47 protein-coding genes, 1 tRNA gene and 1 pseudogene are annotated in these 50,049 nt (G+C 71.5%); 20 read left to right on the plus strand and 29 right to left on the minus strand.

Annotated features, from left to right (window positions below):
- Positions 1-772 precede the first annotated feature (772 nt).
- The 3 genes from atzD to VQ02_RS04630 all read left to right on the plus strand — a co-directional run bounded on the left by atzD (position 773) and on the right by VQ02_RS04630 (position 3,408).
- A complete protein-coding gene (atzD, locus tag VQ02_RS04620; RefSeq protein ID WP_048442993.1) occupies positions 773-1,897 on the plus strand; it encodes a cyanuric acid amidohydrolase in 1,125 nt (374 codons plus the stop codon).
- 147 nt (positions 1,898-2,044) lie between these two features.
- On the plus strand, positions 2,045-2,725 hold the full coding sequence (locus VQ02_RS04625) for a hypothetical protein (RefSeq protein ID WP_157080495.1): 681 nt from the start codon (positions 2,045-2,047) through the stop codon (positions 2,723-2,725).
- A 236-nt stretch (positions 2,726-2,961) separates the two neighbouring features.
- Positions 2,962-3,408 (plus strand): hypothetical protein, encoded by a 447-nt coding sequence (locus tag VQ02_RS04630; RefSeq protein ID WP_048442995.1) that lies wholly within the window; start codon positions 2,962-2,964, stop codon positions 3,406-3,408.
- Positions 3,409-3,517: 109 nt separating this feature from the next.
- Here VQ02_RS04630 and VQ02_RS04635 read toward each other — a convergent pair whose 3' ends face one another.
- The 4 genes from VQ02_RS04635 to VQ02_RS36710 form a co-directional block, all read right to left on the minus strand.
- A complete protein-coding gene (locus VQ02_RS04635) occupies positions 3,518-3,841 on the minus strand; it encodes a c-type cytochrome (protein WP_048442996.1) in 324 nt (107 codons plus the stop codon).
- A gap of 55 nt (positions 3,842-3,896) precedes the next feature.
- Positions 3,897-5,189: a PQQ-dependent sugar dehydrogenase gene (locus VQ02_RS04640; protein WP_048442997.1), complete on the minus strand. Its 1,293-nt coding sequence runs from the start codon at positions 5,187-5,189 to the stop codon at positions 3,897-3,899.
- 121 nt (positions 5,190-5,310) lie between these two features.
- A complete protein-coding gene (locus tag VQ02_RS04645; RefSeq protein ID WP_048442998.1) occupies positions 5,311-6,753 on the minus strand; it encodes an amidase in 1,443 nt (480 codons plus the stop codon).
- A 25-nt stretch (positions 6,754-6,778) separates the two neighbouring features.
- On the minus strand, positions 6,779-6,973 hold the full coding sequence (locus VQ02_RS36710) for a hypothetical protein (RefSeq protein WP_157080496.1): 195 nt from the start codon (positions 6,971-6,973) through the stop codon (positions 6,779-6,781).
- A gap of 83 nt (positions 6,974-7,056) precedes the next feature.
- Here VQ02_RS36710 and VQ02_RS36715 point away from each other — a divergent pair, with 83 nt between their 5' ends.
- Complete coding sequence (locus tag VQ02_RS36715; RefSeq protein ID WP_157080497.1) at positions 7,057-7,203, plus strand: hypothetical protein; 147 nt, start codon at positions 7,057-7,059, stop codon at positions 7,201-7,203.
- A 132-nt stretch (positions 7,204-7,335) separates the two neighbouring features.
- Complete coding sequence (locus tag VQ02_RS38045) at positions 7,336-7,473, plus strand: hypothetical protein (RefSeq protein ID WP_167350708.1); 138 nt, start codon at positions 7,336-7,338, stop codon at positions 7,471-7,473.
- A gap of 33 nt (positions 7,474-7,506) precedes the next feature.
- Here VQ02_RS38045 and VQ02_RS34600 read toward each other — a convergent pair whose 3' ends face one another.
- Both VQ02_RS34600 and VQ02_RS04655 read right to left on the minus strand, forming a co-directional pair.
- Positions 7,507-8,172 (minus strand): hypothetical protein, encoded by a 666-nt coding sequence (locus tag VQ02_RS34600; protein WP_053080231.1) that lies wholly within the window; start codon positions 8,170-8,172, stop codon positions 7,507-7,509.
- A gap of 206 nt (positions 8,173-8,378) precedes the next feature.
- A complete protein-coding gene (locus tag VQ02_RS04655) occupies positions 8,379-8,792 on the minus strand; it encodes a hypothetical protein (protein WP_048442999.1) in 414 nt (137 codons plus the stop codon).
- A gap of 206 nt (positions 8,793-8,998) precedes the next feature.
- Between VQ02_RS04655 and VQ02_RS04660 the strand changes: the two genes are divergently transcribed.
- Positions 8,999-9,721, plus strand: a complete 723-nt coding sequence (locus tag VQ02_RS04660) for a class I SAM-dependent methyltransferase (protein WP_048443000.1) — start codon at positions 8,999-9,001, stop codon at positions 9,719-9,721.
- Positions 9,722-9,758: 37 nt separating this feature from the next.
- On the opposite strand, the gene VQ02_RS04665 is transcribed toward VQ02_RS04660, so the two are convergent.
- The 6 genes from VQ02_RS04665 to VQ02_RS04690 form a co-directional block, all read right to left on the minus strand.
- Positions 9,759-11,060: an MFS transporter gene (locus VQ02_RS04665; RefSeq protein WP_048443001.1), complete on the minus strand. Its 1,302-nt coding sequence runs from the start codon at positions 11,058-11,060 to the stop codon at positions 9,759-9,761.
- 82 nt (positions 11,061-11,142) lie between these two features.
- A complete protein-coding gene (locus VQ02_RS04670; protein ID WP_048443002.1) occupies positions 11,143-12,696 on the minus strand; it encodes a UxaA family hydrolase in 1,554 nt (517 codons plus the stop codon).
- A 113-nt stretch (positions 12,697-12,809) separates the two neighbouring features.
- On the minus strand, positions 12,810-13,553 hold the full coding sequence (locus tag VQ02_RS04675) for an ABC transporter ATP-binding protein (protein WP_048443003.1): 744 nt from the start codon (positions 13,551-13,553) through the stop codon (positions 12,810-12,812).
- A 14-nt stretch (positions 13,554-13,567) separates the two neighbouring features.
- Entirely contained in the window at positions 13,568-15,403 is a 1,836-nt protein-coding gene (locus tag VQ02_RS04680; RefSeq protein WP_048443004.1) for a branched-chain amino acid ABC transporter ATP-binding protein/permease, read from the minus strand.
- The gene (locus tag VQ02_RS04685; protein ID WP_048443005.1) at positions 15,400-16,275 is read right to left on the minus strand and encodes a branched-chain amino acid ABC transporter permease; all 876 of its coding nucleotides are present in this window, start codon (positions 16,273-16,275) and stop codon (positions 15,400-15,402) included. The genes VQ02_RS04680 and VQ02_RS04685 overlap by 4 nt, the downstream gene beginning before the upstream one ends.
- 108 nt (positions 16,276-16,383) lie before the next feature.
- A complete protein-coding gene (locus tag VQ02_RS04690; RefSeq protein WP_048443006.1) occupies positions 16,384-17,544 on the minus strand; it encodes an ABC transporter substrate-binding protein in 1,161 nt (386 codons plus the stop codon).
- A 197-nt stretch (positions 17,545-17,741) separates the two neighbouring features.
- Between VQ02_RS04690 and VQ02_RS04695 the strand changes: the two genes are divergently transcribed.
- Positions 17,742-18,812 carry a malate/lactate/ureidoglycolate dehydrogenase gene (locus tag VQ02_RS04695; protein WP_048443007.1) on the plus strand — a complete coding sequence of 357 codons (1,071 nt, stop codon included), beginning with the start codon at positions 17,742-17,744 and terminating at the stop codon, positions 18,810-18,812.
- A 186-nt stretch (positions 18,813-18,998) separates the two neighbouring features.
- Positions 18,999-20,018 carry an SMP-30/gluconolactonase/LRE family protein gene (locus VQ02_RS04700; RefSeq protein WP_083469054.1) on the plus strand — a complete coding sequence of 340 codons (1,020 nt, stop codon included), beginning with the start codon at positions 18,999-19,001 and terminating at the stop codon, positions 20,016-20,018.
- Positions 20,019-20,278: 260 nt separating this feature from the next.
- Here the strand turns inward: VQ02_RS04700 and kce are convergent, their stop codons facing one another.
- The 5 genes from kce to VQ02_RS04725 are packed head-to-tail and all read right to left on the minus strand — an operon-like array spanning position 20,279 to position 26,885.
- A complete protein-coding gene (gene kce / locus VQ02_RS04705) occupies positions 20,279-21,208 on the minus strand; it encodes a 3,5-dioxohexanoate:acetyl-CoA acetone transferase (RefSeq protein ID WP_048443008.1) in 930 nt (309 codons plus the stop codon).
- A gap of 12 nt (positions 21,209-21,220) precedes the next feature.
- A complete protein-coding gene (locus tag VQ02_RS04710) occupies positions 21,221-22,147 on the minus strand; it encodes a 3-hydroxyacyl-CoA dehydrogenase (RefSeq protein ID WP_048443009.1) in 927 nt (308 codons plus the stop codon).
- A 55-nt stretch (positions 22,148-22,202) separates the two neighbouring features.
- Positions 22,203-24,728, minus strand: coding sequence for a branched-chain amino acid ABC transporter ATP-binding protein/permease (locus VQ02_RS04715; RefSeq protein WP_048443010.1), 2,526 nt, complete (start codon positions 24,726-24,728; stop codon positions 22,203-22,205).
- A 5-nt stretch (positions 24,729-24,733) separates the two neighbouring features.
- Positions 24,734-25,612, minus strand: coding sequence for a branched-chain amino acid ABC transporter permease (locus tag VQ02_RS04720; RefSeq protein WP_048443011.1), 879 nt, complete (start codon positions 25,610-25,612; stop codon positions 24,734-24,736).
- Positions 25,613-25,637: 25 nt separating this feature from the next.
- Complete coding sequence (locus tag VQ02_RS04725; RefSeq protein WP_048443012.1) at positions 25,638-26,885, minus strand: ABC transporter substrate-binding protein; 1,248 nt, start codon at positions 26,883-26,885, stop codon at positions 25,638-25,640.
- A 165-nt stretch (positions 26,886-27,050) separates the two neighbouring features.
- Here VQ02_RS04725 and VQ02_RS04730 point away from each other — a divergent pair, with 165 nt between their 5' ends.
- Both VQ02_RS04730 and VQ02_RS04735 read left to right on the plus strand, forming a co-directional pair.
- Positions 27,051-27,785 carry a GntR family transcriptional regulator gene (locus VQ02_RS04730; protein WP_245239627.1) on the plus strand — a complete coding sequence of 245 codons (735 nt, stop codon included), beginning with the start codon at positions 27,051-27,053 and terminating at the stop codon, positions 27,783-27,785.
- An 81-nt stretch (positions 27,786-27,866) separates the two neighbouring features.
- Positions 27,867-28,634, plus strand: a complete 768-nt coding sequence (locus VQ02_RS04735) for an SDR family oxidoreductase (protein ID WP_048443013.1) — start codon at positions 27,867-27,869, stop codon at positions 28,632-28,634.
- A gap of 129 nt (positions 28,635-28,763) precedes the next feature.
- Here the strand turns inward: VQ02_RS04735 and VQ02_RS39695 are convergent, their stop codons facing one another.
- The 4 genes from VQ02_RS39695 to purD form a co-directional block, all read right to left on the minus strand.
- Positions 28,764-28,886, minus strand: a complete 123-nt coding sequence (locus VQ02_RS39695) for a hypothetical protein (RefSeq protein WP_280818933.1) — start codon at positions 28,884-28,886, stop codon at positions 28,764-28,766.
- A gap of 83 nt (positions 28,887-28,969) precedes the next feature.
- Complete coding sequence (gene rarD / locus VQ02_RS04740; protein ID WP_048443014.1) at positions 28,970-29,863, minus strand: EamA family transporter RarD; 894 nt, start codon at positions 29,861-29,863, stop codon at positions 28,970-28,972.
- A 119-nt stretch (positions 29,864-29,982) separates the two neighbouring features.
- A complete protein-coding gene (locus tag VQ02_RS04745) occupies positions 29,983-30,891 on the minus strand; it encodes an alpha/beta fold hydrolase (protein WP_048443015.1) in 909 nt (302 codons plus the stop codon).
- Positions 30,892-30,959: 68 nt separating this feature from the next.
- Positions 30,960-32,249: a phosphoribosylamine--glycine ligase gene (gene purD / locus VQ02_RS04750; protein WP_048443016.1), complete on the minus strand. Its 1,290-nt coding sequence runs from the start codon at positions 32,247-32,249 to the stop codon at positions 30,960-30,962.
- 169 nt (positions 32,250-32,418) lie between these two features.
- Here purD and xseA point away from each other — a divergent pair, with 169 nt between their 5' ends.
- Positions 32,419-33,981, plus strand: coding sequence for an exodeoxyribonuclease VII large subunit (gene xseA, locus VQ02_RS04755; RefSeq protein WP_048443017.1), 1,563 nt, complete (start codon positions 32,419-32,421; stop codon positions 33,979-33,981).
- Between the two features lie 128 nt (positions 33,982-34,109).
- Here xseA and VQ02_RS04760 read toward each other — a convergent pair whose 3' ends face one another.
- The 7 genes from VQ02_RS04760 to VQ02_RS04790 form a co-directional block, all read right to left on the minus strand.
- Entirely contained in the window at positions 34,110-34,823 is a 714-nt protein-coding gene (locus VQ02_RS04760; RefSeq protein WP_048443018.1) for a DUF1013 domain-containing protein, read from the minus strand.
- A gap of 292 nt (positions 34,824-35,115) precedes the next feature.
- Positions 35,116-36,060, minus strand: a complete 945-nt coding sequence (locus tag VQ02_RS04765) for a ribose-phosphate pyrophosphokinase (RefSeq protein WP_048443019.1) — start codon at positions 36,058-36,060, stop codon at positions 35,116-35,118.
- A gap of 258 nt (positions 36,061-36,318) precedes the next feature.
- A complete protein-coding gene (locus tag VQ02_RS04770; protein ID WP_048443033.1) occupies positions 36,319-36,570 on the minus strand; it encodes a DUF4170 domain-containing protein in 252 nt (83 codons plus the stop codon).
- Between the two features lie 173 nt (positions 36,571-36,743).
- A complete protein-coding gene (locus VQ02_RS04775; protein WP_048443020.1) occupies positions 36,744-37,826 on the minus strand; it encodes an alkene reductase in 1,083 nt (360 codons plus the stop codon).
- 134 nt (positions 37,827-37,960) lie between these two features.
- Positions 37,961-38,365 carry a hypothetical protein gene (locus VQ02_RS04780; protein ID WP_048443021.1) on the minus strand — a complete coding sequence of 135 codons (405 nt, stop codon included), beginning with the start codon at positions 38,363-38,365 and terminating at the stop codon, positions 37,961-37,963.
- 210 nt (positions 38,366-38,575) lie between these two features.
- Positions 38,576-40,894 (minus strand): xanthine dehydrogenase family protein molybdopterin-binding subunit, encoded by a 2,319-nt coding sequence (locus VQ02_RS04785; RefSeq protein ID WP_048443034.1) that lies wholly within the window; start codon positions 40,892-40,894, stop codon positions 38,576-38,578.
- A 29-nt stretch (positions 40,895-40,923) separates the two neighbouring features.
- Positions 40,924-41,403, minus strand: a complete 480-nt coding sequence (locus VQ02_RS04790; RefSeq protein ID WP_048443022.1) for a (2Fe-2S)-binding protein — start codon at positions 41,401-41,403, stop codon at positions 40,924-40,926.
- 607 nt (positions 41,404-42,010) lie between these two features.
- Between VQ02_RS04790 and rpsA the strand changes: the two genes are divergently transcribed.
- From rpsA to VQ02_RS04835, 9 genes are all read left to right on the plus strand, one after another.
- A complete protein-coding gene (rpsA, locus tag VQ02_RS04795) occupies positions 42,011-43,723 on the plus strand; it encodes a 30S ribosomal protein S1 (RefSeq protein WP_048443023.1) in 1,713 nt (570 codons plus the stop codon).
- A gap of 249 nt (positions 43,724-43,972) precedes the next feature.
- Entirely contained in the window at positions 43,973-44,929 is a 957-nt protein-coding gene (sppA, locus tag VQ02_RS04800; RefSeq protein WP_048443024.1) for a signal peptide peptidase SppA, read from the plus strand.
- Between the two features lie 101 nt (positions 44,930-45,030).
- Complete coding sequence (gene ihfB, locus VQ02_RS04805) at positions 45,031-45,357, plus strand: integration host factor subunit beta (protein WP_048443025.1); 327 nt, start codon at positions 45,031-45,033, stop codon at positions 45,355-45,357.
- Between the two features lie 104 nt (positions 45,358-45,461).
- Positions 45,462-45,809, plus strand: coding sequence for a LapA family protein (locus VQ02_RS04810; RefSeq protein WP_048443026.1), 348 nt, complete (start codon positions 45,462-45,464; stop codon positions 45,807-45,809).
- A 2-nt stretch (positions 45,810-45,811) separates the two neighbouring features.
- A complete protein-coding gene (gene lhpI / locus VQ02_RS04815; protein WP_048443027.1) occupies positions 45,812-46,753 on the plus strand; it encodes a bifunctional Delta(1)-pyrroline-2-carboxylate/Delta(1)-piperideine-2-carboxylate reductase in 942 nt (313 codons plus the stop codon).
- A gap of 53 nt (positions 46,754-46,806) precedes the next feature.
- Positions 46,807-47,556 (plus strand): phosphoribosylanthranilate isomerase, encoded by a 750-nt coding sequence (locus VQ02_RS04820; RefSeq protein WP_083469056.1) that lies wholly within the window; start codon positions 46,807-46,809, stop codon positions 47,554-47,556.
- A 57-nt stretch (positions 47,557-47,613) separates the two neighbouring features.
- Positions 47,614-48,834, plus strand: a complete 1,221-nt coding sequence (trpB, locus tag VQ02_RS04825; RefSeq protein ID WP_048443028.1) for a tryptophan synthase subunit beta — start codon at positions 47,614-47,616, stop codon at positions 48,832-48,834.
- 124 nt (positions 48,835-48,958) lie between these two features.
- Positions 48,959-49,035 (plus strand) — tRNA-Met (locus VQ02_RS04830).
- 274 nt (positions 49,036-49,309) lie between these two features.
- Complete coding sequence (locus VQ02_RS04835; RefSeq protein ID WP_245239628.1) at positions 49,310-49,612, plus strand: hypothetical protein; 303 nt, start codon at positions 49,310-49,312, stop codon at positions 49,610-49,612.
- 55 nt (positions 49,613-49,667) lie between these two features.
- Here VQ02_RS04835 and VQ02_RS04840 read toward each other — a convergent pair.
- Positions 49,668-50,049 (minus strand): annotated as a pseudogene (locus VQ02_RS04840) (integrase core domain-containing protein); the annotation flags it as partial.

Genomic DNA, 50,049 nt, shown 5'->3' on the forward strand with positions numbered 1-50,049 from the left:
CATTCGTAGGGGTCGAGCCCCCCGTGCCGGGCGCGCCGGGTCAGGGCGCCGAAGGCGTTCGCCCCGAAGAAGACGTGGCGGCGGGAGCCCACCGTCAGCGCCCCGTCGAAAGCGACGTGGGGGTTGTGCGGGGGCGTCGCGGCGAAGCGGGGGGAATCCGCCATCATGGCCCCCCCGGGGGGGGGGGGGGCGGGGGCCGAGGCTCTGGTACTCGCCGCTGGCGAGCTTGGTCACGCCCGGCAGCCGGCGGCAGGTCCCCCGGGGGGCGAGGGGGAGGCGGGGCCCCCCGGGCGAGCGGGACAGGATCAGCCCCCGCCGCTCCGGCGCCTCCGCCACCAGGGCGTGGGCGATCGCCCGCGCCCGGCGCAGGTGCCCGAGCCCGAACGTGTCGTGCGAGTAGATCAACACCCTGCGCGGGGCCGCGCCGGGCATGGGGCCGACGAAGCTCATCCGGCGGCCACTGCGATCCGGGCGGACGCCGCGAGGGTCGACCTCCGGGTCCGGCACGGCGCGGCACCCCGTGCGGACACGGCGGGCCGGTTGCGGCTCAACGGTATCGGCATCGAGTTGCAGACCTCCCGGGCACGGGACACCAGACTAGCGCATCCGCCCCCGGCCCGGCTACCCGGGCCGGGCGGTGCACCATGGATATGGCCAGGCTTGTGGCGGCGGGGGCATAGTTGGCCGCGAAGTTGCACCCGCCCGGCGCCGCGGCGCGGGCCGGCGTCCACCGCCCTCGGCCGAACGATCCGGAGCGCCGCGTGAGTCCCCGATGCCCGAATGCCTCGTCTTCCGCGTGCCGACCCGGCACCCCGCCGACGTCTCCGGCCTCGAGGCCCTGATCGAGTCCGGCGCCGTCGCGGCGCAGGAGATCGTCGCGGTGTTCGGCAAGACCGAGGGCAACGGCTGCGTCAACGACTTCACCCGGCCGCTCGCCGTGATGGCGCTGGAGGCGGCGCTCGGCGCCCGCCTCGGGCTTCCGCCCGCGTCCGTCGGCGCCCGGGTCGCCCTGGTGATGTCCGGCGGCACCGAGGGCGGGCTCTCGCCCCACCTCCTGATCGTCGCCCGGCGCGAGGGGCCTATGGCCGAGGGCCGGGCGCTCGCCGTCGGCACCGCCTTCACCGACGACTTCCTGCCGGAGGAGATCGGCCGCATGGCACAGGTGCGGGCGACCGCGGCCGCGGTCGGGCGCGCCATGGCGGCGGCCGGCCTCGCGGACGCCGCCGACGTGCACTTCGTGCAGGTGAAGTGCCCGCTCCTCACCAGCGCCCGCATCCAGGAGGCGGCCTCCCGCGGCGAGAGCGTCGCCACCCACGACACTTACGCCTCAATGGGCCTGTCCCGCGGCGCCTCCGCCCTCGGGATCGGGCTGGCGCTCGGCGAGGTCGCGGACGCGGCCCTCGACGACGCGGCGATCGGCACCCGCACCGACCTCTGCTCCGGCCGGGCCAGCGCCTCGGCGGGGATCGAGCTGATGCGCAACGAGGTCATCGTGCTCGGCAACGCGCCCGGGTGGAGCGGTCCCCTGCGCATCGCCCACCGGGTCATGCGCGACGGCATCGACTTCTCGGCGATCCAGGGCGCGCTCGCCGATCTCGGCCTGCCGACGGGCGGCCAGCTCCCGCCGGAGGCCTCCGCACGGGTCGTCGCCCTGCTGGCCAAGGCCGAGCCGACCCGCGACGGGCTGATCCGCGGGCAGCGCCACATCATGAACGACGACAGCGACATCAACGCCACCCGCCACGCCCGGGCGCTGGTCGGCGGCGTCGCGGCAGCCGCGATCGGGCGGACCGACCTGTTCGTGTCGGGCGGGGCGGAGCACCAGGGGCCGGATGGCGGCGGGCCGGTGGCGGTCATCGCGCGGGTGGGGCCCCAGGAGCAGACCCGCTCGGCTTGACCGCGCGTGACCGGCGGCAGGGCAGGCTCGGATCGCTCCGCCGAGTGGCCCTCACACAGCCGGACGGGGGCGCGTGGCCCTCCATGACGCGTGTTCGACGCGGGAGCCTTGGATGAACGAGGACGGGATCGATCGGGTGGCTGCCTCATGTCCGGAACGTGGACCGTTGAACGTCGCAACCTGTCCAGGTCGGGCATCGCCGTCGCGCTCGGGCTGATCGTCGGATGCGTTCAGACCGGCAGTCCGCGGGCCGGGCTGCTGGATCGTCGCGATGCGGCGCCCGCACCGCCATCGACGGCCGAAGTCCGGACCGAGCCGGTCCGATCGTCGGGTCTCGCCGCCCTCTACACTGCCGATCTGACGCGAGCCGTGGCAGGGGAGAAGAAGGTCGCGTTCGGGGCCTCGGGCGGCTTCGGCGAAATGGACTGCTCGCCCCCGACGATCAGCGGCGCCGACGCCGCATCGCGCACGCTGACGCTGACGCTCCCCGAGGAACCGGCCGCACGGCGCCGCGTGCTGGCCGTCGTCACGCCGGAGCGCGGGCTGCTGGAAATCTACTCGCCCTATGCGGACGCGAGCGAGTCCGAGGACATCATGGTCCCCTCTCACGCGACTTCCTGGTCGAAGGCGCGCACCCGGCGCCGGTTCACCGTCAGCTCCGACACCCTCGACGGTCTTCGTCCCCGCAGCGGCAAGCCTGAGGTGCTGTTCCTGGAGGCGGGCCGCTACCGGTTCGCGCTGCTGAACGGCATCGACGCCGCACTGCTCAAGGCGAACGGCACGAAGGTCAACGTCGAGGCGGCCTGCTCCTTCGACTGGACACCGTAGCGGAGCTTTCGGGGTGACGTGCCCGAGCGCCTCACCCGGTAGCGCCCCGCAAGTGAGGGGGGCCATCCGCGTCCCGGCCCGGACGTGGCACAGGTCAGGACCGGGATGAGCCTGCAGGCTCGGACCTGCACCACGGAGCGGATGACGCGGGCCACACCTCGATCCTGCGGGGAGCGGGAGTCGACCAGTCCGTCGACCCGACGAAGGGTCCTTGTATCTCCCTGACGAGGCGGACCATGCCGGCGATCATCCCGACGCACTATCTCGACCGGATGTGCGAAACGCGCGATTATCAGGATCTGGTCTGGATTTCCGGCGTGCTTTGCGGTTCTCGGTATTTCCAGTCACACGCGCCGACTTACGGCTTCCCGGACGCGGCGTTCAGCATCGTCGAGCGGGTCGCGTGGTTTGCGCAAGGAATTCGGTCAGGCGCCTGGACCTACTACGAGGCCGCCCTGCCGGAATGCCAGACCGCGATGCTGGCCGTCCTCGAACGCGACACGTCCCACCCGGATTTCGCCGAGAAATACGCGTTCGGCATGCGAGAATGGCGCGTGCCGACGGCCATGCGAGCCCTGGATCACTGGCTCGATGCCAGCGATGACCGCAACACGTCGATCGCCTGGCAGATCGTCGCCGCCAATCGCGGGCTCATTCAACGCCTTGCCAGTACCGATCGCTGATGCCCGCGATGCAGGGGACTGCTCCTCACAGCGGACTCCCGGCGGACGCTCCTCAAGCGATGGGCCGTGATCGAGGCCGCCGCCGAGCCATGCGATGTCCGACCGGAACTCAGCCCGGCGGAATCACATCGATCTGGATCCCGCTGTAATACGCCGCCAGGTTCTCGATGTCGGCGTCCGTCAGGTCCTGCGCCGCCACGGACATCACCTCGTTCTTGCGGGTGCCGTTGCGGAACTCGGTCAGCGCCTTGACGAGGTAGGGCTCGACCTGGCCGGCGAGGTTGGGGGCGTCGGGCAGCTTCGAGAGGCCGTCGAGGCCGTGGCAGGCCTGGCAGCCCACCGCCTTGGCCCGGCCGGCCTTGGCGTCCCCGGCGAGCGCGGGCGCCGTGGCGGCGAGCAGCAGCGCGACTGGGAGGGCGAGGGAGCGGGTCATGAGCATCACCTGGGAACGGGGAAGGGGCAGCCGGACGGCCGCCCCCGCAAAGGACCTACTTCTCGTAGGAGATGCGGTAGATCGCGCCCGCGGTGTCGTCGGAGACCAGCAGCGAGCCGTCCGGCAGCGTCGCGACGTCGACCGGACGGCCGAGATACTCGCCGCCCTCGGTCAGCCAGCCCTCGGCGAAGGGCTCGGGCTTGCCCGCGGTGCCGTCCTTGTTGACCGGCACGAACATCACCCGGGCGCCGATCGGCGTGGTGCGGTTCCACGAGCCGTGCTCGGCGGTGAAGATGCCGCCGCGGTACTTCTCCGGGAACGACTTGCCCTTGTAGACGATCATGCCGAGGTCGGCGGCATGGGGCGGGAGCTCCGCCTTCGGCGGCACGACGTCCGCCGGGATCTTGTCGTCCTTGTACTCGACCGTGCGGACATTGCCGCCGCCGTACCACGGGAAGCCGAAGTTCTGGCCCGGCTTGGTGATCTGGTTCAGCTCGCCCGGCGGCTGGTCGTCGCCCATGCCGTCGACCTGGTTGTCGGTGAACCACAGCGTCTTGTCCGGAGCGAAGTCCATGCCGACCGAGTTGCGGATGCCGGTGGCGTAGACCTCGCGGTTCTTGCCGTCGGCGTCCATGCGGATGATGCCGCCGATGCCGGTCCTGGCGTAGAGGTCGGCCTTGTCCTTCGGCGGCACGTTGTAGGGCTGGCCGAGCGAGACGTAGAGCTTGCCGTCCGGCCCGATGCGGCAGATCCGGGCGGTGTGGTTGTAGCTCTCCTCCGCCGGCGGGATCAGCTCGCCCTGCTTGACCACGACGACGGCCGGGCCGTCCGTCCCCTCGTAGAAGAACTCGGCCGCCGGGAAGGCCAGCACCCGGTTCTGCTCGACGATGGTCAGCACGCCGTCGCGGGAGAAGCAGACGCCGTTGGGGATCTTGAAGTCGACGCCCGGCGCGTAGACCTTCACCTCGTCGGCGACCCGGTCCTTGTCGCGGTCGGTCACCGTGTAGACCTTGGACTTGCGGGTGCCGACGAAGACCACGCCGGCATTGGGGCCGACCGCCATGGCGCGGGCATCCGGCACCACGGCGTAGAGCTCGATCTTGAAGCCGTCCGGCACCTTGATCTTCTGCAGCGTGCGGTTGATCGCGTCGGCGCGCCGGCCGGTCTGCGGGATCGGCGGCGGCTCGGCGACGCCGGTCTGCTTGAAGCTGCCGAGCTTCTCCAGGTTGTCGACCTTGGCCTTGGTGTCGCCGGCGGTCGCCGCCTCTTGCGCCAGGGCGACTTGTGCGAAGGCGGCTCCCGCGAAGGACACGCCGGCGGCGAGCGCCGCCATCAGGAAGGGCTTCATCAGGGTCTCCTCCGGGCAGCCGGCCTTCTCGCGTGGCCGAGCTTGTTGCTCGCTATGTATGGCCGTCGCCCGGCGGGGCGGCAAGCGCGGCAGGCCGCCGAACCTGTTCACGCCGCCGCGATCAGGCGCGCAGGGCCGGCGGCAGGGTGCGGTCGAAGCCGGTCGCCGCCTCGTAGGCCGCCGCGATGGCGAGGAGGTCGGCCTCGGCCTGGTTGGGGGCGATGAGCTGGATCCCCATCGGCAGGCCGGCGGGGTTGAGGCCGACCGGCAGGCTGATCACCGGGCAGCCCGACAGGGTGCCGGGCACCACCACCTCCATCCAGCGGTGGTAGGTGTCCATCGCCCGCCCGTCGATGCTGCGCGGCCAGGTGAGGCCGGCGTCGAACGGGAAGACCTGGGCGGCGGGGAGCGCCAGCACGTCGAAGCGCTCGAACAGCCCGCGCACGCAATGGTACCAGGCGGTGCGGGTGACGCTGGCGGCGTGGACGTCGAAGGCCGAGAGCTTCTGGCCCTGCTCGACCTCCCAGACGGCCTCCGGCTTCATCAGGGCGCGCTTCTCCGGGTCGCGCCAATGGGCCGAGAGGTTGGCGCCGGTGATCCACTGGCGCAGCACCAGCCAAGCGCGCCAGATCGCCTCCGGATCGAAGGCGGGACGAACCGGCTCGACCGCGGCCCCCTGCGCGGCGAAGACCTTGAGGCCGGCCTCGCAGAGATCGAGGACGCCGGGCTCGAAGGCGAGGTGACCCCCGAAATCCCCGATCCAGCCGACGCGCAGGCCCCTGAGCTCCCGCGGCCGCGGCGCGGCGAACGATGCGGGGTCCTGGCGGATCGCGTTCGGGGTGCGGGGGTCGTCGCCGGCCTGGACCGAGAGCAGCAGGGCGAGGTCGGCGGTCGAGCGCGCCATCGGTCCGTTGACCCCGAGCTGGGGCAGGAAAATCTCCTCGGTGTGGCCCGGCACCCGGCCGGCGGCGGGGCGCAGGCCGAGCACGTTGTTCCAGGCCGCCGGGTTGCGCAGGGAGCCCCCATGGTCGCTGCCGTCGGCCAGCGGCACCATCCGCAGGGCGAGCGCCACCGCGGCCCCGCCGCTCGAGCCGCCGCCGGCCTTCGCCGGGTCGTAGGCGTTGCGGGTCACCCCGAAGACCGGGTTGTAGCTGTGCGAGCCGAGGCCGAATTCCGGCACGTTGGTCTTGCCGATGAGGATCGCGCCCGCTGCCCTGAGGCGCGCGACGTGGAGCGCGTCGACCTCCGGCACGGTGTCGCGGAACAGCGGGGACCCTTGCGTGGTGCGCAGGCCCGCGGTGGCGGAGAGGTCCTTCACCGCGTGCGGCAGGCCGTGGAGCGGCCCGCGCGGGCCGCGCTCCGCCAGTTCCCGGTCGGCCGCTTCCGCCTCGGCCAGCAGCATGTCGGGGTCGCGCAGCGAGACGATCGCGGTCACGGCCGGGTTGTGCCGGGCGATCTGGTCGAGATGGGCCTGCATCACCTCGCGGGCCGAGACGGCCCGGTCGCGGATCGCCCGCGCGAGGTCGGTGGCGCGCATCATCACGAGATCGGAGGAGGGTGGCATCGGGACGTCCTGGAGCAGCGTCGCGTCAGCGGAGCACGGGCGGCGGCCCCTCGGCAAGCGCGTGCGGCGCAAGGGTCGGGGCGAGCGGCGGCGTCCCAGCCATGCCGGGCGCCACCGGCACCTCGACGCACACTCCATGGGCAACGCACGACGGCGGCGCATCTTTCAGCGCCGCGGCCTGGCCGATTTCGCGCCTTTCTGCTGCGGCCGGCAGCGCCATGCAGTAGATTGAGGCAGGGACGCCCGCGCGAGACGGGCGCCCGGAGGACGCGCCGGCTGATTGCGGCCCGAGGGAGACACCCCATGCACGACGTCGCACGGGCGCCGGACGCGCCGCTGCCGCGGACCGAGAGCACCGCCTGGTGGGCCGCGATGCCCCTCGACCTCTGGGGCGTCGTGCTGGCGGTGATTACCGCGGGCGGGCTGAAGCTCGCCGGGATCCTGCCTTAAGCCCTCCACGCCGCCGTCGCACTCTGGCCAAAACCCCGGACCAGTCTCCCGGCAAGGGTTTCGCAAGGAACGGCCGGCACGATCCCTGCCTGGCTCGAATGCGAATCAGTCAGCGCGCAGGAGGACGGTTCCATGCTGATGGCTTTCGTCGGACGCCTCACCCAGCGTTGGCGGGACCTCATCGCGACGCTCCAGGATCCGTACCGTCCCGAACTGCACTACATGCGCGGCCCCGGCCCGCGCTGGCGCGAGCGGCATCCGGAGGGCTGAGCCCGTCGACCGGCGCGCTCATCCCGTCGGCGATCACCGTGATGCCGGAGCGCGGCCCGGCCCTGCCGTCTCTCGGGAATCGACGTTGAGAATCCGCTGAACCCAGCGCCAGAACGGATCGTCGGACGTCCCGGCCAAGCCGTTCGGGATCTCGCCCAGGATGTCGCGGTCCTTGGCGGGAACGGAGACCCCGAAGCGTTCGACCAGCCATGCACGGTAGGCCGTGTTGCGCCCCGTCTTGCCAGGGGGCGCGTCCGGATCGTCGAGGCGGTCTCCGCTGATCTCGTCGTAGCCGATGGCGAGCAGCCGCAGGAAATCAAGCGGCGTGCGTCCGAGGCGGCAGACGAGCCCTTCCGAGCCGAGGTGCACGATCTGCCGCTGCCCGTCCTCGTCGAGCCAGAAAGCGACGTAGGAGCCGTCGCCCCCCGTTCGCGCGAACGGCACGAGCCGCTTCTCCACGTCCGGGATCGCGTCCCCGAACCAGTCTCGTCCATCATCGCGGGCCTGTGCGGGTGTGGCGACGCGAAAGAGGATCGCGGTGACCCGACCGGATTGCAACTCGGGCTCCCTGCCAAGCAGACCGAGCCTGTCGCCGGGATGAGCTGTACTCGGCATGAAGAAGCCATTCGTCTCGATCCAGTCGAACAAGGCGCGGAACTCGTCCGGCAACGGCAGCGTGGCCGGCAGTCGGTCGGCCATGTCTTGAGCATATCCCATGTGCATCCTCGCTCCAGACTCGTCCGGCGGCGGACCGTGATGGGGAGAACGGTCCCGTCCGGCGACCGGCAAAACCAGATGTCATCGCACCCGCAACGCACCGCTCCGGATAGCACTCGCGAGAAACTCCGCCGCGATGCCGGGAACCGCCTCTCAAGGATGGCGCACCGTCCGACGGCGGCGAAATATCACCCGGCCGCGCGAAGGCTGCGCCAGGCGCTCAGAGCATCGTCGAACGCCTCCGCCCGATCGAAGTACGCCGCGAGCAGGAACTCCGTCCGGCCCTCGGCGAAGAAGCCGTGGAAGGCGGGTTGGGGATCGTCAGCGTCGTCCTCATTGAGGCGGGAGCCGTAGCGGATCGCCGAGCCCGACCGTTCGATGCCGATGTCGTAGGCCGCGTCCGACTGTCGATCGATCCAGCCCGGCAGGGGATCGATGGCAAGGTCGCGTCGCCTCGCGTCGATCCAGAACGTGAGCCTCTTGGGCGTATGCCAAAAGAGGAGCGAACCATCCTCGACGCGACGTGCCATCGGGAATGGGAGACGAATGACGTAGCCGTCGAGAAGCTCCTGATCCGGCTCGACCAACGGCGGCGCTTCCATCGTGGCATCCTCATCCGTCCCCGGACAGGATGCCCGCTTCGTGACGGGGCTCCACCGGGGATGCGGCCCGCTCGCCAGCGCGGGCAGGCCGCCATGCGGTCGGGTTGGCCGCCCGAACCTCAAGATCCCGGTCGGTCCTCGCCAGCTTGCGCAGCGGCTCCGATCGGGTCCAATTCGCGGCTCCGTGTCATGACCGGAGCAGCCCCGTGACCGCCGCGCCCGATTCCGCCCAGAAGTTCGACGCCTCGCGCGCCGGGGAATACGAGCAGCAGAGTCGCATCGCGCTCGCCGGCTACGACGCCTGCCACGATCTCTCCGCCTGCATGCTGGCGGCCGCCCTCGGTTCGGGCCGCGCGGCGCGGGTCCTGGTGGCCGGCGCCGGCGGGGGTGCCCGGGAGGTCGTCACCACTGCGGCGCTCGAGCCGAGCTGGCACTTCACCGCGGTCGATCCCTCCGAGCCGATGCTGGCGCTCGCCCGCGCCCGCCTGGAGGAGAGCGGTCTCGACGCGCGGACGGAGGTGGTGCTCGGCACCGTCGGCGACCTGCCGGACGGCGAGACCTTCGACGCCGCGACGCTGATCGGGGTGCTCCACCATCTGCCGGGGGACGAGGCCAAGCGCGCGATCCTGCGCGATATCGCCCGGCGCCTGCGCCCGGGCGCGCCGCTGGTCCTCGCCGGCAACCACCAGCCTTACGCGAGCCAGCCACTGCTGCTCGCCGCCTGGGGCGAGCGCTGGCGCCAGCAGGGCGCCGGACCGGACGAGGTCGAGGCCAAGCGGGCCAGGATCCTGCAGGGCGCGGACCCACCGCATTCGGAGCAGGCGGTGGCCGATCTCCTGCGCGAGAGCGGCTTCGCGCCGCCGCTGCGGTTCTTCTCCAGCCTGTTCTGGGGCGCCTGGATCGCCCGGCGGAGCCCGAGCGCGACGTGAACCGGACCGCCCGGCGCCCGGGCGGTCCGATCCCGGTTCAGCCGGAAGCCGGCACGGCCTCGGCCAGCGTCGTCGGCCGGTCGGAGAGCCGGCTCGCGACCACGAGCCCGATCAGCGCCGAGGCCGCGATAATGAGGCCCGGCGCCGCCGCCCAGCCGGTGGCGCCGATCAGCGCGTTGGCGGCGAGCGGCCCGAGGCCGCTCAGGAGCGTGAAGCCGACATTGAGCGAGAGCGCGACGCCGCTGAACCGCACACGCGTGGGGAAGAGCCCGGCGAGCAGGAAGGCGAAGCTGCCATTGGCGCCGGCCACCGCCATGGTGAGGAGCGGCAGCACCACGAACAGGTTCGCCCCGCCCCGCGCCAACACCTGATAGGCCGGGATCACCCCGATCAGGACGATGAGGGCCGAGGCCTGCATCAGGCGGCGCGGCGGCACCCGGTCGGCGAAGAACGAGGCGAAGAGCAGCGAGGCCGACATGGCGAAGAGCGCCACGTTCATCGCCAGGGCCACCTCGCGCGGCGGGTACTTCAGCACCTGGATCAGGTAGGCCGGCATGTGGGCGAACAGGATGCCGTTGAAGCCGGCGGTGAGCGCCACGACGCCGATGCCGACCAGCACCGGGCCGCGATGATGGCGCAGGACCTCGCCGATCGGCCGGCGGGCGGCGCGGTGCTGGAGGCGCAGGAACTCGGGTGTCTCTTCCAAGGAGCGCCGCAGCACGAAGCTGACGAGCCCGACGACCCCGCCGAACAGGAAGGCGATGCGCCAGCCGTACTCGGCCATGGTAGCCGGCGGCAGCCAGGATTGCAGGGCGAGGTTCACCAGCGCCGCGAGCAGCACGCCGCCGTTGACGAGGCAGAAGACGATGCCGCAGGCGAGGCCCGGACGGCGCGAGGCGGTCTCGACCACGAAGGTGATGGCGCCGGGCAGCTCGCCGCCAATGCACAGACCCTGCACGAAGCGCAGCGTGACGAGGAGCAGCGTCGCCCACACGCCCCAGGTCGCGTAGGACGGCACCAGCCCCATGCCGAGCGTGCAGGCCGACATGGTGAAGACCGTGACCACGAACACGGTCTTGCGGCCGTAGCGGTCGCCGAAATGGCTCAGCACCAAGCCGCCGAGGGGCCGGGCGAGGTAGCCGACCGCGAACACCGCCAGCGACAGGGTCAGGGCCGCGACCGGGTCGCTCGCCGGGAAGAAGGCGGCGGCGATGTCCTTGGCGAAGATCCCGTAGACGATGAAGTCGTAGTACTCGAGCCCGCCGCCGAGGCTCGCGAGCAGCGTCATCTTCCATTGGCGGCGGGTGAGATCGCTCCCGCTGCTCACGTCCGGTGTCATTCTGGTGTCCTCCGGGGCCTTCTTGTCGTTGTGCCCCCGGAGCGCCCCATAATGCGGTTCGGCCCTCGCCGCTACCGCACCGCTACATCACCGCGCCGATCTGCCAGGGCACGAACTCGGCGTCGCCGTAGCCGAAGCCCTCGGACTTGGTGCGCTCGCCCGACGCCACGCGCAGGATGGTCTCGAAGATCTGGCGGCCCTTCTCCTCGATCGCGATGCCGTCGAGCACGTCGCCGCAATCGATGTCCATGTCGTCCTGCATCCGCCGGTACATCTCGCTGTTGGTGGCGAGCTTGATCGACGGGGTCGGCTTGCAGCCATAGGCCGAGCCGCGGCCGGTGGTGAAGCACAGCACGTTGGCGCCGCCCGCGACCTGGCCGGTCGCCGCCACCGGATCGAAGCCGGGCGTGTCCATGTAGACGAAGCCCTTGGCCGTCACCGGCTCGGCGTAGCGATAGACGCCCTGGAGCGTCGTGGTGCCGCCCTTGGCGGTGGCCCCCAGCGACTTCTCCAGGATGGTGGTGAGGCCGCCGGCCTTGTTGCCGGGGGAGGGGTTGTTGTTCATCTCGCCGCCGTTGCGGGCGGTGTAGGCCTCCCACCAGTGGATCATCTCGACGAGCTTGTGGCCGATCTCCGGCGTCGCGGCGCGCGCGGTCAGCAGGTGCTCGGCGCCGTAGATCTCCGGCGTCTCGGACAGGATCGCGGTGCCGCCCTCGGCCACCAGCCGGTCGACCGCGGCGCCGAGGGCCGGGTTCGCCGTGATGCCCGAATACCCGTCCGAGCCGCCGCATTGCAGCGCCAGCATCAGCTCGGAGGCCGGCACGGTCTCGCGCTTCGCCTTGGCGACGGCCGGCAGCATCTCGCGCAGCGCCGCGACGCCGGCCTCGATGGTGCGGCGGGTGCCGCCGGTGTCCTGGATGGTGAAGCTGCGGAAGGTCTCGCTCTCCTCGATGCCGTAGGCGCGCTTCCAGCGGTCGATCTGCAGGCCCTCGCAGCCCAAGCCCACCATGATGACGCCGCCCATGTTGGGATTGGCGGCGTAGCCCCACAGGGTGCGCTTGAGGATGTCGGCGCCCTCGCCCTGGATGTCGTAGCCGCAGCCGGTGCCGTGGGTGAGGGGAATGATGCCGTCTATCCCTGTGAACTCGTCGAGGAGGCCGGAGCGGCGCGCCTCTTCGGCGATGAAGCGGGCGACCGTGGCCGAGCAGTTCACGGAGGTGAGCACGCCGACGTAGTTGCGGGTGCCGACCCGTCCGTCGGCCCGGCGGTAGCCCTCGAAGGTGGCGCGCTCAGCCTCCGGCACCATCGCGACGGGCTTCGCCTCGGCGCAGAAGCGGTAGTCGCGGGCGAAGTCGCCCTTGTCCTCGCCGAGGCCCACATTGTGCTCGTGCACCCACTCGCCCGGGGCGATCGCCCGGCTGGCGAAGCCGATGATCTGGCCGAACTTGCGGATCGGCGCGCCTTCGGGAATCGCCACCACCGCGAACTTGTGGCCCCGCGGCACCCGCGCCGTGGCGGTCACGCCCTCGACGGCGGCGCCGGGCACGATCGGATCCACCGCCACCACGACGTTGTCCTCGGGGCTGAGGCGCACGACGCGGGGGTTGGTGGGGTGGAGCGGAGTCGAGGTGGACATCGGGGGACCTTATGAACCTCAGGGGCCCATCATACGGCCGTGAGGGACCGTCGGGCCATCGCGAATTCCTCATGCCGCTCCGGAGGCCCGCGCGGGCCTCCGGCACAGGCGCGTCAATGCGCCAGGGCCTCGGCCTTGGCCCGGCCGCCCAGGTAGGCGGCGCGGATGTCGTCGTTGGCCCAGAGGGCCTGCGGCTCGCCGCTCAGCACGAGCTGGCCGGTCTCCAGCACGTAGCCGCGGTCGGCGACCGAGAGCCCCATACGGGCGTTCTGCTCGACGAGGAGCACGGTGGTGCCGCGCCGGCGCACCTCGGCGATGATGCCGAACACCGCCTGGACGATCACCGGGGCGAGGCCGAGCGACGGCTCGTCGAGGAGCAGGATCCGGGGCTTGGCCATCAGCCCGCGGGCGAGCGCCACCATCTGGAGCTGGCCGCCCGAGAGCGTCCAGCCCAGCGCGTCGCCGAAGCGGCGGATGTCGGGGAAGAGCTCGAACATCCCCTCGGCCTCGTCGCGGATCTGGCGCGACGAGAGCCCTTTCCGGTTCGAGGCGCCGAGCATGATGTTCTCGCGGACCGTGAGGCCCGGGAAGACCCGGCGCCCCTCCGGCACGTGCGCCACGCCGCGGCGCACGATCTCCTCGGGCTTGAGGCCGAGAAGGGACTGGCCCTCGAACAGCACCTCGCCGCCGGCGGGCTTCACCAGCCCCGAGATGGTCTTCAACGTGGTCGACTTGCCGGCCCCGTTCGAGCCGAGCAGGGTCACGACCTCGCCGGCCTCGACCGAGAACGAGATGCCGCGCACGGCCTCGATCTCGCCGTAGCGCACGGTCAGGTCGCGGATCTCCAGGAGTGCCATCGTCGTGTCTCCCGTCAGGCCGGGGCGAGGTCGGTCTTGAGGCCGACGGCGGGACCCTCGGCCGATTCCTGGCCGAGATAGGCCTCGATCACCGCGGGCTCGCGCAGCACCGTGGCGGTGACCCCGTCGGCGATGCGCCGACCGAAGTTCAGCACCGTGATGTGGCTCGCCACGTCGCTCACCAGGGTCATGTCGTGGTCGATGATCAGGATGGTCAGGCCCTTGGCGGCCATCCGGCGCAGGAGCGCCGTCAGCGCGTTCTTCTCGCTCGAGTTGAGGCCCGCCGCCGGCTCGTCGAGGAGGAGCAGCACCGGGTTGCCGGCGAGCGCCCGGGCGATCTCGATCAGGCGCTGGTGGCCGTAGGAGAAGGACGAGACCGGCTCGTCGGCGCGAGCCTCGAGCCCGACGAAGGCGAGCGCCGCCCGCGCCCGCGCCTCGAGGGAGGGGCGATCGTGCGCCACGATGCCGTTGCCCGGCCGCTCGGCGCCGATCACCACGTTCTCGAGCGCGCTCATCGAGCGGAAGAGGCGAATGTTCTGGAACGTCCGCCCGAGCCCGGCCCCCGCGCGCTGGTGCGGCGCGAAGCGGGTGATGTCCTGCCCGTTGAGCCGCACCCGGCCGCCGGTCGGCGTGTAGAGGCCCGACAGCACGTTGAGCGTCGTGGTCTTGCCTGAGCCGTTGGGGCCGATCAGGGCGTGGATGCCGCCGCGGGTCACCGTGAAGCTCACCTCGTCCACGGCTTTCAGGCCGCCGAAGTGCTTGGACAGGCCCTCGACCTCGAGCACCGGCGCGGCGGAGGCCGCATCCTGGGTAAGCGTCAGCTCCTGGGCCCGGGGCGGGGCGGGCTTGCGCGGCCGCAGGCGCTTCACCTGGTCGCCGAGGAAGCCCCAGATGCCCTCCGGCATGAACACCACGATCAGGATCACGGCGAGGCCGTAGATCGCCAGGTAGAGGCCCGGAATCTCTTTCAGGAAGCGCAGCCACTCGGGGATCAGGATCAGGAGCCCGGTGCCGATCACCGCGCCGGCCGGCGAGCCGACGCCGCCGAGGAGCGCCATGGTCAGGAACACCACCGACTCGGCGAAGGAGAACTGGTCCGGGCTGATATAGGTGAAGCTGCCGGCAAACAGCCCGCCGCCGAGGCCGGCCAGCAGCGCCCCGATGGCGAAGGCCATCACTTTGGTGCGGTAGATGTCGATGCCGGTGACGCCCGCCGCCAGCTCGTTGTCGCGCACCGCCCGCATGGCGCGGCCGAGCCGGGTCTTGGGCATGCGCCAGACCGCGTAGGCGACGACCGCCAGCACGAAGACGCAGAGCGCCAGGTAGCTCTGGCTGTCGGAGAACAGGCCGGGGCGCTGGATGCGCGGCACGCCGTCCGGCCCGTGGGTGACCGGGATCCAGTTGATCATGACGAGGGTCAGGATCTGCTGGAACGAGATCGTCACCATGGCGAGGTAATGGCCGCCGAGCCGCAGCGTCGAGGCGCCCAGCACCGCGCCGAGGAGGAGCGCCAGCACCAGCCCGACCGGCAGGCAGAGCCAGAAGCTGACCCCGAGATCGACGGTGCCGAGGCCGACCGCGTAGGCGCCGATGCCGAAGAACGCCGCCTGGGCGAGGTTGATCTGCCCGCACAGGCCCAGCACGACCGTGAGCCCGATGACCGCGATGGCGTAGGTCGCGGCCTGCATCAGGATGTTGAGCACGTAGCCGCTGAACGGCGTCGTGGCGGCCAGCGCGATCGCCGCGGCGGCGAGCACCGCGTAGGCGAGGGTGCCGATGGGGAAGCGGCGCGCGGGGGCCGCGGGGGCGGACGCCGGGTCCGCCGCGACGGGGCGAGGGGAGCCGGTCATGCTTTCTCCGCGATGCGTTCGCCGAAGATCCCCTGCGGGCGCAGGGCCAGGAAGGCGACGAGGACGATGAAGGCGAAGGCGTCCTTGTAGGGCACCGAGATGTAGGCGGCGCCGAACGTCTCGATGATGCCGAGCGCCAGCCCGCCGATGATCGCCCCGGTGACGTCGCCGAAGCCGCCGATGATGGTGGCGGCGAAGGCCTTGAGCGCGATGGTGGCGCCCATCTGGATCGACACGAACAGCACCGGTGCGACCAGGATGCCGGCGATGCCCCCCAGCACCGCGCTGTACACGAAGGTCAGCATGATCATCCCGGCGACCGGGATGCCGAGGAGGGCGGCCATCTCCTTGTCCTGGGAGGTGGCCTGCAGCTTCTTGCCGATCAGGGTGTGCTCGAAGAACCAGTACTGGAACGCCACCAGCACCGCGGTGACGGCGATGATGAGGAGGTACTGGGTGTCGAGGAAGACCGGGCCGACCAGGAAGCCTTGCGTCTCGAACACCGGCGGCAGCACCTGCGGCTGCGGCCCGTAGAGGGCGAGCGTGGTGTTGGCGAGGAAGATCGAGGCGCCGATGGTCGAGATGATCACCGGCAGATAGGTGCGGTGGCGCAGGGGATAGTAGACGCCGAGGTTGAACAGCGCGCCCAGCACCGCCATGCCCCCGATGGCAATGAGGAACGACAGCCAGTACGGCCACTGCAGGTCGACGGCGAAGACCACCATCAGGAATGCCGCCACCATCGAGAACTCGCCTTGCGCGAAGTTCACCACGTTGGTGGCGCGAAAGATCAGCACGAAGCCGAGCGCCACGAGGGCGTAGACGGCGCCGATACCTATCCCTGTGAAGAGAAGCTGGAGGATGAGGTCCATGCGGGCCCGCCCCGGTCGGATGGAAAGGGTCGTGCCGCCGCGCGCTGGGCAGCGGCCGAAACGGCGTCGGGACGGCGCGAGGCCGTCCCGGTCAGGCTTGTCGAAAGATCAGGCCTTGTAGAAGTCGATGCGCTTGTCGAAGACGATGTTGCCCTTGTCGTTGCGCACCACGTTGTAGCCGTGCAGGCCGTCGCCGTTCTGGTCGAAGTTGTAGGTGCCTTCCGCCCCCTCGTGGCCGCGGATGGCGAGCAGCGCCTCGCGGATCGCCTTCGGGTCGGTCTTGCCGGCAGCATTGATGGCTTTCGCCAGCACCGTCACGGCATCGAAGGTCCAGGAGGACTGGTTGTCAGGGGCGAGCTTCATCACCGCCCGGTAGGCCTTGCCGAAGTTGCGCGCCGCGTCGCTCGATTCCTCAGCGTAATCGGCCACCCCGAAGGTGTTGTAGAGCGAGGGACCCGCGAGCTTGAGCGCCGTGACGTTGACGATCGAGGCCGAGCCGACCCAGGGCGCCTGCACGCCGAGCTGGCGCAGCTGCCGGGCGAAGATGCCGAGATCGTTCTCGAAGGTGAAGTAGGAGCCGATCACGTCGGCGCCCGACTGGCGGATCGCCAGCACGACGGGCGTGAAGTCCTGGCTCTGGTTGGTGTAGCCCTGGTCGAGCGCCACCGTCGCGCCGGACTTGCCGAGCGCTTCCGTCAGCGCCTTGGCGCCGCTCGTGCCGAAGGCGTCGGTCGAGTGGATGATCGCCCACTTCTTCTTGTTGAGCGTGCTGGTGCCGTACTCGGCGATCACCCGGGCCGAGAAGCTGTCGTTCGGCCGGAACCGGAACAGCCAGGGATTGCCGAGCTGGGTCAGAACCGGGTCGGTGCCGCCGAAGGCGACGGGCTTGCCCGTCTTGAGGATGTCGGGGGCCATGGCGTGGTTCTGGGTCGAGCGGATCGACCCGATGAAGGCCACGAGGTCGGGCTGCGAGGCGAGCTTGGAGAAGGCCAGCACGGCGCCCGGGTTGGTGGTCTGGTCGTCCTCGGTGACGAGCTCCATCGGCTTGCCGAGGACGCCGCCGGCCTTGTTGACGGCTTCCAGCGCGATCTTGGCGCCGTTGAGGGCGAAGCGGCCGGCATCGGCACCGGGCCCGGTCACCGGCAGCACCATGCCGATGCGCACGGTGCCGCCCTGGGCGCCCGCCGGGCGGATGATCGACGGTGCGACGAGACCAGTGGCCGCGACCGTGGCCGCACTCTTCAGGAAAACGCGGCGCGTCGTCCTCATCAGCGATATCCTCCCGAATGGCCGATGCTGTTAGACCCGGCCTTGGCCAGGATGAGACACCGGCAGCGCTGCCATGTCCACCCCCGGGATTAAAAATGCCGGGTCTGGTTTGCGTCGGACGCCCTCGACCTCGGGCCGCGTCGCGGCCATTCTCCCGGCCGCCAGAACTAAGAAACGGCAAGAATCGGGAGAGACCCATGCAGATCGCAGCAAGCGGCCTGACCGCCTACGTGCGGGACATCTTCTCGCGCGAGGGCTGCTCGGAGGCGGAGGCCGAGCGGATCGGCCGCTACCTCGTCGCCGCCAACCTGACCGGGCACGACAGCCACGGGGTGATCCGGGTGCCGCGCTACGTCGCATGGCTGCAGGAGGGCGAGGTCGAGGCCGATCGCACCCCGGAGGTGGTGAGCGACGGCCCGGCCTTCGCGCTGATCGACGCCCATTACGGCTTCGGCCAGACCGCCGGGCCCTTCGCCACCGAGCTCGGCATCCGCAAGGCGCGGGAGAACGGCGTCGCCATCGTGGCCCTGCGCCATGCCGGCCATCTCGGCCGCATCGGCGAGTGGGCCGAGCAGGCGGCCGCCGCCGGCCTCGTCTCGGTGCACTTCGTCAACGTGGCGGGCAGCCTCCTCGTCGCTCCCTTCGGCTCCGTCGACCGGCGCTTCTCGACCGCGCCCTTCGCGGCGGGCTTTCCCGTCGCGGGCGCCGAGCCGGTGATCCTCGACTTCGCCACCTCCGCGGTGGCCGAGGGCAAGGTGCTGGTCGCCTCGCAGGGCGGCAAGACGCTGCCCGAGGGCGTGCTGATCGAGCCGGACGGGCGCCTCTCCGCCGATCCCGCGACGTTGTACGGTCCCCTCGACGGGCTGGAGCGCGACAACCGCAACGGCGCGGGCGCGATCCGGGCCTTCGGCGAGCACAAGGGCTCGGGCCTTGCCCTGATGTGCGAGTTGCTCGCCGGCGCGCTCACCGGCTCGGGCACCGCCGGGCCGGGGACACGGCGGTTCTGCAACGGGATGCTGTCGCTCTACATGACGCCGGAGGCCTTCGGCTCCGAGGACGCGATGGTGCGCGAGACCCGCGCCTATCTCGACTTCTTCAAGAGCGCCCGGCCGGTGCCCGGCGGCGAGGTGCTGCTGCCCGGCGAGCCTGAGCGCCGCACGCGGGCCAAGCGCCTGGCCGAGGGCGTGCCGCTGCCCGACCCGGTGTGGGAGACGCTGCTGGCGGCGGGGCGGCCGCACGGGCTGGACGGGGACGCGTATCGGGGGTGAGGGGCTGAACCACCGGGCCTCTATGCTTTGCCGCCGGTCATCCCGGGCCACCTCTGTCCACGACTTTGTCTCCCGCGTCCGGCCGCGGCAATCTCGCCTCGCCAGCCGCAAAACCACGAGACACGGCGCCCGGCTTCCGTAAACTCCTCCCGTCCGGCGCGAAGACCGGACGGGAGGAGACGAGTGATGAACCGACGTGACGTCCTCGCGGGCGCCGCCGCCCTGGCGGCGACCACGGTCGCGGCGCGGGCCGACCGGCTGCCCCTCGGCGACCTGCCCGGCACCCGCTATCCCGACCCGCGGGTCGAGGTGCTGGACAAGCGCTTCCGCTACAAGGTCGGCAACGCCGCCATCGAGCGCATCGCCACCGGCTTCCGCTGGGCCGAAGGCCCGGTCTACTTCCGCGACGGCGGCTATCTCCTGTGGAGCGACATCCCCAACAACCGGATCATGCGCTGGCTCGAGAACGGCCATGTCAGCGTGTTCCGGGCGAACTCGAACTACTCGAACGGCAACACCCGCGACCGCCAGGGCCGGCTGATCACCTGCGAGCACGACACCCGCCGGGTGACCCGCACGGAGCCGGACGGCCGCATCACGGTGCTGATCGACAAGTTCGACGGCAAGCCGCTCAACGCCCCCAACGACGCGGTGGTGGCCTCCGACAACGCGGTCTGGTTCACCGATCCGGGCTACGGCATCGACGGGTTCTACGAGGGCCACAAGGACAAGGCGGAGCTCCCGACCCGGGTCTACCGGCTCGATCCGGCGACCGGACAGGCCAAGGTGGTGGCGGAAGGGATCGACCGGCCCAACGGGCTCGCCTTCTCCCCCGACGAGAAGATCCTCTACGTCGTCGATTCGGGCGCGACCCATGGCGGGCGGGCGAATATCCGCGCCTTCAACGTCGAGGGCGACAAGCTCACCGGCGACCGGGTCTTCGCGGAGGGCTTTTCGCCGGGCTTCACCGACGGGGTGCGCACCGACGTCGACGGCAACGTCTGGTGCTCGATGGGCTGGGCCGACCCGAAGGAGGACGGGGTGCGCTGCTACACGCCGTCCGGCGACCTGATCGGCAAGATCCACCTGCCCGAGACCTGCGCCAACCTCTGCTTCGGCGGGCCGAAGCGCAACCGGCTGTTCATGACGGCGAGCACGTCGGTCTACGCGGTGTATGTCGAGACGCAGGGGGCGATGGTGCCGTAGGGACGAGAAGCGATCGTCCCGGCACGAGCGCCAACCCCTTTCCCGGGCCCATGCAGCGACAGCGGAGTGGGACCCGGGTCCAGCGCAAGGCGTCGCGAAGCGTCCGTGTGTCTGCAACGGTGCAACAAGCAGAGCCGCTTCGCGGCACGTCTCCTGCTGGATCCCGGATCTCCTTCCGCCGACGCTTCAGTCGTCCGGGAACGGGAGCGCTGTATTCTGCCATGTCTCTCCCCATGAGCGGGGAGAGACACGAGCCGCTCCTAGAAATTCACCCGGTCGCCGCCCTTCAGCGCCAGGATCTCGCGCGCATCGTCCGGCGTCGCCACATCGAGCCCCAACCCCTCGATGATCTGACGCGCCTTCAGGACCTGCTGGGCATTGGACTCGGCCATCTGGCCGGGGCCGATCCACAGCGAATCCTCCAGCCCCACCCGGACGTTGCCGCCGAGCGCGATCGCCTGGGCGGCGATGGTCATCTGGTTGCGGCCCGCCCCCAGCACCGACCAGCGGTAATCGTCGCCGAACAGCCGGTCGGCGGTGCGCTTCATGTGCTGCACGTCCTCCGGATGCTGGCCGATGCCGCCGAGGATGCCGAACACGCTCTGGACGAAGAAGGGCGGCTTGATCACGCCGCGATCGGCGAAGTGGGCGAGCGTGTACAGGTGGCCGATATCGTAGCACTCGACCTCGAACCGGGTGCCGTTCTCGGCGCAGGTGGTCAGGATGTGCTCGATATCGGCGAAGGTGTTCTTGAAGATCCGGTCGCGCGAGCCCTCCAGATAGGGCTGCTCCCAATCGTGCTGGAAGGTCTTGAAGCGCGACAGCATCGGGTAGAGGCCGAAATTCATCGACCCCATGTTGAGCGAGGCGACCTCCGGCTTGAAGTGGGCTGCGGGCCCGAGGCGCTCGTCGATGCCCATGGTTGGGGCGCCGCCGGTGGTGAGATTCACCACGCAGTTCGAGCGCTGCTTGATGACCTTCAGGAACGGCTCGAAGGCCTGGGGCGACTGGTCGGGCTTGCCGGTCTTGGGGTCGCGAGCGTGCAGGTGGACGATCGCCGCGCCGGCCTCCGCCGCGCCGATCGCGGCTTCCGCGATCTGGTCGGGGGTCACCGGCAGGTGCGGCGACATCGAGGGGGTGTGGATCGCGCCGGTGACGGCGCAGGTGATGACGACTTTTCTCTTGGCCATGGTGGCTCTCCTTCAGGACTGGGCGCGCTTGTGCGCCATGAGGGCAGCGAGGCGCGCGTCGCGGCGGCGGCTGCGCTCCGCCGGCGGGGCGGGATCGGGGCCGCCGTTCCAGGCGGCGACGATGCGGGCGGCGCTCTCGGGCGACCACACCGCGGCAGGGGCGGGATCAGCGGCGAGCCGGCCGTAGAAGCCGCCGTAGCGGGCGGCGTAATCGGCCACGCCCCCCGGTGCGTTGAGGTCGATGGTGGCGAAGGGCCCGAGGAACGACCAGCGCAGGCCCAGCCCCTCGGACACGGTCTTGTCGAGGTCGGCCGGGCTCACCACCCCCTCGGCGACGAGGCGGAACGCCTCCGACAGCAGGGCGCCCTGGAGACGGTTGAGCACGAAGCCCTCGACCTCGCGATGGACCGTCACCGGCGCCTGGCCGGCGGCCTCGTAGAGCGCCCGGGCGCGCGCGATCACCGCCGGATCGGTCCAGGGCGCGCCGCACAGCTCGACCACCGGCACGAGGTGGGGCGGGTTGACCGGATGGCCGACGAGGCAGCGGGCGCGGCCCGCGAGGCCTTCGGTGAACAGCGAGGCGACGATGGCCGAGGTCGAGGAGGCGAGGATCGTCTCCGGCGGGCAGAGGGCATCGAGCTCGGAAAAGAGCGCGCGCTTGGCCTCGACGGTCTCCGGACCGTTCTCCTGTACGAGGTCGGCGCCGGCCACCGCCTCGGCCAGGGTGGGGCAGGTGCGGATCCGGGCGAGGATCGCCGGCACGTCGGCGACGAGGCCGTGCGCCTCGAGCTGGCGCAGGGCTTCCGCGATGTGCTCGGGCGCGGCGGCGAGCGCCGCGGGATGGACGTCGGTGAGGCGGACCGCGAACCCGGCTCGGGCGAAGACCACGGCCCAGGACCGGCCGATCAGCCCGGCTCCGACGACGGCGACGGTTGGCATCGGTGAGGAATCTCCTTCGGGGCGCATCATGCCCAAGAACTAACAGTTGGGGATCTCACAGCCACAGCACCTTCCGCCGCAGATCGAGGTCGTCGCGCAGGGCCTGCGAGGGGCCGACATGCATCACCCGGCCGCGCTCCAGCGCCACGGTGCGGTCGGAGAGGGCGAGCGCGAGGTCGAGGTTGTGGTCGACGATGACGATCGAGACCTCGCGGCGTAAGGAGTCGAAGGTCTCGAACAGGCTCTCGACCACCGCCGGCGCCAGGCCCTCGAACGGCTCGTCGAGGAGCAGCACCCGCACGTCGCCGGACAGGGCGCGGGCCACCGCCACCATCTGCTGCTCGCCGCCCGACAGGTAGTCGGCCGGGGTGCGCCAGCGCTCGCGCAGGCGCGGGAAGTAGGAGAGCACCCGCTCCTCGTCCCAGTGCACGCCGTTGCCGGTGCGGCGCTTGAGCCGGCCGAGCTCCAAGTTCTCGGCGACGCTCATGCCGGCGAACAGGCCGCGCCCCTGCGGCACGTAGCCGATGCCGGCCCGGGCGATCGCCGCCGCCGAGCGGCCGTCGAGCGACTCCGTCCCGAGCCGGATGTGCCCGGCGGCGTGGGGCGCGAGGCCCGTGATGGTCTTGAGGCAGGTCGACTTGCCGGCGCCGTTGCGGCCCAGGAGCGCCACGATCTCGTGGGCGTGGACGTCGAAGGTGACGCCGGCGAGGATGTGGCTCTTGCCGTAGTAGGTGTCGACGGTCTCGAGCGCGAGCAGAACCTGCGGCTCGGCGGCGCTCGGGCGGGCCTTCGCCGCCATGGCGGCGGTGCCGGAGCCGATATAGACCTCCTGCACGCGCGGGCTGGTGCGGGCATCCTCCACCGTGCCGTCGACCAGCACCGTGCCCTCGTTCATCACCGTCACGGCGTCGGCGATCTGGAACACCCGGTCGATGTCGTGCTCGACCATCAGCACCGGTACCTCGGTCGAGACCCGCTTGATGATGTCGCCGATGCGGGTGCGCTCGGCGGCCGCGAGGCCGGCCAGCGGCTCGTCGAGGAGCAGCACCCGGGGCTTGGTGGCGAGCGCCACCCCCATGTCGAGCAGGCGTTGGCCGCCGTAGGAGAGCGAGCCGGCCTCCGCCCGCTCGAGCCCGGCGAGGCCGAGCCAGCGCAGGATCTCGGCGGTTTCGGCTGCAACGGTGCGGTCGGCCCGGGCGTCGCGCCAGGGATGGAAGCGGCGGGGGCTGCGCCCCTGCACGGCGAGGCGGACGTTCTCCGCCACCGACAGGGCCGGGAAGAGGTTGGTGATCTGGAACGAGCGCCCGATGCCGGCGGCGCAGATCCGCTCCGGCGCGAGGCCGGCGATCGAGGCCTCGGCCAGGGTCACCGTGCCGGCGTCCGGCCGGTACATGCCGGAGATCAGGTTGAAGGCGGTGGTCTTGCCGGCGCCGTTGGGGCCGATCAGGGCGTGGAGCGTCCGGTCGCGCACCGCGATGGTGACGCCGTCGACCGCCTTGAGCCCGCCGAAGCGCTTGGCGATGCCGCGCGCCGCCAGGATCACCCCGTCGACGAAGCCCTCCGGCCGCAGGAAGGGCGGCAGGTTCTCGGGGATGCCGGCCCGGCGGCCCGCCATGGCGGCGTCCTCGGTGGCGGGCGGGCGCACCATCCTGTACAGGCGCCGGCCGATGCCGACGAGCCCGTCGGGCGAGAACAGGATGAAGCCGACGAACAGGAGGCCGAACCAGAAGAGCCAGTTCGCGGTCCAGATCGACAGCATCTCGCGGAACAGGATGAAGAACAGCGCGCCGATCGCCGGCCCGGCGAGGCTGCGCATGCCGCCGATCACCACCATGGCGAGGAGCTCGCCGGAGAAGGCCGAGCCGAGCGGCTCGGCCGAGGCGAAGCGGTGGGTGAAGACGCTGAGCACGCCGGCGAGGCCCGTCACCGTGGCCGAGACCGTGAAGGCGACGAGCTTGTAGCGGTTGGTGGGGTAGCCGAGGAAGCGCGCCCGCTGCTCGTTCTCGCGGATCGCCTCCAGCACCGTGCCGACCGGGGAGCGGCGGAAGCGCGCGAGCCCGTAGACGACCGCGAAGCCGACGAGCGCCACGATCCCGTACCAGGTCCAGGCCGCGTCGAGGTCGAGGCCGAGGATCGTCGGGCGCTCGACGCCGCCGTAGCCGCTCTCGCCGCCGGTGAGCGCCGTCCAGCGGAAGGCGATCGTGAAGGAGAGGGCCGAGAGCGCCAGGGTCAGGAGCGAGAAGTAGACCCCGCGCCTGCGAAGGATCAGCAGGCCGAGGAGCACCGCGGCGGCGGCCACGAGGGCGAGGGCGAACAGTGCCGGCGGCAGCAGGGTGCCGGGAAAGAACGTCCGCTGGCCGATCGCCGCCGCGTAGGCGCCGAGGCCGAAGAAGGCACCGTGGCCGAACGAGACGAGGCCGGTCTGCCCGACCAGGATGTTGAGGCCCATGCAGGCCACCGCGAACACCACCACGTCGGTGGCCGAGGTCAGGGTGAGCCCGAGGCCTTGCAGGCAGAACGGCAGGGCCACGAGGGCGAGCGCCATCAGCGGCAGGGTGAGTCTCTCGCTCCGGTCCGTCATGGTCGTCACTCGAACCGCAGGATGCGCTCGCCGAGGAGGCCCCGGGGCCGGACGAGCAGGATGATCGCCATCAGGGCGTAGATCGCGGCCTCGGCGAAGCCCGGATAGACCAGCACCATCAGGCCGCGGACGATTCCGACGATGAGGGCGGCCAGCACCACGCCCCAGAACGAGCCGAGGCCGCCGATCACCACCACCACGAAGGCGCCGGTCAGCACCTCGGCACCCATGGCCGGATGGACGCCGGAGATCGGCGCCAGCATGACCCCGGCCAAAGCCGCGAGGCCGACGCTGAGACCCACCACGGTCGCCATGTAGGGTTTCAGCGAGATGCCGAGCGCCGCGACCATGTCGGGGTTCTGGACGCCGGCCCGGACCACGCGCCCGAAGGTGGTGCGCTGGAGCAGGAACCACACGCCGGCCACCGCCACGACCACCGCCGCCAGGATGGTGAGCCGGTAGCGCGAGAGCACGAAGTCGCCGACGAAGATCTGGCCGCGCAGGGCCTGCGGGATCGAGTACGGCAGGGGCGGCGCCCCGAAGATCATCCGCAGGGCCTGCTCGGCCACCATGGCAAGGCCGAAGGTGAGGAGCAGGGAGAGGATCGGGTCGGCGCGGTAGAACCGGCGGAAGAGCAGGCGCTCGACCGCGAGGCCGATCAGCGCGACGAGGACCGGCGCGGCGACGAGGGAGCCGCCGAAGCCGAGGGCGGGCGAGAGCACGATCGTCAGGTAGGCGCCCACGGCGTAGAACGCGCCGTGGGCGAGGTTGACGATGCCGCCTAAGCTGAAGATCAGCGACAGGCCGAGCGCGATCAGCAGGTAGATCGCGCCCAGGAACAGGCCGTTGACGACCTGCTCGACGGCGAGGGTGAGGAGGGGCACGGGACCGGTCCGTTCGCGGCGCGCCTCAGCCCTCCATCTTGCACGCCGCCTCCTCGGCGGTGGGGGCCAGCACCTCCATGTCCTCGCCCTCGCCGGGGATCGCCGGGGTCGAGGTGAACAGGTCCCACTTGTCCTTCACCTTGTCGGCGGGCAGGGCCGTGATCGCGTACATCTCGCTGATGAACTGGTGGTCGCGGGGCCGGAAGTAGCCCGGGCGCGGCTTCTGCACGTCGAACTTGGCGCCGCCCTCCAGGTAGGAGACCAGCTTCGGCCCTTCGGTCGACTGGGTGTCGGCCATCGCCTTGGCGACGATCTTGACCGCGTTGTAGTCGCCCCAGGCCTGGTTCTCCGGCGGCTTGCCGTACTTCTTGACGAAGGCGGCGACGAAGGCCTTGGCCGAGGGCGTGTCGACCTTGTGGTGCCACAGGCAGGGCCAGGTGCCGGCGAAGTTGCCGGGCCCGGCGCCCCAGGCGAGCGCGGTGTCGAAGCCGAAGCCGGCGACCGGGAAGGGCAGGCCGTACTCGGCGTACTGCTTGAGGAAGTTGGTGATCTGGTTGCCGGCGAGGTTCGAGATCACGAGGTCGGGCTTCGCCTGCCGGATCTTGATGAGGTAGGCCGAGAAGTCGGTAGCGTCGGTCGGCACCAGCTCGTCGGCCGCGAAGGTGCCGCCCTGGCCCTGCATGAACACCTTGGCGACGCGCAGGAGGTCGTGCCCGAAGGCGTAGTCGGCGGTGAGCGAGTACCAGCGCTTGCCCTTGACGAGGCCGGCCTCGGTCAGGGAGCGGCCGACCGCCTTGACGTACATCGAGTTGGCGCCCTCGATGTGGAACATGTAGCGCTTGCAATCCGGCCCGCGCAGGGCGTCCGAATTGGCGCCGGTGTTGAGGAAGATCGTCTTGCCGCGCTGGGCGACCTGGCCGATGGCGAGCGCGGACGCCGACGAGATCTCGCCGACGATCGCCGCGACCTTGTCGCGCTCGACATAGCGCTCGGCCTTGCCGGAGGCGGTCTGCGGGTTGACCGAGTCCTCGGTCAGCAGCTCGACCTTGCGGCCGTTGATGCCGCCGCCGGCGTTGATCTCCTCGGCGGCGAGCTGGGCCGCCATCACGGCGTACTCGCCGAGCGGCCCGAGGAAGCCGGTGCGCGGCGTGAGGTGGCCGATGCGAATCGGCGCGCCCTGCGCCCGCACGAGGCCCGGCATCGCCAGCGCGGCGCCGGCAGCGAGACCGCCCTGCACGAGGCGGCGGCGCGTGGGGGTGAAGCCCTGCGTCATGGTGCGTGTCCTGCCCGGGATCGCATCACGGTCGTTCGGGTTGCCGTGATCTGTGATCACACTTAGGCTGGCATCAAACGGCGCGCCTGTCGAGACGGTCGAAACCGTCCGCGGACGCGCAAAGGGGGAAACGCAGGGGAGGTCCGTCGCTTGGAGAGACGGGACTTGCATGGGCGCGACCTGCCCGGCGCGGAGGCGGGCCAGCCCGACCCGGACGGCGTCGCGCGGCTCGCGCCCCTCGCGCGCATCACGCTCGGGACGCAGGTCTACGACGCCCTGCGCGACCTGCTGATCGCCGGCGAGCTGGCGCCGGGGGAGCGGCTCTCCCTGCGCACGGTCGCCGAGCGGCTCGGCACCTCGATGATGCCGGCGCGCGAGGCGGTGTCGCGCCTCGTCGCCGACGAGGCGCTCGAGGTGCTGCCGAACCGGGCGGTCCGGGTGCCGGTGATCACGCTCACGAAGTTCCGCGAGCTGACCCGGGTCCGCATCGCGGTCGAGGGGTTCGCGGCGGCGGAAGCCGCGCGGCCTCCCGGGCCCGACGAACTCGCGGCGATCCGCGCCCACGACGCGGCGTTCCGGCACGAGGTGCGGGCGCCGGAGCCCGACCTGGAGCGGGCCATGCGGGCGAACCGCGACCTCCACTTCGCCGTCTACGCCGCCGCCGGCCTGCCCTCGCTCATCGCGATCATCGAGGGCCTGTGGCTGCGCATCGGCCCGGTGCTCAACCTCGACATGCGGTCCTCGCCCCGCCGCCTCGCCGAGGGCGGGGCGGAGGCGCACCACGCGCGCCTGGTGGTGGCCCTCGCCGCCGGCGACCCTGACGGCGCCCGCGCGGCGCTCGCCGCCGACATCGCCGGCAGCGCCGCCTTCATCGAGACGACCGGGCGCCTCGCGCCCTGACGCATCGAGACGACCGGGCGCCTCGCGCCCTGACACACGGAAACACCCCGGCGCCCCGCGCCCCGAGAACGGAGAGAGACCATGGAGATGGGACTGAACGGCCTGAAGGTGCTGGTCACCGCGGGGGCCGGCGGCATCGGGCTCGAGGTGGCGCAGGCCTTCGTGGAGGAGGGCGCGCGGGTCCACGTCTGCGACGTCGACCGGGAGGCGCTGGCGGCCCTGCCGGCCGGCATCAGCGGCACCTACGCCGACGTGGCCTCCCGCGACGACGTGGCCCGGCTGTTCGCGGAGGCGACGGACGCCCTCGGCGGGCTCGACTGCCTCGTCAACAACGCCGGCATCGCCGGGCCGACCGGCCGGGTCGAGGAGATCAACCCGGAGGACTGGGACCGCACCCTCGACATCTGCATCACCGGCCAGTTCAACTGCGTGCGCCTGGCGGTGCCGCTCCTGCGGGCGAGCGCCAACCCGTCGATCATCAACCTGTCCTCGGTGGCCGGCCGGTTCGGCTTCCCGCTGCGCACGCCCTATGCGGCCGCGAAGTGGGCGGTGGTCGGCTTCACCAAGTCGCTGTCGCGGGAGCTCGGGCCCGACGGCGTGCGGGTCAACGCGGTGCTGCCCGGCATCGTCGCCGGCGACCGCCAGCGCCGGGTGCTGGAGGCCAAGGCACAGCAGCGCGGGATCAGCTATTCCGAGATGGAGGCGGCGGCCTTCGCGGCGGCCTCGATCAAGGAGTACGTCACCGCCCGCCAGCTCGCGGACCAAATCCTGTTCCTGGCCTCCCACCGGGGCAAAACCATCTCGGGCCAGGCGCTGGCGATCGACGGCGACCTGCAGATGCTGACGTAGCGCAGGGCGCAACGCGCCCGGCGGGTCCGGTCCCCGCCAGCGTCGTCGTCCCGGGTTCCGCTGCGCGCTTCCGGGACGACACGGTGAAGCGTCCGGGCCGGCGTCGGTTCGACGGACCGACGTCGGCTTCTACGGCAGCCACCGCGCCAGGAAGCCGCCCACCACCAGGGCGAACACCGCCCAGGGGCCGAGCACCAGCCAGATCGGGTGTGGCCCGGCCTCGTCCCTCGTCTTCGCGTCGTCCAGGATCATCGCGCCCCCGCCGATTCGTCACGGAAGGCAGGAAGCTCCGCGATTATGGTTGGACGGGGGAAGCTTGACCGCCGGAGCTTGCGTCAGGCTGGGCGATCCTCAGGCCCGGGTGCCCGCGCCAAGGTCGCGGCGCGCCGCGGACGCGCCGCGTCGAACGCGTAGAGCGCCAAGGCCGCCCAGATCAGCCCGAAGACCAGGGCCCGGGACGGGGGCAGGGACTCGCCGTAGACGACCACGCTCAGGATCAGCAGGCAGGACGGCGCGAGGTACTGCAGCAGCCCGATGGTCGAGAGCTTGAGGCGCGAGGCCGCGGCGGCGAACCACATCAGCGGCACCGCGGTGGTGACGCCGGTAAGCATCAGGAGCAGCCATTGCCCGGTCCCCTGCGTGGGCGGCGTGGGCGCGACGGCGAGGTAGGCGAGAGCGGCGGGCAGGAGCACGACGGTCTCCGCGAAGAGGCCGAGGATCGGATCGATCGGCACCATCTTGCGGATCAGGGCGTAGACCGCGAAGCTCACGGCCAGCGCCAGGGCGACCCAGGGCAGGGTGCCGGCCGCCACCACCGCCGCGGTGACGCCGATGGCGGCGAGCCCCACCGCCGCGAGCTGGAGCGGTCGCAGGCTCTCCCTCAGCACCACGGCGCCGAGGGCCACGCTGACGAGCGGGTTGATGAAGTAGCCGAGGCTCGCATCGAGCATCCGCCCGTTCTGCACCGCCCAGAGATAGAGCGACCAGTTGCCGGCGATGATCACGGCCGAGAGCAGCAGGAAGCCGTGGCGCCGCTCGAAGGCGAAGCGGGGCCGCCCGGCCGGGCGGAAGAGGCGCAGGGCGACGAGGAGGAGCGCGACGAACAGGCCCGACCAGGCGATGCGGTGGGCGAGGATGCCCCAGGCCGGCACCCCGTCGAGCAGGCGGAAATGCACCGGGACGACGATGCCCCAGCTCAGGAAGGCGCCGAGCGCGTAGATCAGACCCACGGGACATTTCCCCGGGCACCGAGGGGGTGCCCGGGCGGGTTGTGCCCCAGGCCGGGTGCGCGCGCTACGGTCCTGGCCGTGGGACCGGCATCCGCTCCGCGCGGGTCTGTCCAGCGGGGTCAGGCCTGCAGGAAGCGCTCCAGCGCCGCGAGCGTCGCCTGCGGGTTCTCCTCGGGCACGAAGTGGCCCGACGGGACGATCTCGAAGGCGGTGCCCTCGGGCGCGAAGGTGCCGGTCCAGGCTTGGCGTACCGGATCGAGGCCGTTGCGGCCGACGAAGCGGTCCGCCACCAGTACCAGGACGGGGCCGGCGAGGCGGCGGCCGGCAGCGAGGTCGGCCTCGTCGGCGGCCCGGTCGGGCCCGGCCCCGGCGCGGTAATCCTCGCAAGCAGCGTGGATGCGATCGGGCACGTTCCAGCTCTGGCGGTAGAGGTCGAGGGCGCCGGGGGAGAAGGCGTCGAGGCTGCCGTCGCCGGTCCAGAGGCGCAGCAGATCCTCGTAGTACGGGATCGGGGCGCGGCCGATCTCCTGCTCCGGCTTGGGCGCCGGCTGCGCCAGGAAGCGCCAGTGCGGGTAGGCCCCGGGCTCCTCCTCCATCTTCCGCCACTGCGAGACCGTGGGCAGGATGTCGAGGAGGGCGAGATGAGCGATCCGGCCCGGCTCGTCGAGGGCGAGGCGGTAGCCGACCCGGGCGCCGCGGTCGTGGCCGATCAGGCCGAAGCGAACATGGCCGAGCCGCTCCATCACGGCGACCACCTCCTGGCCCATCCGGCGCTTGGAATAGGCCTCGTGGCCCGCGTCGCCGGCGGGCGCGGCGGACCAGCCGTAGCCCTTGAGGTCGAGGCAGATCACCCGGTGGGTGCTCGCCAGCGCCGGGGCGATCCGGTGCCAGCAGGCGTGGGTCTGGGGAAAGCCGTGCAGCAGCACGAGGGGCGGCGCATCCTCCGGGCCCCCGGCCCGGGCGAAGAAGCGTCCGTCGGGCAGGTCGATCCAGTGCGACGTGAAGCCGGGAAACAGGTCGGCGGGCATCGGGCGCTCCCCACTGTCAGGGCCCGCGTCGGCGCGCGGGACCGCCGAGGTTAACGCAGGAGCCCGGCTCAGGTCTCCCGCGCCACGGCGCGCCAGCCGATGTCCCGGCGGCAGAACCCTTCCGGCCAGTCGATCCGGTCGAGGGCGGCGTAGGCCCTCGCCTGCGCCTCCCGCACGTCGCGCCCCAGCGCTGTGACGGCGAGGACCCGGCCGCCATCGGCCAGGAGCCGCTCGCCGTCGCTCTTCGTGCCGGCCTGGAACACCAGGGCGCCCGCCGCCTCGGCGTCGGCCAGGCCCCGGATCTCCGAACCCTTGGCGACGGGGCCGGGATAGCCGGGCGCTGCCATGATCACCGTCAGCGCCACCTCGTCGCGCCACGCGGGCGCGACGCCCGAGAGGTCGCCGTCGACCGCGGCGGTGAGCAGCGGCACGAGGTCGGAGGTGAGGCGTGGCATCAGCACCTCGCATTCGGGGTCGCCGAACCGGGTGTTGTACTCGATCAGCATCGGGCCCGATTCCGTCAGCATCAGCCCGGCATAGAGGATGCCGGCGAAGGGCGTGCCGCGCGACCGCATCCCGTCGAGGGTCGGGCGGATGATCCGCTCCATCACCTCGGCCTCGAGGGCCGGCGTCAGCACGGGGGCGGGGGAGTAGGCGCCCATGCCGCCGGTATTCGGGCCCTTGTCGCCGTCGTGGACGCGCTTGTGGTCCTGGGCGGTGCCAAGCAGCACCGCGCGGGTGCCGTCGCAGAGGGCGAACAGGCTCGCCTCCTCGCCGACGAGGCACTCCTCGATCACCACCTCGGCCCCGGCGGCCCCGAGCCCGCCGCCGAGCATGCTCTCGACCGCTTCTTCCGCCTGCGCCAGGGTCTCGGCCACCACCACGCCCTTGCCGGCGGCGAGGCCGTCGGCCTTGACGACGACCGGCACCCGGCCGGCCCGCAGGTGCGCGAGCGCCGGCGCGACCTCGCGGAAGCGCGCGAAGGCCGCGGTCGGGATGCCGAACTCCCGGCACAGCTCCTTGGTGAAGGCCTTGGAGCCCTCGAGCTGGGCCGCCGCGGCGCTCGGCCCGAAGGCCCGGATGCCGGCCTCGGCCAGGGCGTCGACCAGGCCCGCCACCAGCGGCGCCTCGGGGCCGACCACCACGAGATCGACGCCTTCGCGCCGGCAGGCGGCGATCACCGCGGCGTGGTCGCTCACGTCGAGAGACAGGTTGGTGCCGTGGGACGCGGTGCCGGGATTGCCGGGGGCGACCAGCAGGCGGCGGCAGAGCGGGCTCCGGGCGAGCTTCCAGGCCAGGGCGTGCTCGCGCCCGCCGGAGCCGATCAGCAGGAGGGTGAGGGGGTGCTGGTCGCGCATGGCCGTCCCGGAACGAAGCGTGTGTCTCTGGCGCGACGGTTTAGGGGGCCGGCGCCCGGGCAGCAACCGGGCCCGCGGCGACCGGGACTGATGCGCGGGGGCCACTGGCCGCCTCAAGCGCCGCGACGGCCTTCCGCGGCCCCGCCCGAGCCGGTAGCCTTGGCATCCGATGTCGGCTTCCGCTCTCTCAACTCCCCTCGCCAACGCGCCCGAATGGTCGGTCACGGAACTGGCGACCGCCCTCAAGCGCACGCTTGAGGACGCGTTCGGGCACGTGCGCCTGAAGGGCGAGATCTCGGGCTACCGCGGCCCGCACGGCTCGGGCCACGCCTATTTCTGCCTCAAGGACGGCGGCGCCAAGATCGACGCGGTGGTCTGGAAGGGCACGATGCTGCGGCTGCGCCACAAGCCCAAGGAAGGGCTGGAGGTCGTGGTCACCGGGCGGATCACGACCTATCCGGGCAAGTCCGCCTACCAGATCGTGATCGATTCCCTGGAGCCGGCCGGGGCCGGCGCCTGGATGGCGCTGCTCGAGGAGCGCCGGCGGGTGCTCGCCGCGGAAGGGCTGTTCGACGCCGCCCGCAAGCGGCCGGTGCCCTACCTGCCGGCGGTCGTCGGCGTCGTCACCTCGCCCACCGGCGCGGTGATCCGGGACATCCTGCACCGGCTCGCCGACCGTTTCCCGCGGCCCGTCCTGGTCTGGCCGGTGCGGGTGCAGGGGGAGGGCGCGGCCGAGGAGATCGCGGCGGCGATCCGGGGCTTCAACGCGCTGGAGCCCGGCGGCGCGGTGCCGCGGCCGGACGTGCTGATCGTCGCCCGGGGCGGCGGCTCGATCGAGGACCTGTGGTGCTTCAACGAGGAGATCGTGGTGCGGGCCGCCGCCGAGAGCGCGATCCCGCTGATCTCCGCCGTCGGGCACGAGACCGACGTCACGCTGATCGACCACGCCGCCGACCGGCGGGCGCCGACCCCGACGGGCGCCGCCGAGATGGCCGTGCCGGTGCTGCACGAGCTGCTCGCCGACCTCGATTCCCTGAGCCGGCGCCATGCCGGCGCGCTCCTGCGCCTCGTCGAGCAGCGCAGGGCTGAGCTGCGCGGCCTGACGCGGGCGTTGCCGGGCCCGGAGGGGCTGCTCGCGCAGAAGCGCCAGCGCCTCGACCTCGCGGAGGCACGCCTCGCCCCGGCGCTCGCCGCCAATGCCCGCGACGCGCAGGCGCGCCTCAACCGGGCGCTCCAGGGTCTCGCCCGCAACCCGCCGTCCCTGCGCCTCGCCCGCGCCCGCGAGCGCCTGGCGGCGATCGACCACCGCCCGCGCCACGCCCTTGAGCGCGTGCTGGCGGTGCAGGGCGAGCGCCTGAGCGGGCTGTCGCGCCGGCTGGGACAGGCCCCGGGCCACGGGCTCGAGCGCCTGTCCGGGCGGCTGTCGCGGGCGACCGCCCTGTTCTCCAGCCTGAACTACCGGGCGGTGCTCGCCCGCGGCTACGCCCTGGTGCTCGACGGGGCCGGCAGGCCGGTCGGGTCGGCGGACGGAGCGCGGGCTGCCGGTCGCGTCGCGCTGGAATTCGCCGACGGTCGGGTGTCGGCCGTGGTGGAGGGCGCGGGAGCACCGGAGACGCCGCCGGAGCCTGCCCGTCCCGCCCCGCGCCGGGCGGCCAGGCGCAAGGACGCGGCGGCGGACACGAAAAAGGCGCCCGCGGCAGGCGCCGTTCAGGGATCGCTGTTCGAGACGTGATCGGCGCCGGTTACCCGGCGCCTCTCATCCGGGAGCGGTCCTCTTCCCCTCGGACGGGAAGGAGGACCGCGTCAGCCTTGGCGACGAACCAGGCTCGGATACCGAGACGGCGTGCGAGCCGTCCGCGCTCAGTACTCGTCGTCCTCGTCCTCTTCGCCCTTCCGCATCGGCTTCAGGCGCGCGAAGACCGAATCGGCGTCCAGGCGCTCGTCGCGGCCGGGGCGGCGATCCTCGTCGCGGTCCTCGGGTTCCGGCAGGACCGAGAGCTCGGGCGGCATCAGGGTTGCACCGCCCTCAGCGGACTCGACCAGCGGCCGGTCCTTGGCGGCGCGCTGGACCTCGAAGTCGAGGTCGATCTGCGAGCACAGGCCGAGGGTCACCGGGTCCATCGGCTGCAGCGAGCCCGAGTTCCAGTGGGTGCGCTCGCGGATCTGCTGAATCGTCGACTTGGTGGTGCCGACGAGGCGCATCACCTGTGCGTCCTTCAGCTCCGGGTGGTTGCGCAGCAGCCACAGGATGGCGTTCGGCCGGTCCTGGCGGCGGGAGAGGGGGGTGTAGCGCGGCCCCTTGGTGCGCTTGACCTCGGGCAGCTTCACCTTGGAGACCGCCACCTTCATGCGGTGGCTCGGGTTCTTCTGCGCCCGCTCGATCTCCTCGCGGGTGAGCTGGCCGGTCGAGACCGGGTCGAGGCCCTTGATGCCGGCCGCCACCTCGCCGTCGGCGATGCCTTTCACCTCGAGGGGGTGGAGCTTGCAGAAATCGGCGATCTGATCGAAGGACAGCGACGTGTTCTCGACGAGCCAGACGGCCGTCGCTTTCGGCATCAACGGGCCCTGGGACATACCACACCTCCTCGGGCGTTCCGGCGGCGCGGAACGCGGCCTGCCGCTCCGTCGCGGAGCGGCCTTGCGACACGGCCCCTCGGCGCGACAGGACGCCCGGGGCGGAGCCGAGGGCCCCGCCGGCGTCCCGTGATGGTCAGGACGGCCTGTCTCACGCTGTGAGGGAATCGCCCGATATATAGGCGCGTCTCAGGTCCGGCGCAAACCGGTTTCGCGGCCGGGCCGACTCCGCGGGGGGTTGTTGTCGTTCCCTGGGACGCTCCGCCGCCGGACGGGCGGCGGAGCCGGTCCGTCAGACGAACAGGCTCGAGACGCTCGACTCGTCGGCGGTGCGCCCGATGGCCTCGCCCAGCAGCGGCGCGATGGTGACGACCCGGATGTTGCGGGCGAGCTTCACGGCCGCGGTCGGCTGGATCGAGTCGGTGATGACCAGCTCCTTGAGCTTCGAGGAGGCGATGCGCGACACCGCGCCCCCCGAGAGCACGCCGTGGGTGATGTAGGCGGAGACGTCCTTGGCGCCCTTGGCGAGCAGGGCCTCGGCGGCGTTGACCAGGGTGCCGCCGGAATCGACGATGTCGTCGACGAGGATGCAGGAGCGGCCCTCGACCTCGCCGATGATGTTCATCACCTCGGACTCGCCCGGCCGCTCGCGGCGCTTGTCGACGATGGCGAGCGGCGCGTCGATGCGCTTGGCGAGGGCGCGCGCGCGCACCACGCCGCCGACGTCCGGCGACACCACCATCATGTCGGCGGGGTCGAGCCGCTCCTTGATGTCGCGCACCATCACGGGGGCGGCGAACAGGTTGTCGGTCGGGATGTCGAAGAAGCCCTGGATCTGGCCGGCATGCAGGTCGAGGGTCATCACCCGGTCGGCGCCGGCCTCGGTGATGAGGTTGGCAACGAGCTTGGCCGAGATCGGGGTGCGGCCGGAGGTGCGCCGGTCCTGGCGGGCGTAGCCGAAATAGGGCAGCACGGCGGTGATTCGCCGCGCCGAGGAGCGCCGCGCGGCGTCGATCATGATGAGCAGTTCCATCAGGTGATCGTTGGCCGGGAACGAGGTCGACTGGACGATGAACACGTCCTCGCCGCGCACGTTCTCCTGGAGCTCGACGAAGATCTCCATGTCGGCGAAGCGCCGCACCGAGCAGACCGCGAGCGGCTTCTCGAGATAGGCCGCGATCGCCTCGGCCAGCGGGCGGCTCGCGTTGCCGGCGACGATCTTGATCGAGGATTTCATCGTGCTTCCATCGTGGCCCGCACCGAGACCCCGGCGCTGCCGCGCGGCGCTCGAATCGAGCCCGCGCACGCCGGGTTGAGGAGGATCGCATCGAGCTTCGCGCGAATGCGGGCCCCTCGCGCGACGATGCTCTCGTGTGACGGGCGAGGCTCTTACCAGTGCCGGGATACCGTCACAATGCTTTCATGTGCGCCGGAATGCGCAAGTCCCCGGCTTTCACACGCACGGAGACTGCATTCGCGGGCGCAAGGGTGCGTCTCAGGGCTGCAGGAGCCGGTGGAGGTGCACGATGAAGTAGCGCGTCTGGGCGCTGTCGACCGTCTGCTGCGCCTTGGCCTTCCAGGCCATGGCGGCGCTGGCGTAGTCGGGGAAGATGCCGACCACGTCGAGCTTCGAGAGGTCGCGGAAGGTCACGCTGTCGAGGTCGGTCAGCTCGCCGCCGAACACGAGGTGGAGGAGCTGCTTGGACTCCTGCGAGGTCGCCGGCGTGTCGTTGCCCAGGTTGCTCATGCGCATCGTCTCCGCGTGCCGCCCTGAAGCCGTCCCCGCCCGGTCCGGCGGGACGGCGCCTGCCCGATGGGCAGGCGCGAAGCGGCGTCGCAAACGCCGGGCCGGACGTCAAGCCGGATCATGCCGCAGCGCACGCGGGCGAACCGGCCCGGAGGGGTTCGCCCGCGCGGGCCTCAGGCGGAGGCGAGCGCCGGGTAGTCGATGTAGCCCTCGGGACCCTGGCTGTACCAGGTCTTGAAGTCGTCCTTGTTGAGGGGCGCGCCCTTGGCGATCCGCTCCGGCAGGTCGGGATTGGCGAGGTAGGGGCGACCGAACGCGATCGCGTCGGCCCGGCCCTCGTCGAGGGCGGTCTGCGCCTTCGGGCCGTCGAAGTCGGAGTTCAGCACCAGGGGGCCCCGGAAGGCGGCCTTGATGGCGGGCGCGACGGCCGGGCGGGCGGCCTTGCCGAAGGTGCCGCCGGGCCCGGGCTCGCGCAGTTCGAGGAAGGCGATGCCGATCTCCGACAAGGCGGAGGCGGCCGCCGAGAACAGCGTCTCGGGATCGGGGTCGTCGACGCCCTGGATCGGCTCGTTCGGCGACAGGCGCACGCCGGTGCGGTCGGCCCCGACGGTGTCGGCCACGGTGCGGGCGACCTCGGAGAGGAGGCGGATGCGGTTCTCCACCGAGCCGCCGTAGCGGTCCTGGCGCAGGTTGCTGCCCGAGCGCAGGAACTGGTCGATGAGGTAGCCGTTCGCGGCGTGGATCTGCACCCCGTCGAAGCCGGCCTCGATCGCGTTGCGGGCGGCCTTGGCGTAGTCCTCGAGCAGGCGGGGGATCTCGTCCTCCCGCAGCGCCCGGGCCTCGGCGTAGGGCTTCTTGCCCGTGTAGGTGTGGGCCTGGTCGGGCGCCGTGGTGGCGGAGGCCGAGACCGGCTTCTCCCCGCCGAGGAAGTCGGGATGGACCACCCGGCCCATGTGCCAGAGCTGGGCGGCGATGCGCCCGCCGGCCTCATGAACCGCCGCCACGACCGGCTTCCAGGCCTCGACCTGTTCAGGGCTCCACAGGCCGGGGGCGAACGGCCAGCCGGTGCCCTCCTGGGAGATGCCGGTGGCCTCGCTGATGATCAGGCCGGCGCCGGCGCGCTGCCGGTAGTACTCGGCCATGATCGGGGTCGGCACGTGGGCCTTGGTCGCGCGGCCACGCGTCAGCGGCGCCATCAGGATGCGGTTCGGCGCCGCGATGGCGCCGAGCTGGATCGGATCGAACAGGGACGGCACTCGGGAATTCTCCGGATCAAGCCCGGCTTCAAGGGCCGGGCGACGCCCGGGAGATGGGTGCTGCAGCGCAGCAGACCAGGGTCGGAGCCGGCGGCCCTTACCGTGATGTGCGCTGCCTCACGTCGCGCCCGGGATTAAGACTTGTCCATCTGCTCACGAGCGTCCGACACCGCCTTCATGCAGCCGGCCTCGTCGCCCTTCTTGTCGAGCTCGCGGGCGCGGTTGAGGCTGGCGCGGGCCTCCATCACGCCGGTGCCGCCGCCGCTCGCCTTGGCGACGTCGGCGGTGGCCTGCGTCTCGGCGGAGCCGGGGGCCGGGCCCTTGGGGAGGGCGGAGGGGCTGGTGCCCTTCTCGGTCGCGGCCTCGGCCTGGGCCTCGCGGCGCGACGCCACCTCCTTGCCGCCGCTCGAGGCCGCGATGGTCTCGCGGCCCTTCTCGGTCAGCCGCGGCTCGAGCGCCGAGATCTCGGTGCTGCAGGCGCCGGCGAGCGCCGGACCGGCGAGGCCGGCGAGCAGGCCGGCCGCGAGGATGAGCTTCATGGCGTGTCCCTCCCTATGGTTGAACCTTGCCCTATCGTTGAACCTTGCCCGTTCCTGAACCTTGGCGCGAAGGGCTCCGGTCCGCGAACACCGGCCCGGGGGTGGGGGTTCCGCGGAGCCGCGACGCGCATCGAGAAAAGGGCCGCCCCCGGGCGGGAGGCGGCCCTCGTCGCGACGGTCCGCGGGGCCTCACGCCCCGCGGGATCTCGCTCACGCGCTGAGCTTGTCGCGCATCGGCAGCTGGCGGATGCGCCGGCCGGTCGCCGCGAAGATCGCGTTGGCGATGGCCGGCGCCACCGGCGGCACGCCGGGCTCGCCGACGCCGCCGAGCGGCTTGTCCCAGGACCCGCCCTGCACGAGGTGGACGTTGATGACCTTGGGCGCGGCGTCGATGCGGGTCAGCTCGTAGGTGTCGTAGTTGTCCTGGACGGCGCGGCCGTTCTTGAAGGTGATCTGGGCGGTGAGCGCCAGGCCCATGCCCATCACCACCGCGCCTTCGAGCTGCGAGCGCACCCGCTCCGGGTTGACCTGCTGGCCGCTGTCGATGGCGATGTCGACCCGCTGGACGGTGACCTCGCCCTTCGGCCCGACCTCGACCTCGGCGACCGCCGCCGTGTAGGTCACGAAGCTGTAATGCGCCGCGATGCCGAGGCCGCGGCCCTTCTCCACCTTGCGGCCCCACTCGGCGCCCTTGGCCACCGCCTCGATCACCCCGCGCAGGCGCCCGGTGTCGAAGGGATAGCGCGAGGGATCCTCGCCGTAGTTCCAGGCATCGCCCAGCTTGACCGGATCGAGGATCCGGGCCGGGCCGATGACGTCGAGGAGGTAGTCCTTCGGGTCGCGGCCGGCCATGTGGGCGAGCTCGGCCAGGAACGACTGCACCGCGAAGGCCCGCGGGATGTTCGAGACCGAGCGGAACCAGCCGATGCGGACATGCGCCTCGGCCGGCGGGTTCTCCATCCGCATGTTGGGGATGTTGAACGGCACGTTGACGAGGCCCATGCCGAGCTCGATCGGGATCTGCTCCTTGGCGCCGGCGACGAAGGTCGAGCCGATGGTCGGGGCCGCGCTGCGGTGCAGCCAGGCGATCGGCATGCCCTTGTCGTCGAGGCCGGCCTCCAGGCGCTCCACCGAGACCGTGTGGTAGTAGCCGTGGTGGAGGTCGTCCTCGCGGGTCCAGGTCATCTTGACCGGGGCGCCGTCGACCGCCTGCGAGCAGAGCGCCGCCTCGACGAAGTAGTCGGGCTTCGACTTGCGGCCGAAGCCGCCGCCGAGCAGCGTCACGTTGACGGTGACGTTCTTGGGATCGAGGTTGAGGCGCTTGGCGATGCGGTCGCGGGCGGCCTGGGGCGACTGCACGCAGCCCCAGGCCTCGACCTTGCCGTCCTTGCCCACCCGCACCGTCGCGGCCGGCGGCTCCATCGGGGCCTGGACGAGGTGGGGGATGTAGTACTCGGCCTCGAGGCGCTTGGCCGCCTTCTTCATCGCCGCGTCGACGTCACCCTCCTGGCGCACCACCTTGCCGGGCTTGCGCACGGCCTCTTCCAAGGTGGCCCGATAGGCGTCCGAGTCGTAACTCGCGTTGGGGCCGTCGTCGAAGGCGGGGTTGAGCGCCTCGCGGCCCTTGATCGCCGCCCAGGTGTTGCGGGCGATGACCGCGACGCCGCCCGTCGGCATGAACTCGTAGGGCGGGGCCGGGGGGTCGATGGTGACGACCTTGACGACGCCCGGCACCTTCAGGGCCGCCGCCTCGTCGAAGCTCTTGACCTTGCCGCCGAAGACCGGCGGGCGGGCGACCACGGCGTAGAGCATCCCCTCGACGCGGGTGTCGAGGCCGTACTGCGCCGTGCCGGTGGTGATGCCGACGTTGTCGATGAGGCCGACCCGGCCCTTGCCGATGTAGCGGAAGGCCGACGGGTCCTTGAGCGTCACCTTGGCCCGGTCGGGCACCGGCATCGAGGCAGCGGCCTGCGCCACGTCGCCGTAGCCAAGCTTGCGGCCGGACTTGGCGTGGGTGAGCGTGTGGTTCTCCGCCGTCACCTCGGAGGCCGGGACGCCCCACTGCTTGGCGGCGGCCTCGATCAGCATGGCGCGGGCCGCGGCGCCGGCCCGGCGCAGGGGCATGAAGAAGTGGCGCAGCGAGCGCGAGCCGTCGGTGTCCTGGTTGCCGAAGCGCTCCTCGTCGCCGTGGGCCTGGGCGACCTTGACCCGGCCCCAGTCGGCCTCGAGCTCGTCGGCGATCACGAAGGCGACGGAGGTGCGCACGCCCTGGCCCATCTCGGCGCGGGTGCAGGTCACCGTCACGGCGCCGTCCGGCGCGATGGCGATGAACAGGGTCGGGTCGTCGCGCCAGCCATGCGGCATGCCGTCGGCGCCGAAGCCCTTCTCGGCGGCGATCGCTCCCTTGGGCTTCAGCGACAGGGCGAGCACCAGGGCGCCGGCGCCGGCCAGCAGCCCGCGGCGGCTGAGCTGGCCCGCGGGAGCGTGCGCGATCGCGGAATCCGGCTCGTCGGCCGGGGCCGCGGTGATGAGCGAGAGGAAGGAGGAGGGATCTTGGATCACAGGCGATCTCCCTGTCCGGCCTTCGGGGTCAGCCCCGCCGCCTGCTTGATGGCGGCGCGGATGCGCGGATAGGTGCCGCAGCGGCAGAGATTGCCGCTCATCGTCGAATCGATGTCGGCGTCGGTGGGCTTGGGCGTATCCTTGAGGAGCGCCGCCGCCTGCATGATCTGCCCGGTCTGGCAGTAGCCGCACTGCGCCACGTTCAGCTCGCGCCAGGCCGCCTGGACCGGGTGGTTGCCGTCCGGCGACAGGCCCTCGATGGTCACGACCGGCTGGCCGTCGGCGGCCGAGACCGGGGTCTGGCAGGCCCGCACCGCGGTGCCGCCGACATGGATGGTGCAGGCGCCGCAGGCCGCGACGCCGCAGCCGAACTTGGTGCCCGTCAGGCCGAGCTCGTCCCGCAGGTACCACAAGAGCGGCATCTCGGGATCGCCGTCGAAGCGGCGCTCCTCACCGTTCACGTTGAGCTTGATCATCGTCGCCCTCCGGCTTCGGGAGGTGTTTCGGGCGCCCCGCGGACACGGCTCCGGTCGCGACGCCCGGCCTCCTCCCTCGTTCACTCAAAGTCTCGCGGCGCACCGGCCTTGCGGCCCGCACCTCGTTCCTCCCCGATCACGCCGCGCACGGCGCGCCTTCTTGCTTCCTTGGACGGCTCGCCCCGGACGGGCCAGTCCGCCTGGTCGCCCGAGCACATGAGAATGGTTTCAGGCTATGGATGGGTAACCCGGACGCGCGCGTGTCGGCAAGACGGCGCTCGCCGTCAGGTAGCAGCACGGCCACCCTCGGCAACGCCTTGCCGGGGAGGAGGTTTTCGTGTATCGGCCCAACCTCTGGCAGTCCGTTGCTCAGGATGCCGCGTGCGGGGACCGAACAGTCCCGGCAGCGTGCTCCGGCCGGACTCTCCGGAAGACACGTTTCTGCCCGTCGATCATGCGCCGGCCCGCGCCCCATCACGTTTCGGGGAGCGGCGGTTCCGATCAGTCCCACGAGGGACTCTTGGGAACTCCGGCGGGCGGAAGCGGCCCGTTCATACGAGCCGCCGGCGCCGTCCCCTCGGAGAGAGCGGGACGAAAAGGAGCATAGATGTCCGCAGGTTTGCAAGGCGCCGCGTCGAGCCGCGAGGATTTCGCCGCCCTCCTGGAAGAGTCGTTCCGGGAGCACGAGATCACGGAAGGCTCCGTGGTCAAGGGCCGGGTGGTGGCGATCGAGAAGGACGTCGCCGTCATCGACATCGGGGCCAAGACCGAGGGCCGCGTCGCCCTCAAGGAGTTCACGGGCCCCGGCCGTGACCAGCCGATCACCGTCGGCGACGAGGTCGAGGTCTACGTCGACCGCATCGAGAACGCGCTCGGCGAGGCCGTCATCTCGCGCGACAAGGCGCGCCGCGAGGAGAGCTGGGTCAAGCTCGAGAAGGCGTTCGAGAACAACGAGCGCGTCAGCGGCACGATCTTCAACCAGGTCAAGGGCGGCTACACCGTCGACCTCGACGGCGCCGTGGCGTTCCTGCCGCGCTCGCAGGTCGATATCCGTCCGGTCCGCGACGTCACCCCGCTGATGGGCACGCCGCAGCCGTTCCAGATCCTCAAGATGGATCGCCGCCGCGGCAACATCGTGGTGTCGCGCCGCACCGTGCTCGAGGAGAGCCGGGCCGAGCAGCGCTCCGAGCTGGTGGCCAACCTCGAGGAGGGTCAGGTCATCGACGGCGTGGTCAAGAACATCACCGAGTACGGTGCGTTCGTCGACCTCGGCGGCATCGACGGCCTGCTGCACGTCACCGACATGGCGTGGCGCCGCGTCAACCACCCGTCCGAGGTGGTCAACATCGGCCAGACCGTCAAGGTCAAGATCATCAAGATCAACCACGAGACGCACCGCATCTCGCTCGGCATCAAGCAGCTCCTGGCCGATCCGTGGGAGGGCATCGCCGCCCGCTACCCGGTCAACGCCAAGCTCAAGGGCCGCGTGACCAACATCACCGACTACGGCGCCTTCGTGGAGCTGGAGCCGGGGATCGAGGGCCTGATCCACGTCTCGGAGATGAGCTGGACCAAGAAGAACGTCCATCCGGGCAAGATCGTCTCCACCTCCCAGGAGGTCGAGGTTCAGATCCTGGAGGTCGATCCGGTCAAGCGCCGCATCTCGCTCGGCCTGAAGCAGACCCTGCAGAACCCGTGGGAGGCCTTCTCCGAGAAGCACCCGCCGGGCACCGAGGTCGAGGGCGAGGTCAAGAACAAGACCGAGTTCGGTCTGTTCATCGGCCTCGAGGGCGACGTCGACGGCATGGTCCACCTCTCGGACCTCGACTGGAACCGTCCAGGCGAGCAGGTCATCGACGAGTTCAAGAAGGGCGACGTGGTGCGCGCCCAGGTTCTCGACGTCGACGTCGAGAAGGAGCGCATCTCGCTCGGCATCAAGCAGCTCGCCGGCGACCCCTTCGCCGATGCCGGTGAAGGCATCCGCAAGGGCCAGGTCGTCACCTGCGAGGTGCTCGAGGTCAAGGACTCGGGGATCGAGGTCAAGATCGTCGATTCCGACCTCCAGGCCTTCATCCGCCGGGCCGACCTCGCCCGCGAGCGCAACGACCAGCGCCCTGAGCGCTTCGCCGCCGGCGAGAAGGTCGATGCCCGCGTGACGCAGTTCGACCGCAAGGCCCGCCGCGTCCAGCTCTCCATCAAGGCCCTCGAGATGGCCGAGGAGAAGGAGGCGATCGCCCAGTACGGCTCCGCCGATTCGGGCGCCTCGCTCGGCGACATCCTCGGCGCGGCCCTCAAGGCCCGCCAAGGCGACAAGAAGTAAGGGATCCGTTCGGGCCGCTTGGGCCCGAACACCCGGACCGAAACCGAGCGCCCGCGCGGGGAATCCCCCCGCGCGGGCGTTCCCGTGTCCGCATTACCGCGATCGGGGAGGGGACTGCGCCCAATCCTGCTCTTGCCGCTGCGCGACGGCCGGGGGTAGAACACGCCGGGAGCGAGGTTCGCCAATGACTTGCAGGGAACGACCCTGCACGGGCGGCCTCAGTAGGTCTGACCAGGATACGGGCGCCGCATGGCCATCGATGCCGAACTTCTCCTCGACCGGCGCGCTCTGCGCCGGAAGCTGTCCGTCTGGCGCGCGATCGGGGTCGGGGCACTGATCGTCGCCGCCGGCGCCGTCGGCTGGCGGGCGGCCGGGGGCAGGGGGCTCTCCGCCGTCACGCCGCAGATCGCCCGCATCAGCATCGACGGCTTCATCGCCGGCAGCGAGAAGACCCGCGAGCTGATGAAGCGCGTCGGCGATTCGAGCGCCGTCTCGGGCGTCGTGGTCTCGATCAACTCGCCGGGCGGCACCACCACCGGCTCGGAAGAACTCTTCCGCAACCTGCGGCAGCTCGCCGAGAAGAAGCCGATCGTCGCCTTCGTCGACGGCACCGCGGCCTCGGGCGCCTACATCACGGCGATCGCCGCCGACCACATCGTCGCCCGCGAGACCGCCCTCGTCGGCTCGATCGGCGTGCTGTTCCAGTATCCCGACCTGTCGGGCCTGCTCGACAAGGCCGGGGTGAAGGTCGAGGAGGTGAAGTCCTCGCCGCTCAAGGCCGAGCCGAGCGGCTTCCACCCGACGCCGCCCGAGGCCCGCGCCGCCCTTCAGGCGATCGTCGGCGACACCTTCGGCTGGTTCAAGGACTTGGTGGCCGATCGCCGGAAGATGAACCCCGACCAGATCAAGGCGGTGGCCGACGGACGGGTGTTCAGCGGCCGCCAGAGCGTGCCCCTCGGCCTGATCGACGAAACCGGCAGCGAGCGCCAGGCCATCGCCTGGCTCGAGCGCGAGAAGGGCGTGCCCAAGGACCTGCCGGTGCGGGACTGGAAGCCCCGCTCCGACAACCGCTTCGGCCTGTTCTCGGCCGCGGCCGTCGGCGCCGGCCTGCTCGGCTACGACGACCTCGCCGCGCGGCTGCGGCGGGCCAGCGCCGAGACGGCCAGCCTGTCCGAGGGCGGCCTGCTCGCGGTCTGGCGCCCGTGACGCGCGTCTGATGTCCACGCGGGCGCGTCCCGGCGCACCCGCGACCGCACCCCACGAGCGCATCCCCGGCCAGCCCCGCCTCAGTCGAGACCATACCTCCCATGATCAAGTCCGAGCTGGTGCTCAAGATCGCCGAGCAGAATCCGCACCTCTACCAGCGCGACGTCGAGAACATCGTCAACGCCATCCTCGACACCATCGCGGACGCGCTCGCCCGGGGCGACCGGGTCGAGCTGCGCGGCTTCGGTGCCTTCTCGGTCAAGCGCCGGGAGGCGCGGCGGGGCCGCAACCCGCGCACCGGCGCCGCCGTGGCGGTGGCCGAGAAGGCGATCCCGGTGTTCAAGACCGGCAAGGAGATGCGCCTGCGCCTGAACGCCGCCGGGATCGGCGCCGACGAGCCGAGCCGGGCCGAAGCCGCCGTGAGCTGACGCGCCGCCCCCTGGCCGTCCGGCCGCCGCGCGGTACACTCCCCCCGGGGCATCCGACGGTCCCGACCCCTTCCCGCATCACCGACGAAAGACCGGGTTTCCCGATGATCCGCTTCCTCAAGGGCCTGATCCTGCTGCCCATCGCGATCGTGGTCGTGCTGCTGGCGGTGGCCAACCGCCAGCCGGTGATGCTGTCCTTCGACCCGTTCTCGAACGGGACGCCGGCCTTCAGCATGCAGATGCCGCTCTACGCCCTGATCTTCGCCGCGGTCGCCCTCGGCATCGTGGTGGGCGGCGTCGGTTCCTGGCTCGGCCAGGGCGACACCCGCCGCGACCGCCGCGCCAAGGGCCGCGAGCTCGCGCGCCTGCGCGGCGAGGCCGAGCGCCTGCGCCAGGCCGCGCCGGCCACCGTCGGCCGGACCGCCCTGCCGGCCCCGGTCAGCCGCGCCTGACGATGCGCCTCATCGGGGAGGCCGAGATCGACGCGGCGTTGACGCCGGCCCGGATGGCCGACGCCCTCGACGCCGCGTTCCGGGCCGGGGCGACGGCGCCGACCCGCCACCACCACGCGATCGAGACCGCGCCGGATGGGGCCTCGCTGCTGCTGATGCCGGCCTGGACCTCCGACTATGTCGGGGTCAAGATCCTGACCCTCTACCCGGGCAACCCGGCCCGCGGCCTCGACACGATCCAGGGCGGCGTGCTGCTCTGCGACGGCCGCGACGGCCGGCCCCTCGCGCTCCTCGACGGCGCCCGGCTGACCCTGTGGCGCACCGCCGCCGCCTCGGCGCTGGCGGCCCGTCACCTGGCGCGGCCCGGCGCGACCCGGATGGTGATGGTGGGATCGGGCGCGCTCGCGCCCTACCTCGTGCGGGCCCACGCGGCGGCGCGGCCGATCCGCCACGTCGCGGTCTGGAACCGCCGGCCGGAGGGCGCCGCGCGCCTCGCCGCGGCCCTGTCCGCCGAGGGGTTCGACGCGCACCCGGTCACCGACCTCGCGGCGGCGGTGAGGGAGGCGGACCTTGTCTCCTGCGCCACGCTCTCGACGGAGCCCCTCGTGCGCGGCGCCTGGCTGCGGCCGGGCGCCCATCTCGATCTCGTCGGCGCCTTCACCCCGGCGATGCGCGAGGCCGACGACGACGCCCTGCGGCGCGGCCCGGTCTACGTCGACACGCCGGACGCCCTCAGCAAGGGCGGCGACGTCGCCGCGGCGATTGCCTCCGGCGCGCTCGCGCCCGAGGCGATCGCGGGGGATCTCGCGGCCTTGAGCCGGGGCGAGGCGCCCGGACGGCGCAGCTCCGAGGCGATCACGGTGTTCAAGTCGGTCGGCGCCGCGATCGAGGATCTCGCCGCCGCCGCCGCCGTCTGGGAGAGACTGACGCGAGCCCGGGCCTGAGCGGCGACGCCGCGGCACGTGCGGGCGAGGGCGGATCGGCGTATAGGGAGCGGATGTCGCCCGCTCCCGTCCTCGCCGAGACTTGTCGCGTCACGGTCCCTGGCCCTACCGAGCTTTCTTGCCTCGTCAAGATCTGCGGCCTCAGTACCCCTGAGACCCTGGAGGCATCGCTCGCCGCCGGTGCCGACCTGATCGGCCTCGTCCATTTTCCGAAGAGCCCGCGCCACGTCGACCTCGCGACGGGCGCCGCCCTGTCGCGGCAAGCGCGGGGCCGGGCCGAGCGCGTCGCCCTGCTGGTCGATCCCGACGACGCCCTCGTCGACGCCGTGACCGAGGCCATCGATCCGGACTGGCTCCAGCTCCACGGGGCCGAGAGCCCGGAGCGGGTGGCGCTCCTGCGGGCCCGCACCGGGCGCCCGGTGATGAAGGCGCTGGGCATCGCGACCGCCGACGACCTCGCCCGCGCCGCCCGCTACGCCGGGACGGCGGACAGGCTGCTCTTCGACGCGAAGCCGGCCCCGGGCGCCGCCCTGCCCGGCGGCAACGGCCACGCCTTCGATTGGTCGCTCCTCGCCGGCGCCGGCCGCGACAGCCCGTTCATGCTCTCGGGCGGCCTCACCCCCGAGACCGTCGCCGAGGCCCTGGCGGTGACTGCCGCGCGGGCGGTTGACGTCTCCTCCGGCGTCGAGTCGAGCCCCGGCCGCAAGGACCCTGACCGCATCGCCGCCTTCGTGGCGGCCGCGAGAGCGGCCGCCACGGGTGCGCCGGCTGGGAAAATTGCCCCCGCGGCGCGAAGGGCGTAAGTCCCGCCGCCGAGGACGACCCAGAGCCTGACCTTCTCAGACGCAAGAGTTCCTGCCGTGACCGCTCTCCAGACCCCGAACTCGTTCCGCACCGGCCCCGACGAGCGCGGCCGCTTCGGCATCTTCGGCGGCCGCTTCGTGGCCGAGACCCTGATGCCCAACATCCTCGCCCTCGAGGAGGCCTACGCGGCGGCCAAGACTGACCCGGCCTTCCAGGCCGAGATGACCGGCTACCTGACCCACTATGTCGGCCGCCCGAGCCCGCTCTACTTCGCCGAGCGGCTCACCGAGCACCTCGGCGGCGCGAAGATCTACTTCAAGCGCGAGGAGCTGAACCACACCGGCTCGCACAAGGTGAACAACGTGCTGGGCCAGATCCTGCTCGCCCGGCGCATGGGCAAGCCGCGCATCATCGCCGAGACCGGGGCCGGCCAGCACGGCGTTGCCACCGCGACCCTCTGCGCCCGCTTCGGCCTCAAATGCGTCGTCTACATGGGCGCGGTTGACGTCGAGCGGCAGAAGCCGAACGTCTTCCGGATGAAGATGCTCGGCGCCGAGGTGGTACCGGTCGAGTCCGGCACCCGCACCCTCAAGGACGCGATGAACGAGGCCCTGCGCGACTGGGTCACCAACGTCGCCGACACCTTCTACTGCATCGGCACGGTGGCGGGGCCGCACCCCTACCCGGCAATGGTGCGCGACTTCCAGTCGGTGATCGGCATTGAGACCAAGGCGCAGATGCTGGAGCAGGAGGGCCGCCTGCCCGACTCGCTCGTCGCCTGCATCGGCGGCGGCTCGAACGCCATGGGGCTGTTCCACCCGTTCCTCGACGACCGCGAGGTGGCGATCTACGGCGTCGAGGCCGCCGGCCACGGCGTGTCGAGCGGCCTGCACGCCGCCTCGCTCACCGGCGGCAAGCCGGGCGTGCTGCACGGCAACCGCACCTACCTGCTGATGGACGCCGACGGCCAGATCGCCGACGCGCACTCGATCTCCGCCGGTCTCGACTACCCGGGCATCGGCCCCGAGCACGCCTGGCTGCACGAGATGGGCCGCGTCACATACCTGTCGGCGACGGACGGCGAGACCCTGGAGGCGTTCCGCCTGTGCTCGCTGATGGAGGGCATCATCCCGGCCCTCGAGCCCGCTCACGCCCTCGCCAAGGTCATGGAGCTCGCCCCGCAGCAGTCCCGCGACCACCTGATGGTCGTCAACCTCTCGGGCCGCGGCGACAAGGACATCCCTCAGGTGGCCGAGATCCTGGGCGACGCCCTCTGACGTCCCGCGCGCCTCGCCCTCGACGGCGAGGCGCGAAAAGGACCGCGACGGTTCCTTGACAGGCACCATGGCCTCCCCCTATATCCGCGCCACCGCAGAGCCGGGCACGCCCCGGCCACCGCGCGGCGGAGTAGCTCAGTTGGTCAGAGCAGAGGAATCATAATCCTTGTGTCGGGGGTTCAAATCCCTCCTCCGCTACCAGAATTCTTCAACCCCGCTAAGCACTTAGCGGGGTTTTTCATTGCCTTGCCCTTGCGCCAGAACGGCAATATTTCCTAGCGCAGTGCTAGCGCAGCCCAAAAAATTGCCCTGCGCGCGTAACGGTTTGCTGGGGGGTCAGAAAGCACTCTAGCGCACTCCTAGCGCAGTCAGCGGTAGCAAAGTAACTAAACAGGGCCGCCCCTTGAGACCCCCTGGCAACGTCCCCGATGAGCGCTTCCAGCTGTTCCAGCGCAAGGGCAGCGCCAAGTGGCAAATGCGCTTCAGCATCCGCGGGCAGGGGCAGCTCAAGCGCTCCCTGGATACCGACGATCTCCGGGAAGCGCAGCGCCGGGCAGAGGCCATCTGGTACGAAGCGACGTATCGGGCTCAGCAGGGGCTCACCGCGCGCGCCCACACGTTCGAGAGCGTGGCTGAGGAGTACATCGCCCAGATCCTGCGCGAGGTGGAGCGGGGCGAACGTCGAGCCGACCAGGGCAAGAGCGAAGGTGATCCGGCGGTACTTCGTGGGGTACTTCGGGCAGAAGCCCGTGGATGCCGTCAGCGAGGCCGATCTTGAGCGCTATGCGGAGTGGCGACGCACTGATCCTCCTCCGTTTTCGCGGACACGGGGGTTAGCCTGCGTTCCGCTCGGCCTGCTCGGGCGTGATGTAGCCGAGAGCCGAGTGGAGGCGCTGTCGATTGTAGTAGCCCTCGATGTAAGCGAACAGGTCGCGCCGGGCCTCATCCCGGGTCACCCATCGTCGCTGGTGGACAAGTTCGACCTTGAGGGTGTGGAAGAAGCTCTCCATCGGAGCATTGTCGTAGCAGCAGCCGGCGCGGCTCATGGAGGGGATCGCCTGGATGTCGGCGAGTTGCCTGCGGTAAGCCTCCGCTGCGTACTGGCTGCCGCGATCCGAGTGACAGATGACCACGGCAGACGGCCGCTGCCGTTGGCTGGCCATCATCAGTGCGGCCGATGTTAACTACGCCCGCATCTGGCTGCGCGTTGACCAA

Origin of the sequence: Methylobacterium variabile (genome assembly GCF_001043975.1) — a bacterium.
Taxonomy (GTDB): Bacteria; Pseudomonadota; Alphaproteobacteria; order Rhizobiales; family Beijerinckiaceae; genus Methylobacterium; species Methylobacterium variabile.

Bases quoted from the DNA above. Each gene is read 5' to 3' on its own strand.
- VQ02_RS34600 (WP_053080231.1), bottom strand. From the start codon at position 8,172: ATGGCCGACCGACTGCCGGCCACGCTGCCGTTGCCGGACGAGTTCCGC.
- purD (WP_048443016.1), bottom strand. From the start codon at position 32,249: ATGCGCGACCAGCACCCCCTCACCCTCCTGCTGATCGGCTCCGGCGGG.
- atzD (WP_048442993.1), top strand. From the start codon at position 773: ATGCCCGAATGCCTCGTCTTCCGCGTGCCGACCCGGCACCCCGCCGAC.
- VQ02_RS04635 (WP_048442996.1), bottom strand. From the start codon at position 3,841: ATGACCCGCTCCCTCGCCCTCCCAGTCGCGCTGCTGCTCGCCGCCACG.
- VQ02_RS04665 (WP_048443001.1), bottom strand. From the start codon at position 11,060: ATGACACCGGACGTGAGCAGCGGGAGCGATCTCACCCGCCGCCAATGG.
- VQ02_RS04710 (WP_048443009.1), bottom strand. From the start codon at position 22,147: ATGCCAACCGTCGCCGTCGTCGGAGCCGGGCTGATCGGCCGGTCCTGG.
- VQ02_RS04770 (WP_048443033.1), bottom strand. From the start codon at position 36,570: ATGAGCAACCTGGGCAACGACACGCCGGCGACCTCGCAGGAGTCCAAG.
- VQ02_RS04715 (WP_048443010.1), bottom strand. From the start codon at position 24,728: ATGACGGACCGGAGCGAGAGACTCACCCTGCCGCTGATGGCGCTCGCC.
- VQ02_RS04645 (WP_048442998.1), bottom strand. From the start codon at position 6,753: ATGCCACCCTCCTCCGATCTCGTGATGATGCGCGCCACCGACCTCGCG.
- VQ02_RS04810 (WP_048443026.1), top strand. From the start codon at position 45,462: ATGATCCGCTTCCTCAAGGGCCTGATCCTGCTGCCCATCGCGATCGTG.
- VQ02_RS04725 (WP_048443012.1), bottom strand. From the start codon at position 26,885: ATGACGCAGGGCTTCACCCCCACGCGCCGCCGCCTCGTGCAGGGCGGT.
- VQ02_RS04675 (WP_048443003.1), bottom strand. From the start codon at position 13,553: ATGGCACTCCTGGAGATCCGCGACCTGACCGTGCGCTACGGCGAGATC.
- VQ02_RS04695 (WP_048443007.1), top strand. From the start codon at position 17,742: ATGCAGATCGCAGCAAGCGGCCTGACCGCCTACGTGCGGGACATCTTC.
- VQ02_RS38045 (WP_167350708.1), top strand. From the start codon at position 7,336: ATGCTGATGGCTTTCGTCGGACGCCTCACCCAGCGTTGGCGGGACCTC.
- VQ02_RS04760 (WP_048443018.1), bottom strand. From the start codon at position 34,823: ATGTCCCAGGGCCCGTTGATGCCGAAAGCGACGGCCGTCTGGCTCGTC.
- VQ02_RS39695 (WP_280818933.1), bottom strand. From the start codon at position 28,886: ATGATCCTGGACGACGCGAAGACGAGGGACGAGGCCGGGCCACACCCG.
- VQ02_RS04745 (WP_048443015.1), bottom strand. From the start codon at position 30,891: ATGCCCGCCGACCTGTTTCCCGGCTTCACGTCGCACTGGATCGACCTG.
- VQ02_RS04680 (WP_048443004.1), bottom strand. From the start codon at position 15,403: ATGACCGGCTCCCCTCGCCCCGTCGCGGCGGACCCGGCGTCCGCCCCC.
- VQ02_RS04625 (WP_157080495.1), top strand. From the start codon at position 2,045: ATGTCCGGAACGTGGACCGTTGAACGTCGCAACCTGTCCAGGTCGGGC.
- sppA (WP_048443024.1), top strand. From the start codon at position 43,973: ATGGCCATCGATGCCGAACTTCTCCTCGACCGGCGCGCTCTGCGCCGG.
- VQ02_RS04820 (WP_083469056.1), top strand. From the start codon at position 46,807: ATGTCGCCCGCTCCCGTCCTCGCCGAGACTTGTCGCGTCACGGTCCCT.
- VQ02_RS04780 (WP_048443021.1), bottom strand. From the start codon at position 38,365: ATGAAGCTCATCCTCGCGGCCGGCCTGCTCGCCGGCCTCGCCGGTCCG.
- VQ02_RS04655 (WP_048442999.1), bottom strand. From the start codon at position 8,792: ATGGAAGCGCCGCCGTTGGTCGAGCCGGATCAGGAGCTTCTCGACGGC.
- VQ02_RS04700 (WP_083469054.1), top strand. From the start codon at position 18,999: ATGAACCGACGTGACGTCCTCGCGGGCGCCGCCGCCCTGGCGGCGACC.
- VQ02_RS04670 (WP_048443002.1), bottom strand. From the start codon at position 12,696: ATGTCCACCTCGACTCCGCTCCACCCCACCAACCCCCGCGTCGTGCGC.
- VQ02_RS36715 (WP_157080497.1), top strand. From the start codon at position 7,057: ATGCACGACGTCGCACGGGCGCCGGACGCGCCGCTGCCGCGGACCGAG.
- VQ02_RS04630 (WP_048442995.1), top strand. From the start codon at position 2,962: ATGCCGGCGATCATCCCGACGCACTATCTCGACCGGATGTGCGAAACG.
- xseA (WP_048443017.1), top strand. From the start codon at position 32,419: ATGTCGGCTTCCGCTCTCTCAACTCCCCTCGCCAACGCGCCCGAATGG.
- VQ02_RS04685 (WP_048443005.1), bottom strand. From the start codon at position 16,275: ATGGACCTCATCCTCCAGCTTCTCTTCACAGGGATAGGTATCGGCGCC.
- rpsA (WP_048443023.1), top strand. From the start codon at position 42,011: ATGTCCGCAGGTTTGCAAGGCGCCGCGTCGAGCCGCGAGGATTTCGCC.
- kce (WP_048443008.1), bottom strand. From the start codon at position 21,208: ATGGCCAAGAGAAAAGTCGTCATCACCTGCGCCGTCACCGGCGCGATC.
- VQ02_RS04765 (WP_048443019.1), bottom strand. From the start codon at position 36,060: ATGAAATCCTCGATCAAGATCGTCGCCGGCAACGCGAGCCGCCCGCTG.
- VQ02_RS04835 (WP_245239628.1), top strand. From the start codon at position 49,310: ATGCGCTTCAGCATCCGCGGGCAGGGGCAGCTCAAGCGCTCCCTGGAT.
- VQ02_RS04640 (WP_048442997.1), bottom strand. From the start codon at position 5,189: ATGAAGCCCTTCCTGATGGCGGCGCTCGCCGCCGGCGTGTCCTTCGCG.
- ihfB (WP_048443025.1), top strand. From the start codon at position 45,031: ATGATCAAGTCCGAGCTGGTGCTCAAGATCGCCGAGCAGAATCCGCAC.
- VQ02_RS04735 (WP_048443013.1), top strand. From the start codon at position 27,867: ATGGAGATGGGACTGAACGGCCTGAAGGTGCTGGTCACCGCGGGGGCC.
- VQ02_RS36710 (WP_157080496.1), bottom strand. From the start codon at position 6,973: ATGGCGCTGCCGGCCGCAGCAGAAAGGCGCGAAATCGGCCAGGCCGCG.
- VQ02_RS04690 (WP_048443006.1), bottom strand. From the start codon at position 17,544: ATGAGGACGACGCGCCGCGTTTTCCTGAAGAGTGCGGCCACGGTCGCG.
- VQ02_RS04790 (WP_048443022.1), bottom strand. From the start codon at position 41,403: ATGATCAAGCTCAACGTGAACGGTGAGGAGCGCCGCTTCGACGGCGAT.
- lhpI (WP_048443027.1), top strand. From the start codon at position 45,812: ATGCGCCTCATCGGGGAGGCCGAGATCGACGCGGCGTTGACGCCGGCC.